At 68.8% G+C, this 57,671-nt stretch carries 42 protein-coding genes and 6 pseudogenes (1 of these 48 running past the window's edge); 25 read left to right on the forward strand and 23 right to left on the reverse strand.

The window, feature by feature from the left end; genetic code table 11:
* The first annotated feature begins 761 nt into the window (after positions 1–761).
* Positions 762–2,126, forward strand: a complete 1,365-nt coding sequence (locus ACFW6B_RS30720) for a helix-turn-helix domain-containing protein (protein ID WP_386601073.1) — start codon at positions 762–764, stop codon at positions 2,124–2,126.
* 60 nt (positions 2,127–2,186) lie between these two features.
* On the forward strand, positions 2,187–3,527 hold the full coding sequence (locus ACFW6B_RS30725; protein ID WP_386601075.1) for a helix-turn-helix domain-containing protein: 1,341 nt from the start codon (positions 2,187–2,189) through the stop codon (positions 3,525–3,527).
* Between the two features lie 215 nt (positions 3,528–3,742).
* Here ACFW6B_RS30725 and ACFW6B_RS30730 read toward each other — a convergent pair whose 3' ends face one another.
* From ACFW6B_RS30730 to ACFW6B_RS30770, 9 genes and pseudogenes are all read right to left on the reverse strand, one after another.
* On the reverse strand, positions 3,743–4,333 hold the full coding sequence (locus tag ACFW6B_RS30730; protein ID WP_386601077.1) for a transposase: 591 nt from the start codon (positions 4,331–4,333) through the stop codon (positions 3,743–3,745).
* Positions 4,334–4,946: 613 nt separating this feature from the next.
* On the reverse strand, positions 4,947–6,227 hold the full coding sequence (locus ACFW6B_RS30735; protein ID WP_386601078.1) for an IS701 family transposase: 1,281 nt from the start codon (positions 6,225–6,227) through the stop codon (positions 4,947–4,949).
* A 65-nt stretch (positions 6,228–6,292) separates the two neighbouring features.
* Positions 6,293–7,152, reverse strand: a protein-coding gene (locus ACFW6B_RS30740) for an IS5 family transposase (protein WP_386601219.1) whose coding sequence is annotated in 2 segments (ribosomal slippage) — positions 6,293–6,786 and positions 6,786–7,152 — 861 coding nt in all. Because the reading frame shifts where the segments join, the coding sequence is not laid out codon by codon here.
* A gap of 47 nt (positions 7,153–7,199) precedes the next feature.
* A pseudogene (locus ACFW6B_RS30745) lies at positions 7,200–7,544 on the reverse strand (transposase family protein); the annotation flags it as partial.
* A 138-nt stretch (positions 7,545–7,682) separates the two neighbouring features.
* Positions 7,683–8,825 (reverse strand): peptidogalycan biosysnthesis protein, encoded by a 1,143-nt coding sequence (locus ACFW6B_RS30750; RefSeq protein ID WP_386601080.1) that lies wholly within the window; start codon positions 8,823–8,825, stop codon positions 7,683–7,685.
* A gap of 67 nt (positions 8,826–8,892) precedes the next feature.
* Positions 8,893–9,690: a TauD/TfdA dioxygenase family protein gene (locus ACFW6B_RS30755; protein ID WP_386601083.1), complete on the reverse strand. Its 798-nt coding sequence runs from the start codon at positions 9,688–9,690 to the stop codon at positions 8,893–8,895.
* On the reverse strand, positions 9,672–10,616 hold the full coding sequence (locus ACFW6B_RS30760) for a 3-methyl-2-oxobutanoate hydroxymethyltransferase (RefSeq protein ID WP_386601085.1): 945 nt from the start codon (positions 10,614–10,616) through the stop codon (positions 9,672–9,674). Before ACFW6B_RS30760 ends, ACFW6B_RS30755 begins: the two co-directional genes overlap by 19 nt.
* Complete coding sequence (locus ACFW6B_RS30765; protein WP_386601087.1) at positions 10,616–16,480, reverse strand: SDR family NAD(P)-dependent oxidoreductase; 5,865 nt, start codon at positions 16,478–16,480, stop codon at positions 10,616–10,618. Before ACFW6B_RS30765 ends, ACFW6B_RS30760 begins: the two co-directional genes overlap by 1 nt.
* Positions 16,477–18,396 (reverse strand): amino acid adenylation domain-containing protein, encoded by a 1,920-nt coding sequence (locus tag ACFW6B_RS30770; RefSeq protein WP_386601089.1) that lies wholly within the window; start codon positions 18,394–18,396, stop codon positions 16,477–16,479. Before ACFW6B_RS30770 ends, ACFW6B_RS30765 begins: the two co-directional genes overlap by 4 nt.
* A 452-nt stretch (positions 18,397–18,848) precedes the next feature.
* Between ACFW6B_RS30770 and ACFW6B_RS30775 the strand changes: the two genes are divergently transcribed.
* The 5 genes and pseudogenes from ACFW6B_RS30775 to ACFW6B_RS30795 form a co-directional block, all read left to right on the forward strand.
* Positions 18,849–21,071, forward strand: a complete 2,223-nt coding sequence (locus ACFW6B_RS30775; protein ID WP_386601091.1) for an NADP-dependent isocitrate dehydrogenase — start codon at positions 18,849–18,851, stop codon at positions 21,069–21,071.
* Between the two features lie 483 nt (positions 21,072–21,554).
* Positions 21,555–22,094: a winged helix-turn-helix domain-containing protein gene (locus ACFW6B_RS30780; RefSeq protein ID WP_386601093.1), complete on the forward strand. Its 540-nt coding sequence runs from the start codon at positions 21,555–21,557 to the stop codon at positions 22,092–22,094.
* Positions 22,091–22,369: pseudogene (locus tag ACFW6B_RS30785) on the forward strand (DDE endonuclease); the annotation flags it as partial. The gene ACFW6B_RS30780 and the pseudogene ACFW6B_RS30785, both read left to right, overlap by 4 nt.
* 208 nt (positions 22,370–22,577) lie before the next feature.
* Positions 22,578–23,669, forward strand: a complete 1,092-nt coding sequence (locus ACFW6B_RS30790) for an IS110 family transposase (protein ID WP_386601095.1) — start codon at positions 22,578–22,580, stop codon at positions 23,667–23,669.
* Between the two features lie 8 nt (positions 23,670–23,677).
* Positions 23,678–23,896: pseudogene (locus ACFW6B_RS30795) on the forward strand (transposase); the annotation flags it as partial.
* Positions 23,897–24,176: 280 nt separating this feature from the next.
* Here ACFW6B_RS30795 and ACFW6B_RS30800 read toward each other — a convergent pair.
* Positions 24,177–24,524, reverse strand: a pseudogene (locus ACFW6B_RS30800) (radical SAM protein); the annotation flags it as partial.
* Between the two features lie 54 nt (positions 24,525–24,578).
* Between ACFW6B_RS30800 and ACFW6B_RS30805 the strand changes: the two are divergent.
* Together ACFW6B_RS30805 and ACFW6B_RS30810 are read left to right on the forward strand one after the other, a co-directional pair.
* On the forward strand, positions 24,579–25,541 hold the full coding sequence (locus tag ACFW6B_RS30805) for a PIN domain-containing protein (protein WP_386601097.1): 963 nt from the start codon (positions 24,579–24,581) through the stop codon (positions 25,539–25,541).
* A gap of 176 nt (positions 25,542–25,717) precedes the next feature.
* Positions 25,718–26,119 carry a hypothetical protein gene (locus ACFW6B_RS30810; protein ID WP_386601099.1) on the forward strand — a complete coding sequence of 134 codons (402 nt, stop codon included), beginning with the start codon at positions 25,718–25,720 and terminating at the stop codon, positions 26,117–26,119.
* A gap of 19 nt (positions 26,120–26,138) precedes the next feature.
* Here the strand turns inward: ACFW6B_RS30810 and ACFW6B_RS30815 are convergent, their stop codons facing one another.
* From ACFW6B_RS30815 to ACFW6B_RS30825, 3 genes and pseudogenes are all read right to left on the reverse strand, one after another.
* Complete coding sequence (locus ACFW6B_RS30815; protein ID WP_386601229.1) at positions 26,139–26,345, reverse strand: hypothetical protein; 207 nt, start codon at positions 26,343–26,345, stop codon at positions 26,139–26,141.
* A 47-nt stretch (positions 26,346–26,392) separates the two neighbouring features.
* Positions 26,393–26,569: pseudogene (locus tag ACFW6B_RS30820) on the reverse strand (winged helix-turn-helix domain-containing protein); the annotation flags it as partial.
* Positions 26,566–26,730 carry a helix-turn-helix domain-containing protein gene (locus tag ACFW6B_RS30825; protein WP_386601101.1) on the reverse strand — a complete coding sequence of 55 codons (165 nt, stop codon included), beginning with the start codon at positions 26,728–26,730 and terminating at the stop codon, positions 26,566–26,568. The gene ACFW6B_RS30825 and the pseudogene ACFW6B_RS30820, both read right to left, overlap by 4 nt.
* 433 nt (positions 26,731–27,163) lie before the next feature.
* On the opposite strand from ACFW6B_RS30825, the gene ACFW6B_RS30830 reads away from it, so the two are divergent.
* Both ACFW6B_RS30830 and ACFW6B_RS30835 read left to right on the forward strand, forming a co-directional pair.
* Positions 27,164–29,167, forward strand: coding sequence for an ATP-dependent endonuclease (locus tag ACFW6B_RS30830; protein ID WP_386601104.1), 2,004 nt, complete (start codon positions 27,164–27,166; stop codon positions 29,165–29,167).
* On the forward strand, positions 29,155–30,792 hold the full coding sequence (locus ACFW6B_RS30835; RefSeq protein ID WP_386601106.1) for a UvrD-helicase domain-containing protein: 1,638 nt from the start codon (positions 29,155–29,157) through the stop codon (positions 30,790–30,792). The genes ACFW6B_RS30830 and ACFW6B_RS30835 overlap by 13 nt, the downstream gene beginning before the upstream one ends.
* Positions 30,793–30,861: 69 nt before the next feature.
* On the opposite strand, the pseudogene ACFW6B_RS30840 reads toward ACFW6B_RS30835, so the two are convergent.
* Positions 30,862–32,392: pseudogene (locus ACFW6B_RS30840) on the reverse strand (ISL3 family transposase).
* Between the two features lie 370 nt (positions 32,393–32,762).
* On the opposite strand from ACFW6B_RS30840, the gene ACFW6B_RS30845 reads away from it, so the two are divergent.
* From ACFW6B_RS30845 to ACFW6B_RS30865, 5 genes are all read left to right on the forward strand, one after another.
* The gene (locus tag ACFW6B_RS30845; protein ID WP_386601108.1) at positions 32,763–33,509 is read left to right on the forward strand and encodes an HNH endonuclease; all 747 of its coding nucleotides are present in this window, start codon (positions 32,763–32,765) and stop codon (positions 33,507–33,509) included.
* Positions 33,510–33,758: 249 nt separating this feature from the next.
* Positions 33,759–34,514, forward strand: coding sequence for a hypothetical protein (locus ACFW6B_RS30850; RefSeq protein WP_386601110.1), 756 nt, complete (start codon positions 33,759–33,761; stop codon positions 34,512–34,514).
* Complete coding sequence (locus ACFW6B_RS30855; protein ID WP_386601112.1) at positions 34,490–35,629, forward strand: Fic family protein; 1,140 nt, start codon at positions 34,490–34,492, stop codon at positions 35,627–35,629. Before ACFW6B_RS30850 ends, ACFW6B_RS30855 begins: the two co-directional genes overlap by 25 nt.
* Positions 35,630–35,800: 171 nt before the next feature.
* Positions 35,801–36,397, forward strand: coding sequence for an SLATT domain-containing protein (locus ACFW6B_RS30860; RefSeq protein WP_386601114.1), 597 nt, complete (start codon positions 35,801–35,803; stop codon positions 36,395–36,397).
* Complete coding sequence (locus ACFW6B_RS30865; protein ID WP_386601116.1) at positions 36,394–37,713, forward strand: nucleotidyltransferase; 1,320 nt, start codon at positions 36,394–36,396, stop codon at positions 37,711–37,713. The genes ACFW6B_RS30860 and ACFW6B_RS30865 overlap by 4 nt, the downstream gene beginning before the upstream one ends.
* 444 nt (positions 37,714–38,157) lie before the next feature.
* Here the strand turns inward: ACFW6B_RS30865 and ACFW6B_RS30870 are convergent, their stop codons facing one another.
* The 7 genes from ACFW6B_RS30870 to ACFW6B_RS30900 all read right to left on the reverse strand — a co-directional run bounded on the left by ACFW6B_RS30870 (position 38,158) and on the right by ACFW6B_RS30900 (position 43,484).
* Positions 38,158–38,448, reverse strand: coding sequence for a hypothetical protein (locus tag ACFW6B_RS30870; RefSeq protein WP_386601119.1), 291 nt, complete (start codon positions 38,446–38,448; stop codon positions 38,158–38,160).
* 76 nt (positions 38,449–38,524) lie between these two features.
* Positions 38,525–39,118, reverse strand: a complete 594-nt coding sequence (locus ACFW6B_RS30875; RefSeq protein ID WP_386601221.1) for a transposase — start codon at positions 39,116–39,118, stop codon at positions 38,525–38,527.
* A 559-nt stretch (positions 39,119–39,677) separates the two neighbouring features.
* A complete protein-coding gene (locus tag ACFW6B_RS30880) occupies positions 39,678–40,502 on the reverse strand; it encodes an amidohydrolase family protein (protein ID WP_386601121.1) in 825 nt (274 codons plus the stop codon).
* A 157-nt stretch (positions 40,503–40,659) separates the two neighbouring features.
* Positions 40,660–41,475, reverse strand: a complete 816-nt coding sequence (locus tag ACFW6B_RS30885; RefSeq protein ID WP_386601123.1) for an N-formylglutamate amidohydrolase — start codon at positions 41,473–41,475, stop codon at positions 40,660–40,662.
* Between the two features lie 151 nt (positions 41,476–41,626).
* Complete coding sequence (locus ACFW6B_RS30890) at positions 41,627–42,079, reverse strand: cyclic nucleotide-binding domain-containing protein (RefSeq protein WP_386601125.1); 453 nt, start codon at positions 42,077–42,079, stop codon at positions 41,627–41,629.
* Between the two features lie 153 nt (positions 42,080–42,232).
* Positions 42,233–43,033 carry a VOC family protein gene (locus ACFW6B_RS30895; RefSeq protein ID WP_386601128.1) on the reverse strand — a complete coding sequence of 267 codons (801 nt, stop codon included), beginning with the start codon at positions 43,031–43,033 and terminating at the stop codon, positions 42,233–42,235.
* 190 nt (positions 43,034–43,223) lie between these two features.
* The gene (locus ACFW6B_RS30900; protein WP_386601130.1) at positions 43,224–43,484 is read right to left on the reverse strand and encodes a DUF4177 domain-containing protein; all 261 of its coding nucleotides are present in this window, start codon (positions 43,482–43,484) and stop codon (positions 43,224–43,226) included.
* Positions 43,485–43,668: 184 nt separating this feature from the next.
* Between ACFW6B_RS30900 and ACFW6B_RS30905 the strand changes: the two genes are divergently transcribed.
* From ACFW6B_RS30905 to ACFW6B_RS30920, 4 genes are all read left to right on the forward strand, one after another.
* Positions 43,669–44,322 carry a DUF6629 family protein gene (locus ACFW6B_RS30905; RefSeq protein WP_386601132.1) on the forward strand — a complete coding sequence of 218 codons (654 nt, stop codon included), beginning with the start codon at positions 43,669–43,671 and terminating at the stop codon, positions 44,320–44,322.
* Positions 44,323–44,557: 235 nt separating this feature from the next.
* The gene (locus ACFW6B_RS30910; protein ID WP_386601134.1) at positions 44,558–45,334 is read left to right on the forward strand and encodes a L,D-transpeptidase family protein; all 777 of its coding nucleotides are present in this window, start codon (positions 44,558–44,560) and stop codon (positions 45,332–45,334) included.
* A gap of 146 nt (positions 45,335–45,480) precedes the next feature.
* Complete coding sequence (locus tag ACFW6B_RS30915) at positions 45,481–46,179, forward strand: response regulator (RefSeq protein WP_386601136.1); 699 nt, start codon at positions 45,481–45,483, stop codon at positions 46,177–46,179.
* Positions 46,176–48,011, forward strand: coding sequence for a sensor histidine kinase (locus ACFW6B_RS30920; RefSeq protein ID WP_386601138.1), 1,836 nt, complete (start codon positions 46,176–46,178; stop codon positions 48,009–48,011). The genes ACFW6B_RS30915 and ACFW6B_RS30920 overlap by 4 nt, the downstream gene beginning before the upstream one ends.
* 108 nt (positions 48,012–48,119) lie before the next feature.
* Here ACFW6B_RS30920 and ACFW6B_RS30925 read toward each other — a convergent pair whose 3' ends face one another.
* Positions 48,120–50,021 carry an AMP-dependent synthetase/ligase gene (locus ACFW6B_RS30925; protein WP_386601140.1) on the reverse strand — a complete coding sequence of 634 codons (1,902 nt, stop codon included), beginning with the start codon at positions 50,019–50,021 and terminating at the stop codon, positions 48,120–48,122.
* Positions 50,022–50,326: 305 nt separating this feature from the next.
* Here ACFW6B_RS30925 and sthA point away from each other — a divergent pair, with 305 nt between their 5' ends.
* The 4 genes from sthA (at position 50,327) to ACFW6B_RS30945 (ending at position 55,298) form a co-directional block, all read left to right on the forward strand.
* A complete protein-coding gene (gene sthA / locus ACFW6B_RS30930) occupies positions 50,327–51,730 on the forward strand; it encodes a Si-specific NAD(P)(+) transhydrogenase (protein WP_386601142.1) in 1,404 nt (467 codons plus the stop codon).
* Positions 51,731–52,004: 274 nt separating this feature from the next.
* A complete protein-coding gene (locus tag ACFW6B_RS30935; protein WP_386601144.1) occupies positions 52,005–52,946 on the forward strand; it encodes an NADP-dependent oxidoreductase in 942 nt (313 codons plus the stop codon).
* A 127-nt stretch (positions 52,947–53,073) separates the two neighbouring features.
* Positions 53,074–53,931, forward strand: coding sequence for an AAA family ATPase (locus ACFW6B_RS30940; RefSeq protein ID WP_386601223.1), 858 nt, complete (start codon positions 53,074–53,076; stop codon positions 53,929–53,931).
* The gene (locus ACFW6B_RS30945; protein ID WP_386601146.1) at positions 53,928–55,298 is read left to right on the forward strand and encodes a VWA domain-containing protein; all 1,371 of its coding nucleotides are present in this window, start codon (positions 53,928–53,930) and stop codon (positions 55,296–55,298) included. Before ACFW6B_RS30940 ends, ACFW6B_RS30945 begins: the two co-directional genes overlap by 4 nt.
* Positions 55,299–55,328: 30 nt before the next feature.
* Here ACFW6B_RS30945 and ACFW6B_RS30950 read toward each other — a convergent pair whose 3' ends face one another.
* Positions 55,329–56,300 carry an alpha/beta hydrolase gene (locus ACFW6B_RS30950; RefSeq protein WP_386601148.1) on the reverse strand — a complete coding sequence of 324 codons (972 nt, stop codon included), beginning with the start codon at positions 56,298–56,300 and terminating at the stop codon, positions 55,329–55,331.
* Positions 56,301–56,851: 551 nt separating this feature from the next.
* Here ACFW6B_RS30950 and ACFW6B_RS30955 point away from each other — a divergent pair.
* Positions 56,852–57,671 carry the 5' portion of an IS200/IS605 family accessory protein TnpB-related protein gene (locus ACFW6B_RS30955; RefSeq protein ID WP_386601150.1) on the forward strand. 836 nt of this gene lie beyond the right edge of the window, so the window shows 820 of its 1,656 coding nt (coding positions 1–820); the start codon lies at positions 56,852–56,854; its stop codon lies off the right edge, out of view.

Raw genomic sequence — 57,671 nt, forward strand, 5'->3', positions numbered from 1 at the left:
TACGGAACCAACAGGGCCCCTTCGGTCGCCGGTGTGCTGAGTGGAATCACCACGCCAATGACGAGGGGCCCTGGCTCGTCACCACACCCGCTGACTAGTCCATTTCACCCTCCCGCACAGGATGAAAGAGGTTCACTGAGTGTGGCCTCCTCTTACCGACCGACAGGCAGTCCCGGAAGAACAGGATCAGCGGCTTCACTCCCAGGCTGCGTTCGACCGCGAGCTTTACCAGCTTTCATGACTGGGCTGTAAGGGCCGGAAAGCGGGTCGTGGCCGCTCACCGGACCGATCGGTAGCAACGGCGCCGCCGCCCGGCTGGCCTCACCCGGCAACCTGGCGATCACCATCAGTTACGCCCCGGTCATAGACAGGCGGGCCTGAAGCCCCGGATCGCTTTTATGAACAAACGCGACCATGCAGCTGGGAGCGGACACCAGGGGCCGCCGAGGGTGCAGGCGCGACTTCGGGGCGACACTATCGCCACCGCCGGAGCCTTTGGTCGCCCCCGGGGGCAGACGCATGCAGGTTAGCGGCGAATCGCCCCCGGGCTCACCCCTCGGCGCGGACCGAGTACGAGACACCCCGGAGTCGAAGGTCGATGACCCAATTTGTCATGGCAGTGAGTCATGAGGATTATGCTCAACTTCCAATAGGCTGACACCCAAAAGGCTGGCAGGCACTTCACTAGAGCGCCCACGGCCAGGCAAGCTGTCATTGCATCCTGTCACAGAGGCGCGTTTATACTGGAAGGGGACGTTCCATTGACCTGCACGATCGGCACCCGCATCCGATACCTGCGAACGACTCGCGGCATGTCCCAGGCCGACCTTGCTGGCCGTGAGCTCTCCACCAGCTATATCTCGTTGATCGAGGCGGGCAAGCGCATTCCCTCCGCGCGGACCCTGGAACTGATCGCCGTCCGGCTCGGTTGCGCTCCGAACGACATCTACGATGGCGCGGCCGCCGAGGCCGAGGCAGCGATCGACTTCGCCCTCGCCGAGGCCGAGTGGTCCCTGGTTGACGGTGACCCGGCTCTGGCGCTGCAACGGTTCTCCAGGGCGCGAGGCCTCGCGCTCGATGCGAATCAACCAGACCACTCGCTGCGGGCCGCATGGGGGGAGGCTAGATCCTTCGAACGCCTCAACCGCTTCGAGGAGGCGCTGGAGGCCTACCAGGATCTGCTGCGCCAGAGGTCACCCGGCGACACAGAATCGCCCACCCGCTGGGAGATCGTCGGCGCCCTCTGCCGCTGCGAGGTCGAACTGGGTGAGAACGATCGCGCGATCGAAGTCGGAGAACGCGCGCTGAACGAACTCCGTGAAGTCGGCGCCGCACCGTCCGCGACCGGGATCGAGATCATCTGCGAGCTCGTCCGGGCGCACCTTAGCCGCGGCGACGTCGCACGCTCCCGTCAGCTGACGAAGACTGCCATCGTCGAGGCCGAGGTGCTGCAGAATCCGCAGCAGCTCGCGCGCGCCTATTGGGCAGCCGGTCAGACAGCGCAGGAGGCCGGCCGGACGGCGGAAGCCATCCGGCTGACCCGCAGAGCCGTCGACCTCCTCACCCAGGACGACGACGAGGCCGTGCTGGGTGACGCCTTGGCCCTGCACGGCACAGCCCTGCTATGGCACGACGAGAGGAACGCGGTAGAGGCCCAGGCGGACCTGAGGCGCGCGGCCGAGATCCACGAACGCGGCAAGCGCTTCCCTGAAGCCGCCCGGTGTTACCAGGGGCTGGCCCGCTGCTCGCTGGCGCAAGGTGACTACGTCGAAGCCTTGGAGTCCACCGCGCACGCGCTCTCACTGCTAGACACAGACCCCCCAGGGGATCGGGCGCAGGCCTTGATCCTCACCGCGGCGGCCCTGGCGATGCTCGGCAGCGCGGCCGAAGCGATGCTGCGTTGCGACGAGGCCGCAACGGCGCTGAGCGCGGACACGCGCAGTCTGCGCCGGTTGGCCATCCCTTGGGGAGAAGTCGCGGAGGTCTACGTCGCCTTGGGCGCGACGAACCAGGCCATCGATGCCTGGAGGCGAGGGTTCGCGCTTCTCTACACCATCGCCCCGCTGCCGTTGACCTCGAAATTTCCATTCCGCGGGTCACTGCTACCGGAGAGACCGGAACTCTAACGGACGGACAGTGGGTAGAATGCCCTCTGTCAAGTAACCGAGTCACAAACGAGGCATCAGATGCCAGATCCCGATCTGCTCGGATTCAGGATCCGGGAGATGCGCCGCCGCCTCGGGCTCTCCCAGGCCGACCTCGCCGGGGCCGAACTGTCTCCGAGCTACGTCTCCCTGCTGGAGGCAGGGAAGCGGACGCCTTCGGAAGACGTGTTGCGTGGCCTCGCGAGGAGACTGAACTGCGCCCCCGACTTCCTACTCGAATGCCTGCATGAAGATCCAAGTGCCAGCCTGGATCTAGAACTCAACTTCGCCGAGCTGGCACTCACGTCCGGCCAACCCCAGGCGGCCCTGGAAGCGTTCGAGGCGGTGACCGAGCGCGCGCAGGCAGAGGGTCTGCCCGGACACCAGGCGCGCGCAGAATGGGGGATCGGGCGCGCGCTGGAGAATGTCGGCCGACTTGAAGCAGCCGCACACAAGTTCGACGCTTTGCTGCGGCTTCGACCAGCGGAACGCGGGAAGGTGTCGAGCCTCGCTGTGGTCGTGGCGCTCTGTCGCTGCCTCCGGGAGCTCGGCGACATGGGCCGGGGAATCGAAATCGCCGAGCGCACCCTGACCGAGATGAAGGAGTTCAAGATCAATCCGACGGTCGAGAGTGTCGAACTCATCTCCACGCTGGTGGGCCTCTACGCCGAACGCGGCGACCTGCACACGGCCGAGTATCTCGGCCAGGAAGCCATCGCGCAGGCGGGCCAGCTCAACGACCGCCGTGCGGTCGGTGCGGCGTACTGGAACGCGGGCTTGGTCGCACACCGTAACGGCCATCACGACGAGGCCGCGGCTCAAGTGGAGCGCGCACTGGCCATGTATGCGGAGGGCGACAATGAGCGCGCCATCGCACGGCTGCAAACTGCGTACGCGGCGGTGCTACTGAACACCGAACCGCCGCAGCCGCAGGTAGCTCGAGACCTGCTCGACCAGGCACGGACCTCACTTGAGCAACTCGGCGGCGCAGTGGATCTCGCCTACACTCTGACGAACATGGCACGTGCCGACCTGCAGTTGGGGGATTTTGACGCAGCCATCTCCCACGCGGGCTCCAGCCTGGAGCAGTTGGGCCCGGAGCACCGTCTCCAGACGGCTCGGACGCTTCTCGTCCTTGCGTCGGCGCACTTCCGCCGCGGAGATCTGAAGGAGGCGCGGCGGACGCAGGAGACCGCTGCACTTCACATGGAGGCGTCCGGGGCGAACCGGCAGTCCGCCTTCGCATGGGCCGAACTGGCGGAGTCACTGGAGGCCACGGGGGACACCGACCGTGCTCTGTGGGCGTATCGGCAGAGTCTGAGGCAAATGGGGCATAGGGTCCTCGCTGTCGCCGAACATGCAGACGCACCGACTGCGGGCTGAGGAAATCCGAATCGGACACTGCTCCTCTGTCTGGAGAGTTCCTGGGGACTCCTCAGCTCCCAGGAGCCTTTTTCGAGCCTGGCATATTTCTGGCCATAACCTTTCATTCGAGAGGCCATCCGCCAATAAGCCAGTCAAGCGTAATTTGCCCCATAGGTGCCATAAGGGGAGGGGTGCCGGGCCGGACCCTAGTGTTCTTGGTACGGCCCGCGGACTCATGATGGCCGGGACAGCCGCCCGGTCCAGGACGCGAAATGTTTGGCGGAAGCAAACCGGCTCATGCCCCCGCCGCTCTCCGCGGTGATCACTTTGGCGACAGCCTTGTTGATGCCGGGGATGGTGTCGAGCAGGTCGAGCGCGGGCCGAACGAGGGCCATCGCCGCACACGGTGAGCTGGGGTCGTACTGGTCCAGATACGGCCGGGCCAGGAACGCGTGGTGCTCACGGAAGCGCCGGAAGGCTGCCATATCGCCGTAACCGCCGTCGGCGACAGCAACGGGGACGTCGACGCCCAACAACCGGGTCTCGTCGATCATCTCCAGGGCCAGCTGCCACTTCTCGACATGGCCGATCTCAGCGGGGATGCGGCACTTCACGCGGCGGGCCGTCTTTTGAGGGTCGCCCTTCGGCGAGGCGGGAGCCCAGCTCTCGGCAGGAACAGGCGCCAGTCGACGGCCGCCGATGCGCTGTCGCAGGCCAGATGCAGCGACGCCCCGGCCTGTCAGTTGGTCACCTTGACCGCGGTGCCCGTGTACTGCCGGGTGACGCACGCCGAGGCGTCGCCGTCTTGAGAAAGCCGGTGTCATCGATGATCAGCGCGGTCGGCTTGATCACCTGCTGCATCCTCCACGCCAGAGGGGGACCGCACGTGCGCCTGAGGCAGTCTCGTAACTGCGTCTGGGGCGGTTGGGGGAGGCCGGTGCCGGGGTCGGGGGATCGTGCGCGTTACTGGCTGAGGGCCAGGTTGTGCATGCGCGCGATGCCGCTGGCGGCCCAGTAGACGCCGTCACCGCAGCGACGGCGGTCCCGCAGGATCTTCCATTTCTTCATGCGGGCGAAGGCATGGTCGATGCGAGCACGTACTCGGCGATGGGAGGCGCTATGGTCGCCTTTCCAGGCTCCGACCCGGTCCTGGCCGGCGTTGCGGCACCGGTGCCCTGGTAGCCGCCGTCGGCGAGGACGGTCGCCTTGCCGCAGGCGTTGTCGATGCCGGAAGCTCTGTGAAGGCGGTGCAGTCGTTGCGGTCGCCCGGCAGCGGGCGGCCGGCGGCCAGCACCAGACGGCTGTCGACATGCACCCAGGACCTGCAGGTTCGCCAAGTACTAGTAGGACTCCGTTAGGTCTGTCTCGATCTTGACCCTGAGTGTGATCCGCTGGGCAGGGGTTGGTGGCAGGTGGTGCAGACACCGGTCCAGCACTTCAGGACACTCTGCAGGGCGTCGAGGGTCTGGTAGAGGGTGAGGCCGGTGCGGGAGCTTTTGGGGCCAGGCGCTGTTCGGTGAGGAAGGCGTGGGCGGTGGTCACGAGGGTGACGTGGTGGTGCCAGCCGGGCCAGGACCTGCCTTCGAAGTGGTCCAGGCCCAGGCCGTGTTTGAGTTCGCGGTAGTCGTGCTCGATGCGCCAGCGGACCTTGGCCAGACGGACCAGGTCGGCGATCGCCGTGTCGGGCGGGAGGTTGGACAGCCAGTACTCGGTCGGCGCGTCGGCGTCGGCGGGCCATTCGACCAGCAGCCAGCAGTCGGGCAGAACCCCGTCCCACCAGCCCTGTTCTGCCGAGGCGGCAGCCTTGATCGGACGCTCGACCGCCTTGCCTGCCGGGCGGACGCGCACAGCGGCGAAGCGGGAGCGTAGCTCTCCTCGTGAGCCGTTGCGCCAGGTGAGCGGGGTGAATGCCTGCGGTCCGAGGCCGACGGCCAGGTCTGCCACCGACAGTGCCCGCTGCCGGTAGCGGGGCTGGGGCCAGCAGCCGATGGGCCCGTTGCGTTCCGGGGCCACGGGCTTCGCGTCGAAGGGGTGGGCGCTCACGTCCGAGCGGACGGCCAGGACATAGGCAAGTCCACGCTCGGACAGCGCGGTCCGCAGGTGCGCGTTGGTGCCGTAGGCGGCGTCCGCGACCACGGCCGGCGGTGTCATGCCCCAGAGGGCGAGGGTGTCGAGCATGTCCAGGGCAAGGCGCCATTTCTCGCGGTGTGTGACCTCGGGCGGGATGCGGGCAAGGGCCCGGCGGCCGGTGTCCGTGGCCCACTCCTGGGGCAGGAACAGGCGCCACTGCAACGGGCAGGACGCGGTGTCGGTCGCGGCGTGGACGCTGACGGCGACCTGGCAGTTCGCCCGTTTGCCCAGGGCTCCGCAGTACTGCGGAGCCACCCCGGCCGACATCCTCCCGTCCTTGGGCACCGACACGTCGTCGATCACCCAGGCCACCGGTCTGATCAGCGGCAGCATGCGTTCGTTGATCCGCCGTTGTACCGGCACGGGATCCCAGGTGGACTGGTTCACGAACTGCTGCAGGTTCTGCTCGTTGCCGTCCGGCAGCCGCGAGGCCATCGCCTGGATGGACTTGCGGCGGCCGTCCAGCATCAGTCCGCGCAGATAGCAGTAGCCCTTGGCCCGCTGGTCCTTGCGCGGCACCGAGGCGAACACATCAGCGACGTATAACGCCAACGTCGCCCGGAAACGGTTCACTTCATGTGCGTCCACATACCTAACATGCTCTTGATCAGCACTGATAGGAAGACCTAACGGAGTCCTACTAGGGTCCGTCTTCAAACGGATCTTGCCCAGAGCAGGAATGACGCGAGACTGACCGCCACCTCGTATGAGGTGGCGGTCTTGTCATATCTGGTGGCGATACCACGGAAGCCTTTGAGCCGGTTGAAGCAGCGTTCGACGACGTTGCGTCGCCGGTAGGCCTGCCGGTCGAAGGCGGGTGGCCGGCCTCCTCGGCGGCCTCGGTTTCGGCGGTGTCGCTTCTGGTCGTTCTTCTCCGGGATGGTGCACGCGATGCCGCGTTTGCGCAGGTAGACGCGGAAGCCGCGGGAACTGTAGGCCTTATCTGCGACGACCCGGTCGGGCCTGCATCGGGGGCGGCCGGGGCCGGTTCGCGGGACGCGGATCCGTTCCAGGAGGGGGCGTGCGCAGACGCTGTCGTGGCGTTGGCCGGGTGTCAGCAGGATCGCGAGCGGGCGTCCCTTGCCATCGCAGGTGAGGTGGATTTTGGTGGTCAGTCCGCCTCGCGATCGGCCGAGGGCGTGATCGTCCGGTTCGTCCGGCCGGTGGATCCCCTTTTTCGGCCCGTCGCGGCGGCGTGCTGGTGGGCGCGGACGATGGTGGAGTCGATCTGAACGAGCCAGTCGATGTCGCCGACAGCGTCCGCACCGGCCTGGACCTGCTGGAGAGCTCGGGTGAACACACCGTTTAGCGCGTAGCGGCGAAAGCGGGTGTAGACCGTCTGCCACGGGCCGTAGCGTTCCGGCAGGTCACGCCAGGAGATCCCGGTCCGGATCTTGTAGACCATCCCGTTGACGACCTGCCGGTCCGACACCCGCGGCCGCCCCGTCGCAGCCCGCGGTATCAAGGGAGCGAGCAACTCCCACTCATGGTCTGTGAGTTCATGACGACGTATCACCCGACCATGATCCATCATCTAATGATCTTTGAAGACGGACCCTAGTAGTGCTTGGTGGAGGCGGCCACGGTGCGGTCGCGGGTAGGCACGAGGCCGTCGACGATGACGACCTCGTCCGCTTTCGACTTGCGGCGGGCCTGGGCCAGGGCGAGCAGCGGGCTGTACCGGTCGATGATCCGGCCGACCGCTGCCGGGGAGATCCCGAACAGGGCCGCCAGCCGCCGCATTGTGATGTTGGTGCGGTAATACATCGCCACCAGAAGGACCCGGTCCTCCAGGTCCAGTGCCCACGGCCGCCCCGGCCGGGACGGTGCCAGGGCGCGTCCGCCCTTGATCCGTACCGCCTGCACCAGACGGCGGAACTGAGCCGGACGCAACCCGGTGAACATGCTTCGTTGAGCGGAGAGCACCTGCACGACAGCCCAAAGCGAGACAATCTTTAGGCGAACGGCTCCGACGTCACCCAATCAGGTTCAAAAGCGACTTGGTATGGACACTGGGCTCGTCTGCAGTCTGCCGCGCCGCTATCAGGAGGAATTGTCAGGCGAGATCTTTTCGGTAGCCATCTCCAGCCATTTCTGATCGTCAGCATCCAGGCACTTTATGTATCCGTCCTGGGTTCTCTGAAGGCACCCCCGACGCCGCTTACTGTCCGCCGCTGTCACCGAATACTGAATAGATGTGGCGCCAGTAGCTACCCCGTGCTCAATAGTTTGATAGAAGCACGTTTCGAAGAAGACGGGATATCCGCGCGTCAGGTCGGGATCTTCTCCCCCCTGGCGCGAGTAGAGCTCATCTCGCCATCGAATAAAGATCGAGCACGATCCCATTTGACCGTGCACATCCCTACCGATGGCCACCCAGGACTGCCCCGGCAGCATCCGCATGGACAGTTTTTGCTTGCGCAGAGCCTCTTCGAACCCGCCCGGAACGCCATGCTGATCCGCACCAATGGCCTGGAGGCGACATATCTCCTCCAGGGGTGAATCCTCTAGGCGGACTACCTGAAACGTCCATCCAGCCGCACTGACTTTCCGTCGATCTCGCCTGATTCGTTTCCGAGTCTCGTGACCTGGAAGGTGATCAATATAGTCATCAAACGATGACTTACCCACAAGGGAAATGGCACTGTTCGTTTCCGTGCTATACCTAATATAGCCACGTCGGATCAACACGGATTGCATGAGCGGATGGTCGACGTAGGGCAGGGTAACCGAGCGCATGCCTCGGTCGGAGGCAATACGCTCCGCTTGGTCTAGGTGGGATTCGAGCAGGTCGCAGTACTCCTGATCCTTAAGGCTAGGGCGATGCAGGAATGTAGTCATTCCCGGGGTGCGCCCCCCTAGGCTCAGTGTGGGCATCAGGCGGGCCGTGGCTTCGGGGAGGATTGACTTCGACCCGTGTTCTGACCGTTCCGAAGCCAGCCAAGCCGCAAGACAAGCATCCGGCCGTATCAGAGGATGACTGTCAACGTCGACCTCATGCAGTGAAACTCCCGCCTGTATCCGGCCGTCGATCAATGTCGCACCATATGCATGGTAGTAGCCGGAGTGCAGTTCCCTCAAATACTCCAGCCACTGAACAGATGAATAGTACTCTCCGTTCTGCAAGAGCTCGTCCCACCCCAGATCGGCGAGGACGGATGCAGTTTCGAAGACAGTCGTCCTCATCGCCCTGAACCCTCCCATTCCTTCTCCTGGCCCTGTCGTTGATACTTGAGATGAGTGGTGCTTGGCTCTACAGCACCACAATTCGATGGGTTACTTTCGCAGCTCCTTCGTCGAGGGATTCCCCCTTGTGGAGGGTTGCGAAATTATCCCAGATCAGAATGTCGCCAACCTTCCAACGATGACGGTAGACCACTCCCTGGTCAATGATCTCAAGGAGTGTGTCCAACTTCGGGCGACCCGGGTCAATTTCGTTCTCGCCCAAGGTGAAGCGGACATACCGTTCGGCCAGCGCAATGCTTTCCCTCCCGGTGACCGGATGCCGGAGCACGACCGGCTCGGTGAAGTCCTCGAGTCGCTTGAGCTCCGTGGAATCGGCATGCCGGCGCTCACTTGGCTGCTCCATGACATCGCCGAACTCGTAGATTCCCCGCCAGCCGCGGAGCACCGACCGAGTCCGTTCATCGAGTGCGGCGAAGGTCGCGACGGCGTCGCACAACGTCGTCTCCCCGCCGGAGCCCGGTGCCTCGAGGCACTGCAGAACCGTTGCCTTGGCGGGTGTCGGGCCGAAGTTCCGGTCACTGTGCCAGTACGCGGCGTCGTAGTTCTGCGACGGTCCGGCGACCTGGTGCTTGATGAAGGGCAGACCCTCGACCCTGGCGCGCGCCGGATGCGCGGTCTGCGGTGAACCCAGAGACCGCGCGATGTCCGCGAGCAACTCGTCGGAGGGAGAAAGGCCCTCGATCAGCACGAGACGGTGAGCGAACAGGTAGCGCTCCAGTGCCCCGGTGGCCAGGGCCTCCCGGACGGCGTCCGGATCGAGCTTGACGCCGAACGGCTTCATCGGTGTCAGCGGGCTGTCTGCCATGGGTCCTCCAGAATTTCGGGCTCGATGTCCGCCGAGCGCTTGCGTGTGGGAAACCGCCCCTCGTCGACGAGGGTGATAAGGCTGGTCAGACCCCGGCTGACGGCCTCCCGTGAGTAGTGGTCCGGGTAGTCGGAGGGGTCAAGGAAAGCGGTGGGCGGGAAGCCGATCGCCCCCGACGGGTGCCGGAACACCGCGTCCCACGCGTTCACGCTCAGGCCTCCGCCCGGAACCGTCGGGCCGCTAAAGATGCTGAAGCAGGGCAGGCCTTGGGGCGACGGCGCGGACAGTGCCGCGTTGGCGAGGGGATCGATCATCTCCAGAATCAGCCCGCACGCCCCAGCGTCCCGTATCGCCCGGGCCTGGCCGTACAGGTCCCGGCGCTCCGCGTCGGTCGTCCCGTGGCGCTGAAGCCGCGCGGTCTGCGGCGTGAACCCCAGATGCCCGAACACGGGCACCCCCGCCGACGCGAGGGTGCTGAGCCCTTCGAGGGACAGCGGACCGTCGACCTCTAGCTTCACCGCATCCGCGCCGGCTTCCAGGAATCCCTCGCTCGACCGGATCAACCGGTCCCGCGACGCAAGGCTCCCGTCGGGAAGGTCGGCCATGAGATACGCGTCGACCACGGCCGGCGTGTCCTTCATCGCCGAGGAGACCTCGTTCACCGAGGAGCGGAGAACGTCGTAGGCCCATTGCCGGTCCTGCTCGTCCCGAAGCCGAGTGGTGTCCCGTCCGTGGTGAGTGGAAAGGATGGAATCACCCACCATGAGGCACTCGAGCCGGACCGACTGAGGCTGTGCCGCGGAGATCGAGGCGCCGAGCGCGGCGACGTCGACCGCCGTGTACAGGTTGACCTTCAGGCCGAGCGTCCCCGCGCGCGCACGCTCTTCGTAATCGTTCTTGATCTTTATATGCAGCTCTTCGGACATTACTCCCCGCTCTTCTTGATCTGCTTGAGGAAACTCACCATCGTGTCCACGACCTTGGCCACGACGTCCGGCGCGAAGCGATCGGTGTGGAACCAGAGGCTCGGTGTCGCGCGCTCGCCAGACACGTCGAAGATGAGGTGCAACCCGGACGGGAAAGCCAGCCCCTCGAAGTCCGACGGGTCGAGCAGTGGGTGCTCCACCGGTCCGAGGACCTCGATCACGTCCGGGGCCAGGGCGGCCGCCCCATGACGCTGATAGCTCGTGAAGTTGAGGGCCACGTCCGAGAAGTAGGTGTCGTGGGGCAGCCCGGAGAAGGCCGGTGTGGCCTGGATAATCGCATCGGCGGGACAGAAAGCGGCCAGCTCGGCCAGCTGCGCGGTGGTGCGTCCCAGAAGCCGTGCGATCTCCGGGAGGGGCCTCGGTCCGACGGGGATGGGCAAGGGCCAGTGTGACGTCATCGGCCCCACGACGCGCTCGAACCGTTCCTCCGTGCGTCCGCTGAAGACCGACGTGAGGCTGATCTCTCCCAGCTCGAACTGCTCGGCCACGGCGCGTCCGTACGCGGCGGCGACGAGCCCGAACGGGGATGCCCCTATCCGACGCGCGGCCTCGCCCAGCTCCGACGAGGACAGACAGCTGGAAGGGTCTGGCGTGTACCGGGTCGACGGCCGGGCGTCGGTAATCTTCAGCGTCGTACGTCCGGGCAGCAGCGTGGGGGCGGTGACCTGGCTGTAGAGCCCCCGAAGGTAGGCGTTCGCCTCGGCCGCGCGCCGACTGTACCGCTCCTGCTGCCACTGGGCGTAAGACCGATATGAGGGTGCGGCACCGTTGAGGTGTGCGGCGGAAGCCGTTCGCCCCGTGTACTCCTCGGCGAACTCGTCGAGGAAGACGGACAGGGATGTCCCGTCGAAGTCGAGGTGCTGAAGCGACAGGAGCAGGACGAACTCGTTCGCCGACGTGGCCAGGGCTCGGCAGGTCCAGCTGACCGACGTGGTCACGTCCGGTCGTGCGGCCCAGAGCCTGCGCATCTCGGCCGAGATCGCCGAGTGCGGATCGTCCACCGGATCCGCCGTCACGACCAGGTCTTCGAGGTGCGGGACCGCCGATTCGGCGTCGGTCGAGCGGATCTCACCGGGGTTCGGATGGACCGCGCGCAGGGCGTCGTGGCGGGAGACGATGCGCACGAGCGACCGTCGCAGCCTCAGCGGGTGGAGCGTGGCCCGGATGAAGATCGGTACGACGCGATGGCCGTAGTGCACGTCCACGACGAGCGACCGCCAACGTTGCTGCTGGAACGACGGCGGGGCGTCATTGGTCTCGTTCCCAGCGGCCGACGCCGACGCCGACGCCGCAGCCGCCACGTCGGGCACGTCGGAATCGGCCCCGGCGTACGGCAGACCTCGCAGGTGGGCGACGAGTTGGCTCGGGGTCGGGTGAGCGAAGCACAGGTTGGTCGGGAGCGGCACGCCCAGACGCCGCTGCAGGCTGTTGCGCAGCTGGATAGCCGAGAGCGAGTCCATCCCGAGTTCGACCAGCGTCGGCTCGTCGTCCGGCTCCGGGCTCCCGGAGGCCGCCGACCGGCCCAGAGTCCGCTCCAGCTGACGAGCGACCTCGGCCCGGAGCACCGCGGCCCGTTCCTCAGGCGTGCTCCGTGCGAGCCGGTGGCCGAGGCTCTCCTGAGCGCTATGGGGGGAGGCGGGCCTGGCGAGTGCCGAGAAGAACCCGGTGTCCTCCAGGTGGTGGTGCTCCAGGAAGACAGGCCAATCCACGGGGGCCGCAACGACCCGCACTTCACCGGTACGCAGCACCCGGTCGATCAGCGCCTCACCACCACGGCGGTCGATGCCGCCCATGCCGATGCGCGTCAGGTGCTCCAGCGTGTCCGGACGGTCCGCAAGGAAGCCCGTATCGGACCAGGCGCCCCAGTTGACCGTGGTCGCGGGAAGCCCGGCCGCCTGCCGGTAATGGGCGAGCGCGTCGAGGACGGCGTTGGCGGCCGAGTGGTTGGCCTGGCCCGAGTTGCCGATGAGCCCGGTGGTGGAGGAAAAAAGAACGAACAGGTCGAGACGGTCGCCGCGTTCCTGCGTCACGCGGTGCAGGTTCCAGGCTCCCTGAGCCTTGGGCCGCAGTACGTGCGCGAACCGGTCCCAGGTCAGCTGGTTGAGCGTTCCGTCATCGAGGACGCCCGCCGCGTGCACAATACCGCGCAGCGGCCGCTGGGGAACGGCAGTCTCCGCCAGGACCTCCCGCAGCCGCTGCACGTCGGATACGTCGGCCTGGATAGTCACCACGTCCGCCCCGCGGGCGCGCAGACGGTCGATCACGGAGCGCGACTTCGCGTCCGGTGCGCTGCGACCGAGCAGCACGAGCCGCCCGGCCCCTGCCGCGGCGAGCCGCTCGGCCGTGAGGAGACCGACGCCGCGCAGTCCGCCGGTGACCAGATAGGTCCCCTCCGGCGAGATCTCGTGGGCTGGTCGGGCGCCCAGCTCTGGCCGTGGGACCAGCCGGGGGACGAGACGCCGGCCACCGCGGTGGGCCACCTCGGCCTCACGGAGGTCCGTTGCCAGCTCGACGACGATCGCCGCCGCGTCGGTTTCCGGGTCGTCGGACAGGTCGAGGTCGACCCGGGTGCAGTGCAGTTCAGGGTGCTCGATGGCGGCGACGCGTCCCATGCCCCACAGCGCCGCGTGCCACAATCCCTCCGCGGTCACGTCCGCGCCGACCGCCTGGGCCCGGCGGCTGACGATCCACAGACGAGGCGGTACCGATACGCGTTCGGCGAGGGTCTGGATCAGATGGAGGGTGCCCGCGCCCGCGCTGCCAAGCCCGCTCGCGGACCATGCAGCAGGGTCGTCGTCCGCGGCGGCCGACTCCAGGGCCAGCAGGTCGACGACTCCGCGCACCGGCGCGTCCAGCTGGTTGAGCAGTCGTATGACGTCCCCGCGCGCGCTGAAGTCGAGGGTGCAGCGGTCGTCGGTGTGCTGCTCGAACCGTGTACCCTGAGCGGCCCGTATCACCCGACCGCCACCCACGGCGAGACGGTGCACCAGGCCATCGACCAGTTCCGGGGTACCGCCGCAGACCAGCCAAAGGCCGTCGGTCGGCCCGTCCTGTGCGGGGGACGTTGCCTGGCGCCACTCGACGTCGTGGATCCAGCCAGCCCACTCCTGACCGGCCGATGTGTCGTGATCGCCGTTCGCTTGACGGGCCATCGACTCGGACGCCTCTATCCAGTGCCTCTCGCGCTGGAAGGGATAGGTCGGCAGGTGGTGACGGCGGAAGGGCCTCCGGTGCACGCCTTCCCAGTCGACTGGTGCGCCGCGCTCGTACAACGTTCCCAGGCTGCCCAGCACATGGACCCGGCCGTCGTGTCCGGGCCGCAGGGAGGGCAGCCACAGGACAGGGCTGTCCGGTACGGCGGACGAGGCGATCCCGGTTAGGACGGGAGCGGCGCCCATCTCGACGGCTGCGTCGACGCCGAGTTCGGTGAGCGTGTGCAATCCGTCCAGGAAGCGCACGGGCTCGCGGAGGTGGCGTCGCCAGTACGCCGGGTCGGCCGCCTCCGCGCCGATGACCGTGCCGGTCAGATTGGACACAAGACGATGCTGCGGCGGCCGTAGACCGATGGTCCGCACGACCTTCTCGAAGTCGTCCAGCACGGGATCCATGAGGGCAGAGTGACCGGCCCGGGTGATCCGCAGTTCCCTGACCTCCAGGCCAGCGGCGCGCAGCCGCGTGCACGCCGCCGCCACGGCCTGGGAGTGCCCCGAGATCACTGTGTTCGCCGGGCCGTTCACTGCGGCGACGGCGACATCGCTGCCTTCGCCCAACAGGTCGAGCACGGCCGTTTCCGCGGACAGGACCGCCGCCATGGAGCCGTTGTCGGGCAGGGACTGCAGCAGCCTGCCGCGTTCCGCGACGAGCCGGAGCCCGTCCTCCAGGGAGAAGACCCCGGCGGCCCACGCGGCGGCGTACTCCCCGAGGCTGTGTCCCATCATCACAGTCGGCCTGATGCCCCAGGACTCCCAGAGCTTGAAGAGCGCCGTCTGCACCGCGAACAACACCGGCTGCGCGTGCGCGATCCGGGGGATCGCCGCCACGTCGTCGGACGCGTACAAGAACTCTCCCACCGGCGCGCCGAGGTAGTCGCGCAGCACCGTGTCGCACGCGTCGAGGGCGTCTTTGAAGACGGGCTCGGTGCGGTAGAGCTCCCGTCCCATGCTGAGGTATTCGCCGCCCTGACCGCTGAAGAGCGCTGCCGTGGTGAAGGAGGAGGTCTGCTTCCGGGGGCCTGCGAGCTTGCGGGTGCCGTCGGCAACGGCGGCGAGTTCCCCCGCTGCCTCAGCCGCCGAGTCGGCGACGATCGCGGTCCGCCACGGATGGTGGAGGCGCCCCAGGGCAGCGGTGGCTGCTATCCCGGTGACGTCCGTGTCCGGGGCCGAGGCGAGGGATGCGGCGTAGCGGCCGGCGAGTTCGGCGAGTGCCTTCGGGGTTCTGGCGCTCAGCGGCAGCAGCTGTGCGTCACGGTCCGCGGTGGGACCCGGTCGGGGCTGCCGCGGGGCTTCTTCGAGGACGACATGCGCGTTGGCACCGCCGAGCCCGAAGGCGCTGACACCGGCGCGGCGGGGCACGTCCCCGGGGGTCGGCCAGTCGGTGAGCTCCGTGACCACGTGGAAGGGGCTGTGCTCGAAATCGATCCGGGGGTTGGGGCGCCGGAAGTTGAGCGACGGGGGGATCGTGCGATGCCGCAATGCGAGAACCGTCTTGATGAGACCCGCCATGCCCGCCGCCCAGCCGAGGTGGCCGATGTTCGTCTTCACCGTGCCCAGGGCGCACCGGTGCGTGCCGGGGTAGGTGCCGAACGCCTCCGTCAGCGCGGTGACCTCGATCGGGTCGCCGAGGGTGGTGCCGGTGCCGTGCGCCTCGACGTAACCGATCGTGGCCGGGTCGACGTCTGCCACGGCCAAGGCATCGCGTATCACCTGGGCCTGCCCACTGACACTGGTGGCCGTGTAACCGACCTTGCGCCGACCGTCGTTGTTGATGGCCGAACCCTTGATGATCGCGTAGACGCTGTCGCCGTCGTCCAGGGCGTCCTGGAGCGGCTTGAGCAGGACGACGCCCGCCCCGCTGCCGAAGACGGTGCCCTGCGCGTCCTCGTCGAACGCGCGGCAGTGGCCGTCCGGTGAGAAGACCATGCCCGGTTCGAAGGCGTACTCCTCGATCTGGGGCACGGGGATGCTGGCAGCGCCGGCGAGCGCGGTCTCGCACTCGCCGTTCAGGATTGCCTGGCAGGCCAGGTGCACGGCGTACAGGGATGTGGCACAGGCTGCCTGCACGGCCACGGCGGGTCCCGTCAGGTCCAGCTTGTACGAGACCCGGCTGGCGAGGTAGTCCCGGTCCGCGGCGACCGCCATCTGGAGGTCGGACATCGAGTCGAGGAAGTTGCTGTCGCCGCGACTGCCGCGGCGGGGGTGTACATGGTGGATCAGGTAGGTGCTGAGCCCGGTCCCCCCGTAGACCCCGACCGGGCCGCGCAGCGCCTCCGGGTGGTAGCCGGCGTCCTCGACGGCCTCCCAGGCGCATTCGAGGAAGACGCGGTGCTGGGGGTCGAGCAGTTCGGCCTCACGGGTGCTGTAGCCGAAGAACCCGGCGTCGAAGTCCTCGATGGAGTCCAGGACGGCGGCAGCACGGACCCGGTCCCCGTCGGTCTCGCCGTCCGGGATCCGCACCGATTCCACGCCGGCGATCAGGTTGTGCCAGTAGGACTCGGGGTCCGGTGCGCCGGGGAACCGGCAGGCGATACCGATGACGGCGATGTCTTCGGGCCGTGGCTTGGAGTCGTGCGGGGGGAAGTCGTTCACCTCGTGTTGTCCTTCCATGCGGCTGCGGGGCGGCGCCGGACGACCCGCTGTCGCCTCACCGGCCGGGTGTCGGCCGGCCGCTCGGCGTCGGCTCTTGGTGTGTCGCGGTCGTCGATGCGCGCTGCCAGGGAGCGGACACTCGGGTGCTCGAAGAGGTCGACGAGCGGGAAGCGCTGCCCGGTGGCCTGAATGAGCAGGGTGTGCGCGTACACCACGAGCAGTGAATTGCCGCCCAGGTCGAAGAAGTTGTCGTCCACTCCGACCTCGTCGAGCTGCAGCGCCTCGCGCCACACCTCGGCCACCTGTTCCTCGGTGGTGGTGCTCGGCGGGACGAAAGGCGTGGTCAGGGCGGGCCGCCTGGTGTGGGGTGCAGGCAGAGCCGCCCGGTCGACCTTGCCGCTGGGGGTCCGCGGCAGACGGTCCACCACGACGAACGTCGGAGGCACCATGAACTCTGGTAGGGAGCCGCTCAGATGACGGTGCCACTTCGGCACGAAGCGGAGGGTGATCGGCTCGGGCGCACCGTACTCGGGAGCTCCGGGGGCGGGGACAACATAGGCGACGAGCTGTTGTTGCCCGGCTCGGTCCGGCAGGGTGACGACGCAGCTCTCGGCGATGTCGGGATGCACGATAAGGGCCAGTTCGACCTCTCCCGTCTCGACACGGTGCCCCCGCACCTTCACCTGACTGTCGGCGCGTCCCAGGTACTCCAGTGTGTCGTCCGGGCGGCGGCGGGCAATGTCGCCGGTGCGGTAGAACCGGCCCGAATCCACAAGGATACGGAAGCGTTCCGCCGTCAGGTCGGGGCGCCCGAGGTATCCCTCGGCCAGGCAGGAGCCGCCCAAATACAGTTCACCGGGTGCGCCGTCCGGAACGGGCCGTCCCCGATCGTCGAGGAGCAGGGTCCGCACATGCGGAAGGGGGCGTCCGATGACCGGCAGGTCCGGCCAGGTGCTAGGGGAACCGTCAAGTGTGTGCGCGGTGACCACGTGGGACTCGGTCGGGCCATAGTGGTTGTGCAGCCGACAGCCGGGCATGGTGCTCAGCCACTCTCTGACAGCCTGGGTGACCTGGAGCTGTTCTCCCGCGCACACAATGTCCCGAAGTCGCGCCCGCCATGGTCCGGTTGCGGCGTGCAGCGCGATCTGGTGTAGCGCGGCCGCAGGCAGGAAGAGCCGGGTGACCCCCTGCTCACTCATCAGCGTGAGGAGGGCGTCTGGATTTCGCCGCGTCTCCTCGCCGACCAGCAGGAGCGTGCCGCCCGCGCACAGGGTGGAGAAGATCTCCTGGAAGGAGACATCGAAGCTGATGGGCGCGAACTGGGCGGTCACCAGTCCGGATTGAGGCTCGTCGGTGCGTCGGTGCCAGTCGATGAGGCGAGCCAGGGGGCCGTGACTCATCGCGACGCCCTTGGGCACGCCCGTCGATCCAGAGGTGTAGAGCACGTAGGCGGAATCGTCGGGCCCGAGCTGTGCGGCGGGGGGTTCACCGGTGGGGGCGTCGTGCTCCGCCGCTTCGTCCTCCGTGTCCAGCCGGATCCATTCGACGGGCTTGCCCGACGTCGACTGGTCGGCGACGACCTCGTACGTCCGTTCCTCACACAGCACCACCGAAACCCCGGAGTCGTCGATCATGTGGTGCAGTCGCCTCGTCGGATACGAGGAGTCGAGGGGGACATAGGCGCGGCCGGAGAGCAGAGTGGCCAGGACGGCGACGATCAGACGTGGTGAGCGCGCGAGGCAGATGCCCACGGGCGTGCGCGAGGGGCCCTGGCGGGCGGACAGGCTCGCCGCAACCCTCGTGGCCGCACGCAGCAGCTCCGCGTAAGTGACATGCGTATGGCCATCGGTGACGGCGATGGCGTCGGGACTCCTGCGGGTCTGAGCGACGAAGGCCTCGGGTACCAGGGGTGTCAAACGTGCTCGCCTCTTTCCAACAGGAGGGCCTCGCCGAGTGGGGTGCACGTCTGCCGTCCGGCGACGTGCCGGCCGAGGGCCCGGCGGGTGCGATGTCGTGGTGGAGCATCCGGGCGAGGGCATGGGATTGCGGACTGGAACTCTCGCGCCCGGGGCGCGGCCGTTCATGCCGTCGGCGACGGCTGGGCGCGCTGAGGTGTGTCGTCATGCGGTGTGGTGCGCGGGTGGAACAGAACTTCTCCTCGACATGACCAACATCAAACATGGAGTCAAGTCGTTCAGTCAATCTTTTCTTGTGACGGCTCGTTCTTCGGTCACTCAAATGCCGGTCTTGACCTGCTCGTTGCGGCATACACTGCCTTGCGGCGCGGTCATCGCTAGATGCTTGCGACATCCAAGAGGGATGCTTGTAAAGTTCCTTAGTCAAGTCAAAGGCGAGAGCGGAGCACCCGGTGACTGACTCGACCATCATCTATACGCACACTGACGAGGCCCCGGCCCTGGCGACGTATTCGTTCCTGCCGGTGGTCCAGGCGTACGCCTCGCAGGCGGGTGTCGCCGTGGACACGCGGGACATCTCGCTGGCCGGGCGCATCATCGCCGTGTTCCCGGAGTACCTGTCCGAGGAGCAGCGGATCCCGGACGCGCTGACCGAGCTGGGCGAGCTGGTCAAGACGCCCGAGGCCAACATCATCAAGCTGCCGAACATCTCGGCGTCGATCCCGCAGCTCAAGGCCGCCATCGCCGAGCTGCAGGCCCAGGGCTACGCGCTGCCGGACTATCCGGACGATCCCAAGACCGACGAGGAGCGGGAGATCCAGGACCGCTACGATAAGGTCAAGGGCTCCGCCGTCAACCCGGTCCTGCGTGAGGGCAACTCCGACCGCCGCGCCCCGGCCTCGGTCAAGAACTACGCCAAGACCCACCCCCACCGCATGGGCGCCTGGACCGCCGAGTCCAAGACGAACGTGGCGACCATGGGCCAGAACGACTTCCGCTCCACCGAGAAGTCCACGGTCATCGCCAAGGACGGCACGCTGAAGATCGAGCTCGTACGCGAGGACGGCTCCACCACGGTGCTGCGCGATTCCGTACCCGTTCTCAAAGGCGAGGTCGTCGACGCCTCTGTGATGCGCGTCGCCGCGCTGAGCAAGTTCCTGACCACGCAGGTCGCGCGCGCCAGGCAGGAGGGCGTGCTGTTCTCCGTGCACCTGAAGGCGACGATGATGAAGGTCTCCGACCCGATCATCTTCGGCCACGTGGTGCGCGCCTTCTTCCCGAAGACCTTCGCGCAGTACGGCGAGGCCCTCGCCGCGGCCGGCTTCACCCCGAACGACGGTCTGGGCGGCATCTTCAAGGGCCTGGAGAACCTGCCGGAAGGCGCCGAGATCAAGGCGACCTTCGACGCCGAGCTTGCCGAGGGCCCGGAGCTCGCGATGGTCGACTCCGACAAGGGCATCACCAACCTGCACGTCCCGTCCGACGTGATCGTCGACGCCTCCATGGCCGCCATGATCCGCGCCTCCGGCCGCATGTGGGGCCCGGACGGCCAGGCGCACGACACCCTCGCAGTCATCCCGGACTCCTCCTACGCCGGTGTGTATCAGGCCGTGATCGACGACTGCCGCGCGCACGGCGCCTGCGACCCGGCCACCATGGGCTCTGTGTCGAGCGTCGGCCTGATGGCGCAGAAGGCCGAGGAGTACGGCTCCCACGACAAGACCTTCGAGATCCCGGCCGCAGGCACAGTCCGTCTGGTCGACCAGTCTGGCAACGTCGTGATCGAGCAGCCGGTCGCCGAGGGCGACGTCTTCCGCGCCTGCCAGACCAAGGACGCCCCGATCAAGGACTGGGTGAAGCTGGCCGTCACCCGCGCCCGTGCCACCGGTGACCCGGCCGTGTTCTGGCTGGACGAGACCCGCGCTCACGAAGCGGTGCTGATCGCCAAGCTCGGGCAGTGCCTCCCGGAGCACGACACCGAGGGCCTGGACATCCGCGTCCTGCCCCCGGTCGAGGCCACCAAACTCTCTCTGGAGCGCATCCGTCGCGGGGAGAACACCATCTCGGTGACCGGCACCGTGCTGCGTGACTACCTCACCGATCTCTTCCCGATCCTGGAGCTGGGCACCAGCGCCAAGATACTGTCGGTCGTCCCGCTGATGGCGGGCGGAGGCCTATTCGAGACCGGCGCCGGCGGTTCCGCTCCGAAACACGTCCAGCAGCTAGTCGAGGAGAACTACCTGCGCTGGGACTCCCTGGGTGAGTTCTTCGCGCTGGTGCCGTCCCTGGAGCAGTATGCGAAGACCACGGGCAACGTCCGCGCCCAGGTCCTGGCCGACACCCTCGACCGGGCCACGGCGACCTTCCTCAACGAGGACAAGTCCCCGACCCGTCGCGTCGTCGGTATCGACAACCGCGGCAGCCACTTCTACCTGTCCCTGTACTGGGCGCAGGAGCTGGCCGAGCAGACCGACGACACTGCGCTCGCCGAGGACTTCGCTCCGCTGGTCAAGACACTGATCGAGCAGGAACGGACCATCGTCGACGAGCTGCTCGCCGTCCAGGGTAAGCCGACCGACATCGGCGGCTACTACCGGCCCGACCCTGCCAAGGCTGCGTCCGTGATGCGCCCGTCCGCCACCTTCAACAAGGCCTTGGGCCTCCTGAAGGCTTGAAGGAGCCTCTACCGAACGGGAGTCGGGGCGGCCTGGCCCGGTGTGACACGGGCGCGCGGATCCTGGTCCGCGCGCCGGTGGCGAGGGCGCCGTACGGCCAACCGGCCCCATGGTGGCGCCGCTCAGACGGACGTCTTGACGCCCTTTCGCTCTCCTGGGCCGGGAATGCACCCGTGCCGTCTACGGCCGCCGCACCGGACTCCTCGGCCGCGGGCCTGGTCTGCTCCAACGCCCCGTAGTCCAGGCGCATTCGGTGTACTCCGGGGACCGCTGCCGCCCCCGCGCAGACCACGGCGACCAGCACGGCGGCGGCCGCGAACGGTGCCCGCTCGCCCCACAGGGACAGCGCGACGGGCGTAAGCGCCACACCGAGGGGCTGCGCGGCGAGTGAGAGTGCGGTATGCGGGTGCATAGGTGATTACTGACCTTTTCGGATTGGCTTCGGGTGGTGACGTTGGATGATCCCTGCGGTATGCCGGTGTCATGCGGTACGCGGATGGTGGGGGCCTGACTGCCGAGCGGCGGGCTGCACGGGAGGGGATCCGGCTGGAGGCCGGGCAGAGGTTCGTCCGAGGTGACAGGACCTCGGACATCGCCAAGGACCTGCGGGTGAGCGAGCGTTCGGTGGAGCAATGGCGCCGCAACTGGCGTGAAGGCGGCATGGAGGGGCTGAAGTCGAAGGGGCCCGCGAAGCTGCCGAAGCTGTCGGACGAACGGTTTGCCCTGCTGGAAACGGAGCTGGCCAAGGGGCCGACCGCGCACGGCTGGGAAGACCAGCGGTGGACACTCGAACGCGTCCAGGCACTGATCGGCCACCGGTTCCAGGTCAGTTGCTCGATCGCGGGAGTCTGGCGGCTGCTGCACCGCCACGGCTGGTCGTGGCAGAGCCCGGCCCGACGCGCGCTGGAGCGTGACGAGCACGCGGTCGGGCTCTGGAAGAAGGACGTGTGGCCGCAGGTGGAAGCACCGCGGCGGCGCTCGGGGCCTTCATCGTCTTCGAGGACGAGGCCGGGTTCGCGATGACGCCGCCACACGCCCGCACCTGGGGCCGGCGCGGGCAGACTCCTGTCGTGAGAGTGCGGGGACGCTCCCGGCGGCGGGTCTCGGTCGCCGCACTGTGCTGCTACCGGCCCGGCGAGAGATCCCGGCTGATCTACCGGCCCCGCTTCCACCCGCTCCTCAAAGGCGCCCGCAAGAGCTTCTCCTGGCAGGACTACCGCGACCTCCTGGTCCGGGCTCACCTGCAGCTCGGCACCCCGATCGTGGTCGTCTGGGACAACTGTGAGACTCATGGAGCGCCGCCCGGGGCCGGGGTCTGACCCGTGGGACAACTGGCCCTGGCTGCCTTGTTCAAGATCTGTCGGCTTCGGGTCCCGGGCGGCGCTTACTGTCGCCGGACCAGCGGGTGTGTCCCGATAGGGGCCTTGCCGTACAAGGCACCGTCACAGTTCTGACTGCCCACCGGCCTGGCGTCGGCCATGAACCCCATGCCGATCAAGGAGCCGCGTGACCGTCACCAGCATGCCCCAAACGACTCTGCCCGAACGGCCAGAAGAACAGCCGGCAGAGGACGTGATACTTGGCGTTGACACCCACAAGGACGTGCACGTCGCCGCCGTGATCACCGTCCTCGGCGCGCTCCTGGCCCACCAGGAGTTCCCGGCGACCGCCGCCGGATACCGCCAACTCCTCGCCTGGGCCCGCTCCTTCGGGGTCCTGCATCGTGCGGGAGTGGAGTGCACCGGCTCCTACGGAGCTGCCCTGGCACGGTTCCTGAGCCGGGAAAATATTCAGGTCGTCGAGGTCAATCAGCCCGATCGCGCCACGCGGCGCAAGCGAGGCAAGCCCGATGCCGTCGATGCGGATGCCGCAGCCCGCGCGGTCTTGTCCGGACGTGCCGCCGTCACGCCCAAGACGGGCGAGGGCCCGGCCGCCGACATGCGTGTGCTCCGGCTGGCGAAGGAGTCGGCTGTCAAAGCCCGAACACAGGCGAACAACCAGCTCAAGTCCGTACTCCTAGGCATCGATCCCGAGCTGCGTGAATCCTTGTCCGAACTCAGCAACTCGGCGCTGATCGCCCGATGCGCGGACCTTCCGGACACCGGGAGCGCGGCCGTTTTCACTCTCAGGCTGCTGGCCCGCCGCGTCCAGCAGCTGACCTGCGAGGTGAAGGAACTCACTCATAGGGTCGACCGAGGCGTCCGCACCCATCATCCGCAACTCTTGGACATCGTCGGCGTCGGGCCCGACAGTGCCGCTGCCCTGCTGATCGCCGCTGGCGACAACCCGGAGCGGCTGGCCAGTGAGGCATCCTTCGCTGCTCTGTGCGGCGTCAGTCCCGTCGAGCAGTCCTCCGGAAAAACCCGGCGACGACGGCTGAACCGCGGCGGCAACCGCCAGGCCAACGCTGCCCTCTACCGCATCGTCGTGACACGCCTCCGCCGTGACACCCGCACGCGCAGCTACCTCGAGCGACGCACGAAGCAGGGCATGTCGAAACGCGAGATCATCCGCTGCCTCAAACGCTACGTGGCCCGCGAGATCTACCGGCAGATCCAACCGACGACTGCCTTCACCACCACAACTACTGCCACTTGACGCAACATAGGGGCATCTTGAACACCCATCGTGCCGCCGGGATACGGAAGTGCGCGGCCGACCACGAATGGCTCACCGTCATCCAACTCCCCTCCTGCAGCCCGGATCTGAACCCCGTGGAGGGCATCTGGTCCCTGCTGCGGCGAGGGTGGATGGCCAACACCGCCTTCACCGACCCCGAACACCTCACCCGCACCCTCCGCCGAGGACTCGCCCACATCCAGTGACACCCGGAACGCATCGACGGTCATGATTACACCTACGGTAGACCTGTCAGGTGCCATAGAACGACCGTACGTGACGGGGAGGGGCCATGGCGACGGCAACGGCGATCCGGGCAGCACGTGAGTACCTGCGGGCAGGCGATCACCGGAGCGGTCGACGTCCCTGACCCGGCCACCACGCCGAAGGCGAGCCTGACCAGGTCGAACAGGGTCGAGGCGCTGAGCTGCCGCTCGCGCTTGAGGGATCGGGCGCCCAGCAGGTCCCAGCCGATGAAGAAGACCGCTGGGCCGGGTCGTCGCTGAGGAGCGGGATCACCGGGGCCATCAGGACCCCGCAGCCTATGCCGTGCTCGGCGAGGTCGCGTACGACGGCAGGAGGCGGCGTCCGGGGGCGGCGTCCGGGGGCGGGCGCGCCCGGCTCCACGGTGCGCCATAGCGCGGGGTCGGTGAAGCCGGCGGAGACAGAGATGCCGACGTCGGTGACCTCAGAGGCCTGCACCAGCAGGTCCAGGTCGCGCAGGATCAGCCCCGGCATCAGTCGGCAGCGGTGTTCCGCGCGCTGGTAGCAGTCGACGTTCATGCCCGTCGCGATGTGGTCGCCGAGCCAGCGCCGTGAGCCGAGCCACCTCCTGAACTCACCCCCACCAGGACGGCGCTGTCGGTCCTCCCTGACAGGATCAGCGCCATGCTCATAACACCCCGACCCGGGGCTGACCGGAAATACATCCGCCGTCTACTCACAGAGATCCACACCAACGCCCTCAACCTCCGACTTCCAGAGGCGAACGCCTACAAGCGCCTCCTGCGGTACCTCAACTGGGCCACGGACACGGCGGGTGTTCTGCGTTCCCAGGTCAGCGCCAAGGACCTCGACACCCTGGTTTTCACCAGCCGGTACCAGGTTCTGCTTGCCAACTGCGGGACGCTCGCCGGCACGGCCCAGGAGCGACTCGTCAACGGCCTGGTGGACCTCGAAATCACTGAACGTGTCCATGCGTTTGAGGAGGCCCAGACGGCCCTCGACGCGCAGATCAGCCGTTGGAACGGTCCGGAGTGGTTCGTCGTCGCGGACTCCAGCTTCTACATCCACAACCCCGTCAAGCTGGCAGACGTCGACATGCACAAGGTGCTCGGTCTTCCCAGCGGCGAGCACATCCGGCTGCTGTTCCCGATGGTCGTGGTCGACGAACTCGATGCCCTCAAAGAGGCTGGCAAGCAACAGGCTCGCTGGCGCGCCCCCCACACGCTTGGCCTCCTCGACCAGATCCTCGGCGGCTCGACGTTCGGGATCCTGCACCGCCAGGAGCTCATCTCGCAGGACGGCGAGGTACGGGGCGAGGTGAACATGGAGATCGTCCTGGATCCGCCTGGCCATGTGCGCCTCCCCCTCGCGGATGACGAGATCATCGACCGGGCCGTGGCTATCCAGTCGCTTGCCGCACGCCGGGTACGGCTTTTGACCTGCGACACCGGACAGCACACCCGCGGACGGGCAGCCGGTCTGGAGGTGACCAAGATCCCCACGAAGGATCCCGGGCCGGAACCCGACTGGGAAGCAGCGGACAAGCCCGGCACGGGTATGCGAGCTCAGCGCCGAGCGAAGCAGGCCGTCCGCGAGGCCCAGTCCGACGCCTCCCACGACGCGTGAGGCAGATGACCTCCTGGAGGTGCCCTGGCTGTCCCGCGGAAACCGGATCCCCGTGACGTTGACCGGGAATGATCTACCTTCGAATGGGACGCCCCAGTCCCAGTAGTCGTGTCGTGGTGGAGCGTGGGAGCGCGGCCCTGGATCGTGGGCGATGGGGCTGTGAGGAAGGGAGCTGGGTGAGCGTGGTGTGGGCGGCGACGTCGCCGGAATCGGGGCTGTTCTCTCCGGTTGAAAGACGTTCAGAGGTGAAGGATCTGTCGGACCGCTTCAACGACCTGCGTTCCCGTGGCGCGGGGTACATCGAGGTCCGGTCGCCGAACAAGGAGTTCCCGGTGCTGATCCTGGCCTTCCGAGATGATCACGCGGTCGTCCATCTGGTGATTGACATCGAGCGGATGTCTCTGCTTGCAGGAGACGGCACCGTGCCTTCGGGCGCCGAGGTCGAAGTTCCGATCATGGATGACCTCGCCGCGTTCACGGGCGACTTCGTCCTGGACATCGACCAGGCGTGGAACCTGGTGCACGGCTTCACCCAGACGCGGGTGGTCGGCCCTCTGGGTGAGTGGTGTGAGTTGTAGCCAAAAGCTCGTGACACGATCATGATCGGCGCTTCTTCAGTCGCCTCCAGCAGATGAGGCCGCAGGCCAATGAGACGAAGGCGTCTTGGAGCTCGGTGCGGCGCTCCCATCGCACGGCAAGGCGTTTGACCTGGTGGAGCAGGGCGAAGGTCTGCTCCACCAGTTCAAGCGACTCGCTGTCCGCTGGGAGCGGCCGCGGCCACGTTTCCTTGATCCACGTGGCCACGGCCTCCTCGTCGTGTTCGGCACCCGCCGCACCTGCACCTGCACCGTCCAGCCCATCCGGCGCAGGATGCGGCGAGTCTGGGCCTGCCTGAAGCGCACGTGGCATCGCCGGACGATCACGGTGGACACTCGGGCCAGCGTCCAGCGCTGGTCCTCCGTCCAGCCGTGCGCGGCCGGTCCCTTCTCCAGTTCCGCCGCCAGGCACGCCCGCCACTCGGGCTTCATCTGTAAAGGACGCCCCGACGGCCCTTCGACCGCAGCCCCTCAACGCCGTCCTCTCGCCAGCGGGCACGCCGGGCACAGGCAGACCGTGAGACCCGTAACCGCCGCGCAACCTGCGACGGCGTCGCCCCTTGCGTAAATAACTCGGCAGCCTCGAACCGCACTTGCTCCCGCCGTGCCCGCTGCTTTGCACCGGGCCCTGCACCTTCGCGCGCCAGCCGACGATCCGGACGTCATCCCCTTCCCCGCCCAACACTTCCAGCGCCACGACGTCCTCAGCGGACTCATCCACGAGTACCGCAACACAACCTGACGAAGATCACGACGGTCTGGCGAACTCCCAGCTCAATGCATGTGCGGGACTTTTGGCATCCAACAAGTCCTGTCCATGTTGTTTCATCACCGGGCTCCTCGCGCGGGATCAAAGACAGAGACCGATCAGCAACGACCGAAATAGACCCAACTCGTCACACCTCTGACCACTTTGAGCCAAGTAGGCAACTCTGCCCCTTCCGTATCAGATACTTCTCTGGCTCTCGGCAGTCGCGTGCATATGCCGTCCCGGGAGCCGGGGTTGGAGACGATGTCGGGAGTGAGATGCAGCTGACGCATGCCGAGGTGATCAACTTTCGTGCCCTGGAGAGGGTGGACGTCCGGGTTGATCCGAAGGCCACTCTCATCGTCGGGCGCAACAACAGCGGCAAGACGTCGTTCGTCAATCTCTTCGAGAAGTTCTTCGGTGAGGAGGATACGAGGTTCGTCCTGGAGGACTTCTCTACCTGCCGTATCGCCGACATCGAGCAGGCGCGGCAGATCTTCGGCGAGGCTCAGGCGCATGCCGGCCGTGGAGACTCCGAGACGAGCGAGGACCTGCTGGCCAAGGCCTACGACCTCGTCCCAGCCATCCAGTTGGTCCTCACCATCGAATACAGGGAAGACGACGACCTCGCGCCGCTCACGGGTGTGATCCTCGACCTGGACGACACCTGCTTCGAGGTCAAGATCGAGGCAGCGCTTGAAGTTGCTCGGCCAAACGACTTCCTCAAGGACTTCTGGTCGGCCAGCCAGCGGGAGCAGTTCGATCGCATCAAGTGGCTGCGCAAGAACTTCTCGGACTACTTCGCCCCGGCTTATCGCGCGGTCAGCCCCTTGGACGAGAACGTCCGCAAGGAGATCAAGCGCGGCGCCGCCGAGGCCATCCTGTCGGTCAAGTTCGTCTACGCGCAGACCAAGATGGATGACACGCCGAGCGACAAGGCCCGCACGTTGTCGAAGACGTTCGAGGCCTACTACAAGGTCAACAGCGGCAACGAGGACCGTCATCAGAGCATCGAGCAGATCGAGACCGCTCTGGCGTCCGCCTCGCAGCAGCTCGATGACAACTACGCCACGCTGTTCGACCCGATCTTCGAGGACCTGCGCACCTTCGGGGTGGGCACCATCACCCCGGTCCAGAAGCCCCGCATCGTCTCCCTCATCGAGGCCTCAGGCATCCTGCGCGGGAGTACCCGCATCCAGTACCCGTCCGGGGACGACGACTTCCATCTTCCCGAAGGGCACAACGGGCTGGGCTACAGCAAGCTCATCTTTACTATCCTGCAGGTCATCAGCTTTCACCAGACCTACGAGCGCACCACGCCCAAGCCAGCGCTGCAGGTGCTGTTCATCGAGGAGCCCGAAGCCCATCTGCATCCCCAGATGCAGGAGACGTTCATCAAGAACATCCAGGACTTCATCGACCGCAAGACGGGCTGGAAGGTGCAGGTGGTCATCACCACGCACTCCTCCCACATCGTCGCCAGCAGCGGCTTCCACACGGTGCGCTACTTCGACCGTTCCGAGCCGCAGCTCACGGTCAAGGATCTCTCGACCTTCGAGGCCAACGTGAAGGCCACTCCGCAGGGTGACGAGACCCTGCGTTTCCTGCGCCAGTACATGGTCTTGCACCGGTGTGACATGTTCTTCGCCGACAAGGTGATCCTGATCGAGGGCACCGCGGAACGGCTGATCCTGCCGGAAATGGTCAGGCGATGCGCCAAGGGACTTCTGCACCAGTACGTATCGGTCATCGAGGTCGGCGATGCCTACGCCGTCCGCTTCCGGGAACTGCTCGCCTTCCTGAACGTCAAGACCCTCGTCATCACCGACATCGACTCCGTGTGCCCCAAGCACCGCAGGGCCTGCCCACCCGGCCAGGGGCAGACGGTCACCTCGAACACGACGCTCAAGAGCTGGCTGCCCGCAAAGTCCAGCATCGCCGAGCTGCTCGCCACCGACCCGGCCGACAAAGAGCAAGGACACGTCCGCGTCGCCTACCAGATCCCGGAGAAGGATTCGGGAGCCTGCGCGCGGAGCTTCGAGGACGCCTTCATCATCGCCAACGCGGTACCCCTCGCACGTGGCTTCCGCCAGCTCGCCCTGAAGACGGCCTTCGTCAAGGAGGTCGGGGCCGACCCCGACGCCGACGACATCGAAGCCAAGGCCTACGACATCGCACAGCAACTCAGCGACCACAAGACGGACTTCGCCTTCGACGTCATGCTCTTGGAGGACTGGGCCGTTCCCCGCTACATCGCCGAAGGACTGCAGTGGCTCGCCTAGACACCCTCGAAGCCGTCACCGCCGAGCTGGAGGCCCGGCGCAGCTTCCTCGTCGAAGCAGGGGCCGGTGCCGGCAAGACGACCACCCTGGTGCGCGCCCTGCAGCACCTCCTGACCCACCACCGCACAGACCTGGAGGCACACGGTCGGCGGATCGCCTGCATCACCTACACCAACGTCGCCAAGAAAAAGATCGTCGAACGCATCGCCGCAGACCCGCTCGTCGATGTCGACACCATCCACGAATTCCTGTGGAGTGTCATCCAGCCGTACCAGCTTGAGCTCTGGCAGCAGATCCTGGACTACAACAAGGACCTGTCCAAACCGGAAGACTTGGATGATGCCACCGATCCTCCCGTCATCGAGTATTCCGACCGCGGGCGCAGGCTGCACGAGGGGCGTATCTCCCACGACGACGTCATTGCGCTGTCGCTCCGTCTCGTCACGGCCCACCCCAAGCTCACACGTATCATCTGCAGCAAGTACCCGGTCATCTTTGTCGACGAGTACCAGGACACTTCACCCAAGACGATCCAGTTGCTGCTGGACCACCTGGCGGGCGCAGGCCGCGAGAAATGCGTGGTCGGTCTCTTCGGCGACTCCATGCAGAAGATCTACGAGTCGGGCGTCGGAGCGGTAAAACGGCCCGGCCGCCTCACCGAGATCACCAAGCACGAGAACTACCGGTGCTCGCCTCCGGTCGTCGAGGTGCTCAACCGGATGCGTCCCGAGCTCACCCAGGACGCCGTCGGCAAGCAGCAGACCGGCGAGGTCCACTTGTTCCTCAACAGCAGCATCCCGGCCGGCCCTGCGCGACTCACCGCCGCCGAAGCAATACTCGCCCGGAACGGCTGGACACGGGAGAACAGCAAATACCTGCTGCTCACCCATCGAGGGATAGCCGGCACCCTGGAGTACGCCAACCTCCTGGAGCAGTATCGAAAGCTGGGCCGCTACGGTCCCGACGACCTCATGGCACGCAACGAGCCGTACATCCAGTACCTCACCCGCATCGAGGCCATCAGCGCCGCGTTCCGCAACAACGACTTCGCCGGGCTGACCGACCTGCTGGACGAGGGACGGACACGGATCACCCGTCAGGCCCACAAACGAGCCATCAGTGACGCGATCCGTGCACTCGACGTCGTACGCAGCACCGGCACCGTCGGTGATGTGCTCGATCTGATGGCTGACGGCCATCTCCTCGCCCAGCCGGGAAAGCTCAAGGACCTGGAACGCCGGAGATCCGCAACGGACCTGGACGAGCGAGACCAGCGACGAGCGGACTTCTCCAACAACCTCCGCACCGTGTCCTACCGTGAAGTCATCAGCGTCACCCACTTCATCGACGAACTCACCCCGTTCTCGACCCAGCACGGTGTCAAGGGTGACGAATTCGAGAACGTCGTAGTGGTGGTCGACGACCGTGCCTGGAACAGGTACAGCATCAGCAAGATGCTCGCCGGCACTGACAAGCCCGACCGTACCGAACGGTCACGCAACCTGTTCTACGTCTGCTGCTCGCGAGCCCAGCGTGGCCTGGCCGTGGTATTCATGGACGATCTCCCGGACGGAGCGGAGTCCACACTCCAGGCCTGGTTTGAGTCAAGCACCATCCACCTGTGAACTACGCGCCAGTTAGGGAGTGTAAATCTAACGGCCCTGTCTCGTATTCGGTGGTGACGGAGTGTGCCGCTATCCGAGGAGGATGCGGTGGCGGAGGAGGGGGAAGCCTGCTCGTCCGTGCATCTGGCGCGCGATGCGTTTGGTCTTGGTGTTGACGCCCTCGGTGGGGCCGTTGCTGTACGGGAGCGTGAGGGCTGCATCCACGGCCTCGCGGTCTCGTTCCAGACCTCGGGCGAAGGCATGCAGGTGGGGCAGGTCGGCGTTGCGGACTTGGGTGACCCAGCGTGTGAGCGCGTCGGCGTTTTCGGTGTGAGGCGACAGGAGCGGGGCAAAGTCCCTTACCCCTGCGGCCAGTTGGGTCATCTCGGTGCAGGCGGCCGTGAGTTTGGCCAGGAGCTCGTGCTGCTCGGCCTTGAGGTTGTCGGGCCTGGTCAGCAGCATCCGGGCGAGTCTGCGCGGGGAGATGTGGCTTCGGTCGGCGTCTGCACGGCCCTGGTTGATGTACTTGTGCAGGAGGTTGAGGCAGCCGGTGAAGCCGCGAGCCTTGATCTCTTCGAAGAGGTGCTGGACGGGGACGGCGGGGTCCTCGGCACGGCGTTTGCGCAGATGCTCGCGGTAGGGGTCGACGAGGCTCGCGCGGTATTTGGGGACGCGGAGCATGCGCTCGGGCCGGTCGCTCGTGCGTAGCGTTTGACGGTGTTGAGGGCGAGTTGCAGGCGGCGGGCACATTCGAGCAGGCCCACACCCTTCTCGAGCAGGCCGTGCACCTGGTGCCAGCGCTCCAGAGTGGTCCGGGCGCGGGGCCCGTCGTAGATCGGCGCGTCCAGCACTGCGGCCCAGCAGGTGCTGTGTGCCTTCACCTCGCTGAGGGCGGCTTCACACAGGTTGTGCCACAAGTGCCACCGGTCGGCGACCTGCACCGCCTCGGGCAGCGCCCGGCGGATGGCCTCGGCGTATATGGTCGAGCCGTCGCGGCACACGACCTCGACGCCTGGATGCCGGCGCAGCCACGCTTCCAGCGTGCCGGCCGTGCGGTCGGGCAGCACGTCGATCCGCTCATGGGTCTCAGCGTCGATCACCACGGTGGCATAGCTGTGCCGCCGGCGCAGGGCAAAGTCGTCGACACCGATCACACGGGGCACCCGCCCGGCGGGCAACGGGATGCGCAGCAGCGTACGCAAAGCCGTGTGACGTGACAGGCCCACCGCAAGCATCGCCAACAACCGCGCGCCTGCTCGGCCCGCTAACTCTTTGACCACGGCCTTGACCTGTCTGGCCAGGCGGGCCGTACGTCGCTGGTATCGCTCCAGCACCCCGGGCACCTGCTCGCGGAAGGTGTGCCGGCAGCCGAGCGTGGGACACACCAGACGCCGCACCCGCACACGGACCACCACCCGGCGCCCGCAACCGGAACGTCGGCCACCGTCCGCCAGTGATAGCCGTGCACCCGTCCCGACGAGGCACCACATACCGGACAGACCGCAGTCTCCCACGGCGTCCGGGCCCGCACCACGATCCGCTCACCCTCGTCAGCAACATCGTCCATGACGAGCGGGGCCAAGCCCGAAAACACCATCCGCACAAGCCCGTTGACATCCATCACATGACGCTCAACGACCCTCGCAACTCTGCGTCACCACCGAATGCGAGACAGGGCCATTCGCTACACAGACCCGATCTCACAGCCCGCGACCAGTTGCTGCAGAAACTCGGCTGACCTCTCGGCCTGCATCGAAGCGCGTACCAACCGCTTGGCTGTCAGTGGTGGGTGAGAAGCTGCCGTATTGGCTGTCACAGGGGAAGAACGAGGGGGAGAAGTGCGGGGTAGCGACGGGCTGGAGTGGCGGGACCCGCCCCTGTGGCTGAGGGGACGGCAGGCGCGACATCCGGCATCCACGGGCGACCGCCGAGCCCGTGTTCTGGGACGGTTCGGTATGGGCTACAAGCTGGCCAGACAAACTGTCATCGGCATGGGAAAGACCATCGAAGTCGGTCTGACCGCTGCTGAGATAGTCGGCTTGCGCCCGCTTTTCGTCCACCCAGTGATCCCTGACGGGCATCATCGAGTGCTGGGGCTGGGACGGCAATGGTGGGAGGAAGTCGCCCGCTACACAGACCACGGCGCAGGCACGGCGCGCGCTGAGGTGCCCCCGTGGCCGCAGTCGTTCGCCCGAGACAGGATCCGCGAGTGGACCGTACCGCCGCGGGAGCGATACCGCGAGCTGCGACGCCGAGTGGAGGAGCGGGAGGCAGAAGGACGCCACCAAGAACATGCCGTCACCGCTGGCGTACGGCGGGTGCGCGACCGTGAGGCTCGTCAGGCCGTTCTGCTGCGCAGCGAAGGCTTGTGCGAGAACCCGTGGTGCTTCCTGCCCCTGCTTCCCTACCGGACGGCGGCGGGGAGCAGCTTGCTGGAAGTCGACCACATTGACGACCATGCGCTGGGAGGCCGCGATCACCCGAGTGCCATGATCGCTCTGTGTCCCAACTGCCACGCCAACAAGACGCGTGGAACCGACGGCACGGTGCTGCGAGAGAGTCTGAGGGCTGTGGCGAGGGAGTTGGACGCTGCTCAAAACAGCGACGCTGTCCGGGACAAGGGCGCGATGCAGCCACGTAGCGAGGCTGTCCTGGCACAGTGCGCTGCGCTCCTTGCCTCTTTGGACCACGTCGACCGCGACCGGGTCCTCACCTCCCTCACCTCACACTTCGGGTGAAGCGCGGCCTTGCTTCGAGCTTGTGATCCGGGCCGGCCGCTGGCTGTCAGAGGCACGCCTGTACCCGCCTGGCCGCTCTCCAACCTGCGCACTCCATGCGCCTATTGGTACTGGCGCTGCGCGAGGCCTTCTTCAGTCGCTGTGCCTCAGCCCGAGGCAGCCCGGTCCCGTCAGAGCGGTTGCGGGACCGGGCCACCTCTGAAGATTCCGGAGCGGGCAGCGGAAGCCAGGATCTTCAGCCCTCGCGTTTTGTCGGCAACGGTCGACCCCGGGGACTCGGCGCTCGACGATGACCGGGTAGCACGGCTCTTCTGGTACCACACGAGCACGCAGCCGAACTGGCCGAGGCGGGACTTCGATCCGGCGGCCTTCCTGACTTCCGAGACACGCAGGTTGATGGGCGGCGGTGAGCGGGTCGCTGAGTGGGTCGCGCGGCAGTCGGCGAAGGCCCTGCACGTCGGTACGTACGAGGTCGCTGTCCACAACATGCTGCGGCGGAGCCGTGATCAGGCGGACCAGGGCAGCCAGTTCTATCTGTATCGGGTCCGTCTGAAGCCATCCGTCGTGGTGGGGGAGGGGTGGCTCGTCGACCCCGGCAACTTCGTCGGCGGCATGGTGCTCGACGAGGTCTGCCTGCCAGGCGTCGGCGTCGCCCGCTATCTGAACTACCACGAGGATCCGGGAGGGCTCTCGCTCGCGCTGGGGATGGACGCGATCGCCAGCGTTCAGCGGATCGCTGTTCCGCTCTCCGACACCGGGGATGACAGCTGGGTGCGCGATGCCGAGGGGGTCGCGTCGTCGTATGTCGAGGTGGGCGATGGTGTCCGGGTCGGTGATCGGTGGTGGCAGGGGGTGCAGCGGGCGGGCGTCTGCGATGCCTTGGTGGGGCCGGTGGGAGCAGAGCCACTGGCTTCGGCTCGCGGCGCATTGATGACGCGCGCCATCTTGCGGATATGCAACCTTTTTGGTTGCATTATTGCATGCTGTTCCAGACTCCCGCCCTGACCGAGGAGGACGAGCGGGTTCTCGCTGAGATCGAGACCCTGCGCGAAGACCTCCGCCACTTCCTACGGCCCACTGTGCGTTGGACCAAGCAGCTCCGCCGGAACCTCACGGCACGCAATATCGCCGGGTCGAACACGATTGAGGGCTACGCCGCGTCGGTGGACGATGTCGAGGCCCTGATGTCCGGCGAGGATCCTTTGGAGGCCAGCGACGAGACCCGCAGGGAGGTGGAGGGCTATCAGCGGGCTATGACCTACATCCAGGGTCTCTCGGACGCCGAAGAGGGATTCCGCTACGACCTGGGGCTCCTCAACGGTCTCCATTTCATGGTCCAGGAGCATCACCCCGATAAGCGGCCAGGCCGGCTCCGCAAGGGCCCTGTCTACATCACGAGCCCCGATGACCCCATGGTCATGGACTACACGGGGCCCGACTACGAGACGGTCCCCGGACTCATGGCGGAGCTGGTCGCGTGGCTGAACGAGGGCGACCTCGACTCGCCCGTGCACGTTCGCGCTTCCATGGCCCACCTGAACCTCGTGAAGATCCACCCATGGGCCGACGGCAACGGCCGAACATCCCGGGCCTTGTCGACGCTGGTGTTCTCGCGGGAGGCGCTGATGCCTTCGGAGTTCTCCTCGATCGAGGAATGGCTCGGGCGCGGCCAGAACACCTACCGCTACTACGACATGCTCAAAGTTGTCGGCGGCGAGATGTGGAGCCCTCAACGTGACGCCGGGCCGTGGATCAGATTCTGTCTCGGCGCCCACCACATGCAGGCGCAGACGGCGAAGCGGCGCATCGAGTTCTTCCGCGACGCCTGGCTCCTGCTCGTCGATCAGGTGGAGACATCCGGCCTTGACGAGCGCATGGCCTTCGCCCTGATGCCCGCCCTCGCCGGAGGAAAGGTGCGCCGGACGATGTACCAGCGGGACGCTGACCTGAGCTCGGACACGGCGATGCGCGACATGAAGGCCATGGTGCGCACGGGATGGCTACTCTCGCATGGGCAGGCCCGCGGACGCTTCTACACCGCTGGCCCCGCCATGGACCCGGTGAAGGCAAAGATGAAGACGATCACTAAGGCGCTGCGCAATCCGTACAGCACCCGCTGACCGCCGCGGCCCCGTCTCCCGGAGAGGACTGCAGGGCGGGCCGGATCGAGCGCGGCCTGAACGGGAGGTAGCTCAAGTCGGTTGGAGTGTCAGTGGTCGCCGCCATACTCAGAAGATGTGCGACTGACTTTCAGGCGCATGTCCAGGAGTCCTCGACCGAGTAGGAGCGAATTGACACCCGAGAACGACGCGGTGCCTGACCGCGACCCGTATCTGCTGGCGCAGATGCGAGAGGCCTTCGGGCGCGTGGTCTACAGCCACAAGACCCATGAGAAGCAGGCGGACATCTGCTTCACCAAGCACCGGTGGCAGCAGGGCGTCCTCATTGCTCTCACCGCGATCAGCTCGGGCACCTTCCTTGCAGCGGTGGTCGGCCTGCTCGGCAACGCAGTGCTGACGAGCCTCGCGACCTCTTCTATCGCGCTCCTGGTCACCTGGATGAGCCTTGGGACGAAAACCTTCAAGTTCGAGGAGGAGTCCGAGGCCCACCGCGGCATCGCCTCCCGGCTGTGGGACGTCCGAGAGTCCTACATCTCCCTCATCGCCGACCTGATGTCCGGCACAGTCTCCAACGCGGAGGGCCGAGAGCGACGGGACGAGCTGCAGCAGGCCGCGCGCGACGCCTACGCCGACGCGCCCAGGACGAGCAGCAGGGCGTTCGCGCGCGCCCAGGGCGGGCTACAGAACAACGAGGAGATGACGTTCACCTCGCGCGAGATCGACCTCTTCCTCCCGGAGGCGCTCCGGCTCGACGAAGGCGAGGCATGACGATGAAGACCTCAGAGATCTTCGAAACACTTCTCAAGAACCTGAAGGTCGGGGAGACGGCCACGACGGTCGCCTCACGGCGCGACGAGATCACGAAGGCGCTCAACAAGGACTTCCGCGACAAGGACAGCTGTACCGACTACAAGCTGATGGTCGGATCGTTCGGCCGGCACACCGCGATCAAGGGCGTGTCCGACCTCGACATGATCTTCATCCTCCCGCCCGGGATCCGGTCACGCTACGACGGGGGCACCGGCCCGCGGAGGATTCTCGAGAGAGTCCGCGACGACCTCAAGGCGCGGTACAAGAACACCGAGATCCGCGTCGACCAGTGCGTCGTCCGAGTGCGGTTCACGTCCAACGCCTTCAAGTTCGAGGTCCAGCCGGCATTCGAGAACACCGACGGCAGCTTCGACTACCCGGACACGAAGGCTCAGGGCTGGAAGGTCACCAAGCCGCGCGAGGAGATCGCCGCGACCAAGGAGTGCAACGACCGCACCTCGACGAACATGCGCCACCTCGCCCGGATGGCACGGGCATGGAAGAACGCGAACGGCGTAAACATTGGCGGCCTGCTCATCGACACCCTCGTCTACAACTTCTTCGACCAGACCGACGACTACGACGCGGCGGGTACAGGCTCGTTCGGCCTCATGGCCCGCGACTTCTTCGAATTCCTCAAAGATCAACCAGAGCAGGAGTACTACCTGGCGCTGGGCAGCCGGCAGCGGGTTCACGTCAAGGCGCAGTTCCAGCCGAAGGCGAAGAAGGCGTACAACCGGTGCCTCGAGGCGATCGCGGACGAAGGCAAGACGTCCGCGAACAAGAAGTGGCGCGAGGTCTTCGGCACGTCGGTGCCGCTGGCGAAGAGCGCGAGCGAGTCGTCCCGGTCGTTCAGGGACACCGAGGAATTCATCGAGGACCAGTTCCCGGTCGACGTGTCCGAGACCGTGTCCATCGACTGCGAGGTCACGCAGTCCGGATGGCGTCCCACCTGGCTCCGCACGATGCGTCGCGGCGGGATCCTGCTCAAGGCCGACAAGAGCTTGAGGTTCGTCGTCACCAGCTGCTCGGTCGGGGAGCCCTACACATTCAAGTGGAAGGTACTCAATCGTGGTCCGGAAGCCGAGCGGCGGGACATGATCCGCGGTCAGATCGTCGACTCGAGGAAGCGGGGAGTCCGCATCGAGCGCTCGGACTTCAAGGGCGAGCACGTCGTCGAGTGCTACGTCGTCAAGGACGGCGTCGTCGTGGCTCGGGACCGGATCGACGTGCCGGTCAGCAACACGAGCGTAAAGACGGCGAACGTCTTGTAGGGGAGGGGCCCTCGGAGCGCGACGAGGCCCCGCCGAATCTGCCGGGGTCTCGTCGTATCTGGCGCATCCGCCCGTGGGGTTACCGGTAGTTCGTTAAATTCGGCGGTAGAGGTCAATGCCGTGGCCGGTGGTGACCGCGTCGATCAGGGCCTGGAGCTCGGAGGGTGGGTCTGTGTCCGTCCATGCCTGCCACCATCGGCTGAGGGCGACGGCTGGGGTGAGCCAGGAACGGATGGCGCGTAATGCCTTGGGCAACAGGGCTGTTGGGGTCGGTGGGACAAGGCCGGTCCCCCTCTCTGGCCCCTCGTCGGGGCACGGGTCCGGCGCGGTGGCATCCAGGGGTCCGGGTGGGGCGAACCACTGGTCCCAGCCGAAGGAGAAAGCGCAGTTGACCAGGGTCTGGTGGCGGCGGATGGCGCGGGCGGAGCGGACCTGGAAGTCGGCTCAGCCGAGTTCGTCCTTGACCTGCTTGTAGCTCTGCCCGATCCACGGCCGCAGTCCGTAGAGACGGACGACCTCGGCGAGATCGGCCGGCGGGTGGGGGCCGGTGGTGGCATGGGGTGCGTCGAGGTGGGGCAGGTTGGTGGCCAGGTACCAGGTGGCCTTCTCCGGCAGGCTGGCTGGGTCGGTGGTGGCCACGACCAGTCGGCAGGGTGAGTCAGGGCCGTAGCCGCCCAGCCGGGCATCGGCGGCCCACCAGATCTCGCTGTGCCCGTCGCGGAAGTGACGCTCCACGGGCGTCCAGTCGCCCGGATGCTTGGCGTCCTTCCAGGTTAGAGCGTGGGCGGCCTCGATGGGAGTGTGCGGCCGGTCAGCCGGGGCTCAGGTGCCGCGGTGCGGCTTGAGCGCGACCACGTAGGCCAGGCCGGCCTCGCGCAGTGCGAGGTACCAGGTGTCGCTGACTCAAGTAGGCGCAGTCGGCGACCACCGCCCGGCAGCCGAAGCCCGCCTTCTTGCCGCGGGCCGCGAGGGCGGCGGCCAGCTGCGGTTTCGTACGGAAGGCCGGATCGGTACGACCCCGGGCGAAGTGGTGGGCGGGGGTGTAGGGGGGCAGCGGGTAGTAGACGCGGCCGTCGGTCCACACCGTGGTCACGGTGACGATGCCGTTGTCGGTCTTGCCCAGCCGGCCCAGCCACTGCCGGCCCACGTGCGCGGTCGCGGTGCCGTCCTTGCGGTCCCCGGAATCATCGATCACGATCACCCCGCCGCCGTGCGGAGCCGTCGCGGGTTCCTCGCGCAGCAGTTCAAGCCGCCGGTCGTTGACCAGGTCGGCCTCCCAGGGTGACTCGGACAGGAAGAACTGCAGCCGCTGCACCCCCGGCATTCCCGCACCTGTCACCGGCTCCGCCCCGGCCAGGCAGGTGATCGTCTTGTTCCGGTCCCGCGGCGCCAGCAGCCCGGTCAGGTACTCGCGAAACCCCCCGCCGCTGGGCCAGGCTGAAAAAGAGGTCGTCGAACCGGGCCGCGTAGTCCTCCAACGGTCCCGGTGCGGGCGGGCACGGACGGCGAGCGGTCATCTTCAGCCCCCAGCAAGACAGTTGACTCCTCCCACCGGCCTACGACCAACCCGAACCGCCGTCAACCCACGCCACCGCCGGATTTAACGAACTACCGGTAACCGAATGGGCGTCTGATCCCTGCTGCGGCGCGGGTGGATGGCCAACACCGCCTTCACCGACCCCGGCCACCTCACCCGCACCCTCCGCCGAGGACTCGCCCACATCCAGTGACACCCGGAACGCATCGACGGTCAGAATGACGGTCCGCGCCGGACTGGCGGCCTGGGTCATACCTCTCCCACCCCGAGCAGGTCAGTTGTGTTCCGGCCGGGCGGACACCGGGGCGCCGCGGGGCGGATACAGAGCCAATCGTATGTACGATCGGTCACCTTTGCTCGGGAACGGGCTCCCCGCGGGGCGGCTCCTGCGCCTTCCCGGGGCCGGACGCGGGCCGGGCTCCGGTGTTCACGGACGATCGGGCAGGCGGAAGACGCGCCGCGCGTTGCCGGACAGGAACAGCGCGGTGGTCTCCTCGTCCAGGCCCAGCTCGTCGAGGTGTTCCAGGGCCCGACTCGGTTCGATCATGGGGTAGTTGGAGCCGAACAGGACCTTCCGCCGCCCCCGGCCGCGCAGGTACGCGACCAGCTCCGGGGGATAGCGGCGGGCGGTGTAGGCGCTGGTGTCGATGTACACGTTCGCGTGCTTGTCGGCGACCGCGATCATCTCCGTGGTCCACGGGTAGCCGATGTGGCCGCAGACGATGGTCAGTTCGGGGAAGTCGAGCGCGACCTGGTCGATGTACGGGATGGGCCGGCCGGTCTCGGAGGGGCGCAGCGGTCCGGTGTGCCCGACCTGGGTGCAGAACGGGACGCCGAGTTCGACGCAGGCGGTGTACAGCGGGTAGTAGAGCCGGTCGGTGGGCGGCAGTTGCCACAGCCACGGAATGATCCGCAGGGCCACGAAGTCCAGCTCCTCGACGGCCCGCCGCAGTTCGCGCACCGCGGCGACGGGGCGGGTGAGGTCGGCGCCCGCGACCCCGCGCAGCCGCCCGTCGGACCGTGCCGTGAATCCGGCGACCTCGTCGTTGGTGATCAGGGCGCCCCCGGGCCCGTACCAGGCCGAGGCCAGGCCGGTGTCCACGTCGGCCTTCGCCAGCGCGGCCAGGGTGACCTCGACCGGAAGCTCCTCCTCCAGCGTCCTCGTGCCGGTCCAGCGGCGCAGGGACTCGAACATCTCGTGGTTGGAGTGGCGGAGAGTGGGGTGCTGCATCCACGCGTCGACGACCGGCATGCTCCTGTGCCCTCCCTGAGGCGGTGGCTGAGCGCTTGCTCACCGCCGACCTTAGGGCGCCCCACGCCCCCTGGCCACCCGTCGGCCGGGCGCTCCCCGGCCGCCGTCCGGCACCCGGCGCTCCCGGCCGTCCGCCAGGGGCGCGGCACCGCCCCGGTCACCCGCCCACGGCGTCCACGAGCGTGGTCAGGGCCGTGACGAGGCGTTCGAAGCCGGGGCCCGTCGGACCTCCCGGCTCCCTCATGTACGTGTCCCGCCGGATCTCCACCATCAGCGCCGTGACCGCCGGCTCCCGCTCGTAGTGCCGCAGGGGGACGTACGCGCCGGAGAACGGGCTGTCGATCCCCACTCCGCCGAGCCCGGCGAACGCCTTCTCCGCGAGCGCGACCAGCTCCGGCGGCGTGTGGAAGGAGTCGGTCCCCAGGCACACCGGCGGCCGGGGCCCGTCGCCGTGCAGTTCGTAGGGCAGCCGGGCCGTCGGATACGAGTGGACGTCGATGATCACGGCCCGCCCGGTGGCGGCCAGCCGGTCGGTCACCGCGGCCGTCATCGCCCGCGCGTAGGAGTGGAAGTAGCGGTCGACCAGCGGCCGGGGGTCGGTGTCCGCGGGCCGCAGCGGCGCCCGGTGCGTCGTGCGCGTGTAGACCGCGCCCATCCCGACCGCGAGCATCTCCTCCCGCTCGTCCGGGAAACGCTCGGGATCGACGACCAGCCGGGACAGCCGGTTGACGAACCGCCACGGCGTCAGCCCGGCCGCCTCGGCCGCGGCCGCAGCCAGTTCGGCGGTGTGCGCGTCGGTGATGTGGTCCAACTCCTCCTCCAGCGCCGCGTCGTCGAGGACGATGCCCCCGCGGACCGGTGCCGGGATCTCCCGGGAGGAGTGCGGCACGTGCAGGATCACGGGTGAGTGGACCGCTCCCGGCAGGAGCGCGAAGGAGTCCGGACCGTCCGGGGGACTGAGGATGTCGTTCATGAGAGATCACTGTGGCAGCAGGGTCTGACAACGGGCGGGACCGGTCACCTCACCACGTGCGGCAGGTCGCGCCGTGCACACGGCCGCGCGGTGGCACCGTGCACACGGCCGCGCGGCCCGCACGCCGCCACGCCGTGCGCACGGCCCGCGTTCAGCCACCGCCCCCGCGGCGCGCGTAGTGCTCGATGAGCGCCGCCCGGGTCGTCTCGAGACGGTGGGCCAGGATCGCGCCGATGGTCCGCGTCAGCGACAGCTCCAGCGTCGGGTCCTGGTCGCACAGCCTCCGCACCTCGGAGGCGTCGAACTCGTAGGCGCGCACCGGACTGAAGGCCTCGGCGCCGAAGTCCCAGGTGTGCGGGCGGAACAGCCACGACCAGCCGAGCAGGTCGCCGGGCCCGAGCTGGGCGACGGTGATCCGCCGGTCGGCGATGACCCGCTGGTACAGCGAGACCGTTCCGGAGCGGATCACCCAGAAGCGGTCGGCGGTGCCTCCCTCCTCGAAGATCGGCCCGTCCGCGGGAAAGGACACCTCGCGGGCCACGCCCATCAGCCGATCACGGTGTTCGGGGGAGAGCGCGTGCAGGAGCCGGAGAGCAGTGGGCATCGCGGACCTCCATCGGGCCGCCGCACGGCCCGATGGGGGCTGCGGCGCCTTGTAGTACCGGTGGTATCCATTGGAGCCCGAACGGCGTGTTCCGGCGCGTCGTGGGCCGGCCGGGTCCGCCGTGGGGCCGTCGTGAGCGCGTGGCCGGGCGGGTCAGCCCGGGGTCCGGGACGTCACCGAGAAGCGAGCCCCGTCGGGGTCGATGATGAGGGCCTCCACCGAGCCGATGCCCTGCTGGTGCGCGGCGCCGCCGTTGGCACGCGCCGCGCGGACGCAGGCCTCCACGTCCTCGACCGTGAAGTGGATCTGCCAGTGCGGCCGCAGGCTCGGGTCGGGGGCGGCGCCCAGCGCGCCGGAGTGGATCCGGGCCACCACGTCGCCGAAGCTGCGCAGGACGACCTCGTTCTCCTCGTAGTCGACCTCGCAGCAGCCCGGGTCCGAGGTCGCCCACTTCAGCACCTCGCCGTAGAAGATGGCGGCGTCGAAGGCGTCCCGGGTGTGCAGGCGGATGAAGGAGGGGGCCGCGTTGCGCCAGCGCTCCCAGCCGGACACCAGGTCGCCCTCCCAGATCCCGAAGACCGCGCCGTCCCGGTCGGCCAGCAGCGCGGCCCGGCCCGGCGGCAGCGAGATCGGCCCCACCGCGGTCGTGCCGCCGCGCTCCTGGCTGCGTGCGACGGTCTCGTCCGCGGAGGCCACGGCGAAGAACGCGGTCCAGGCGACCGCCGTCCTCGCCACGAAGTCGACCTTGGCGACCCCGGCGACCGGAACCCCGGCGACACTGGCGACGCGGTACTGCTCGCCCATCCGGCTGGGGGCCCACCTCCAGCCCAGGACCGCGCTGTAGAAGTCCTGGGCGACCTTCATGTCGCGGGTGGTGAGACTGACCCAGCACGGCGCGCCGAAGACCGCCTTGCTGGTGACGACACCGGTGGGGAGTGTTCCGTCGCTCTTCATCGCCGCCCGTTCTGACGCGATCGGCCGACAGCGGTCTCACGGGTGCGGGGCCCGGGGGCCCGGACATGAGTTCAGACGTGGGGGGCCCTCCTTGCCGGAAGGCCTCCGACGGCTTCAGCAGCACCTGCGGATCCGCTGTCCCATCACCAACAGCCTCTCCCACTTCGGCGCCGCGCGCACCACGCCGACGTCAGAGGCGCGGCCGCTCCAGGGTGAGGAGCAGGCCCTCCACGGCGCCGGGACCTATGCGGCCCTTGACGTCCGCGGCCGTGATCGCCTTGAGCGCCCACCCGTCCTCGGCATGCTTGTTCAGGACCTTTTCCAGCTTGTCGCTGTCCAGGGCATCACCGATCAACGATTCGCGGAACGTGACGACCTTGTATTCGAAGGTGTGCGGGGTGCTCATGGTGGTGAAGCTCTCCTGGCTGTCGGACGGTACGGCAGGGCCCACCCAATCACTCTTCGCGGCTGCGGCACAGGGACGAACCGGACCTGGGGCGCACCTTTGTTGAAACTTCATGAAGTGCCGTTCGGGGGAGGTGTCCTGACGGTCGGCCGGACGAAGGAGTCCGGCCGGGGCGTCGTAGCGTGGACGCGGTGCGACCGGAAGCTGTGAGGCGGATTCAGGGGGCGCGATGTGCTGGAGTGCGACGGCCGATCTGGTGGCCGGTACGGGGATCGCCGCGGTCGGGGCGGTCTGTGTGGTCCGGACGCGGCGCGGGAAGGACCTTCCGCTGGCCGCGCTGCCGTTGCTGCTCGGCGTCCACCAGATCGTCGAGGCCCGGGTCTGGGACACCGGCGGCGGTACGGGGCCCGCCACCGTGGCCTGGGCCGTGATCGCCCTTCCGCTGCTGGCCCTGTGGGTGCCGGCGGGCGTGCTGTGCACGGTTCCGCGCGGCACCGGCCGCCGTCTGCTGCTCCCGCTCGCGGCCGGTGCCGTGACCGCGGCCGTGCTCGCGCACGCCATGACCGTCCGTCCCGTCAGGGCCGAGGTCCGCGGCCACACCATGGGCTATGTCGTCGACCTGCCCCGGCCGGAACTGGTCATCGCGGGCTACCTCTTCGCCACCGTCGGCGCGCTGCTGCTCTCCGGCGACCGGGGGCTGGTCCTGCTCGGCTTCCTGACCGGGGCGGGCGCGGTGGTCTGCTGGTCCCTGTGGGAGCTGGAGTTCGTCTCCACGTGGTGCGCGTGCGCCGCGGTCGTCTCGGTGACCCTGCTCGGCTGGGTGAACTCGCGGCGGGCCGTCACCCCGCACTCCGCCGGAACGGGCGCGTCACGCGTGGGGTGACGGGCCGCGCGGGACCCGGGCGGTCCACCGCTCCGCCGGGGCACCGGTGGTCCGTGCCGTCCACCACTCCGCCGGAGCACCGGTGGTCCGTGCCGTCCCGGGCGTGGTGCGCCCGTTCCGGCGGAGTGCGGCGCCCCGGGTGCGGTGCGGCACCGGTGATCCTCCGTATCCCGGGTACGCGGCGAACCGTGGACGACCTGACGAGTTCCTCATATGTGTCGGCCAGGGTCGATACATGATCGACTCCGTACACCGTGTCCGGGCGGCGCTCGTCGCCGCCTCCGTCCTGCTCGCCGGCTGCGGCGCCGGCACCGCCGGGAAGCCCGGCCCCGGAGCCGGCGGCGAGCCGGCACAGGCGCCCGCGGCGGCCGCCTCGCGCGCGGCGGCACCGGGGCACACGCCGGCCGCCCCGCGCACGACGCCGTCCGGACGGCTGCCCGGACTCGGCCCCGAGGCCCTGGCCGCGATCCCGTCGCGGACCCGTCAGGCCGTCGTGGTGACCGGCCGTGGCAGGAACTCCTCACGGTCCACCGTGGTGCTGTACGAGCGCACGGAGGCGGGCTGGCGGGCCGGTCCGAGCCGGCCCGCGCGCAACGCCCTCAAGGGCTGGACCGACCACCACCGCGCCGGTGACCTGCGTTCTCCCACGGGCGTCTTCACCCTGACCGACGCCGGCGGCCTGCTGCCCGACCCCGGCACCCGGCTCCCGTACGACCGCTCCAGCGCGTTCACCTCACCCGGCACGGGCTTCGAGGGCGAGTCGTTGGCCGGCTCCTTCGACTACGTGGTCGCCATCGACTACAACCGCAGGCCCGGCACCACACCCCTGGACTGGACCCGGCCGCTGGGCGCGGGCCGCGGCGGGGGCATCTGGCTGCACGTGGACCACGGAGGCCCCACGCACGGATGCGTCGCCCTGCGTGAGGACGACCTGGTGGAGCTCATGCGCACCCTGGACCCCGCCCTGCACCCCGTGGTGGTCATGGGGGACGCCGCGTTCCTGGCACGCTGACACCACCGGGAGGTGCGGGGCCGCCCCGTGGTTCCACGGGCCCGCCGGACCCCGGAGTGTCCCGGGAGGTTGTCAGGAAGGTGTCAGGGTGTGGGAAGCCCCTCTCACCGGCCGCCGCGGGGCCGGCAGCCCCTACGATCGGCCGTGTGTGCGCATACGTGCTGGTCGCGGAGGACGACGAGAAGCAGGCCGAGCTGATACGCCGCTCGCTGCTGGGCGAGGGGCACACGGCGGCCGTGGTCCACGACGGCGCGGCCGCGCTCGACGAGGTGAGGCGGCACCGGCCCGACCTCGTCGTCCTGGACCTGATGCTCCCGGTCGTCGACGGCTTCGGCGTGTGCCGGGTGCTGCGGGAGGACGGCGACGTCCCCGTCCTGATGCTGACCGCCCGCTCCACCGAGGACGACGTCCTGCTCGGCCTGGAGCTCGGCGCGGACGACTACATGACCAAGCCGTACAGTCCGCGCGAGCTGATGGCCCGCATCCGCACGGTGCTCCGGCGCAGCGGACGGCCCGAGGGCGGACGGCGGCCCGATCCGGTCGTCAGGGCGGGCGGGATCGAGGTGGACCCGCGGCGGCACACGGTCTCCTGCGACGGTTCGCCCGTGGACTGCACCCCGGGCGAGTACGAGATCCTGCTCGCGATGGCCGCCGAGCCCGAACGGGTCTTCTCCCGGCGGCAGTTGCTGCACCACACCCGGGGCATCGACCGGGCCTCGACCGAGCGGGCCATCGACGTGCACATCATGAACCTGCGCAAGAAGATCGAGGCGGACCCGCGCAGACCGACGCGGCTCGTGACCGTGTTCGGCGTCGGGTACAAGCTGAGGGGCGACAGGGCGTGAGCCGTGCCGTGCCCCTGCGCAAGAGCCTGCTGGTGAGGCTCCTGATCACGTCCGTGCTCATCGCCCTGTGCTCGGTCGCCGCCACCGCCTGGCTCGCGGTGCAGACCACCACCCGGGCCATCCAGGAGGAGCAGGGCCAGGTGCTCGCCGAGGACATGGACATCCTGCGACGGCTCAGCGGATACGCGGCCACCCACGCCGACTGGTCCGGGGTCTCCGGGACACTGCGGACGATCTCGCGGCAGACCGGCCGGCGCATCGCCCTGACCGCGGGCGACCGCACCCCCTTCGCCGACTCCGCGGCCCGCGGGACCTCCCTCCCGCCCCGGGCCGCCGCCACCGTCGACCCGCTGCGCACCGACACCTCCACGGAACCCGGAGCGCAGCTCACCGGTGTCGACCCGCGTGCCGTGGGACCGTACCGGCTGACCACGGACGAGCGCCTGAAGGTGGCCAAGCTGGCCACCGTGCGCCAACTCTGCTTCTCCCGCAACGGGATTCACACCCGCACGGAGCGGATGCCCAGCGGCAGGACCGTGTTGAAGCACGTGGACGGGACGGCCGACCCCGGCTACGTGCCCGCCGAGTGCGCCGACGGCATGCTCAACACCCCCACCAGGACCGAACAGAAGGCCCTGGACGAGCTGTCGGGGCTCACCCGGACCTGCCTTGACCGGCACGAGGTGGACCTCGACCGCTTCGTGACGCTGCCGCTGGAGGCCGCGAGCGGGTCCGCCCCCGTCCCCTACCTGACGGGAAAGAGACTCGCCGGCCAGGACGGACCCGTGGCCCGTACGGCGAACGCCTGCGTCGCCGGGGCCCGGCGCGCCCAGCTCGACCCCTACGTCGCCCCGGCCGCCGAACTCTTCCTCGGCACGGGGGACAGGCCCGTACCCCGCTTCGACATGTCGGCGGCCAACAAGGCCAAGGTGTTCGGGGTCGCCGGACTCGTCCTCGCCCTCACGGTAGCCGTGACCGCGCTGGTCGCCACCCGGCTGGTGCGCCCCCTGCGCGCGCTGACCCAGGCCGCGCAGCAGCCGCCGGAGCGGCACGTGCGCGTGCCCGTCACCACCCGGGACGAGACGGGCATCCTGGCCCTCGCCTTCAACGAACTGACCGAGCGCCGCGAGCGGATGGAGGTCCAGCGCAAGGCGATGGTCAGCGACATCGCCCACGAACTGCGCACACCGCTCACCAACATCCGCGGCTGGCTGGAGGTGGCCCGCGACGGCCTCGTGGACCCCGACCCGGAACTGCTCGCCTCCCTGCACGAGGAGGCCGTGGTCCTGCAGCGCGTCATCGACGACCTGCAGGACCTCGCGGCCGCCGACGCGGGCACGCTGCGACTGCACCACGAGGAGGTGCGCGCCGACGAGCTCCTCGAACAGGTCGCCGCGGCGCACCGGGTCGGCGCGGAGGCCGCCGGCGTCCGGCTGGTGACCGGGGCGGCCGGTACGCCGTGGCTGGACGCGGACCCCGTACGGATGCGGCAGGCGCTCGGCAACCTGGTGTCCAACGCGATCCGGCACACCCCGTCGGGCGGCACGGTCACCCTGTCCGCGCACCACGAGGGGGACGAGGTCGTGTTCGGGGTGGCCGACACCGGCGGCGGTATCGCTCCCGAGGATCTGGCCAGTGTCTTCGACCGGTTCTGGCGGGCGGAGAAGTCCCGCAGCCGGCGTACCGGCGGCAGTGGTCTGGGCCTCGCCATCGTCCGTCAACTGGTCGCCGCCCACGCCGGATCCGTCCTCGTCACCAGTGAGGTCGGCGTCGGCTCGGTCTTCACCCTGAGGCTGCCCCGCACCCGGACCCCGGCCGCCGGCCCCGGCTGAGGAACGGCGGGTCCTCCGGCCGGACCGCCGGGAGTCCGGTGCCGGGGAGTCCCGTCACACGGCGCCGGTCGCCGGAACGCCTTGCCGGTCGCCGGAACGCCTTGCCGGTCACCGGAACACGTTGTCGGAGTCGTCCAGGATCGACGGGTCGCCGATCATCGCCTCCCGGGAAAACCGCGGCGACGTCTGGTACATCGCCTCGATCTCGGCCGCGTACCGCTCGGCGATCGCGTCCCGGCGCAGCTTCAGCGACGGTGTCAGCAGACCGTTGGACAGGTCGAAGGGTTCCGGGAGGACACGGAAGACCCGGATGGACTCGGAGCGGGACACGGTGGAGTTGGCGGCCGCGACCGCGCGCCTGACCTCCTCGCGCAGCTCGTTCTCCTCGCGCGCGCCGCGGGCGGGCGTCTCGCCCTTGGCCCGGGCGGCGCGCCAGTGCGTCACGAACTCCGGGTCCAGGGTGATGAGGGCGCCCACGCAGGGCCTGTTGTCGCCCACGACGGCCGCCTGGTGGATGAGCGGATGGACCCGCAGCCGTTCCTCCAGGGCCGCGGGGGCGACGCTCTTGCCCCCGCTGGTGATGATGATGTCCTTCTTGCGCCCGGTGATGGTCAGATAGCCGTCGGAGTCGACCCGGCCGAGGTCCCCGGTCGCCAGCCAGCCCCCGCGGAACGAGGCCGCGGTCGCCGCGGCGTCGTTGATGTAGCCCTGGAACACGGAGGGCCCCCACACGAGGATCTCGCCGTCGTCGGACACCTGGATCTCCGTGCCCGGCAGGGGGCGTCCCACCGTGCCGAACTTCTCCCGGCCGACCGGCTGGGCGGTGATTCCCCCGCTGGTCTCGGTGAGCCCGTACCCGTCGTGGACGAAGATGCCGATCCCCGCGAAGAACAGGGCCAGTTCACGGTTCAGCGGGGAGCCGCCCGACACCGCCCCGCACACCCGGCCGCCCAGCGCCGCGCGCAGCTTCCTGTACACCGTCTTCTCGTAGAGGGAGTGCTGGAGCCGCAGGTCGAAACCGGGGCCCGGTCCCGTGCCCAGCCGCTGCTGCTCCTCGGCGAGGGCGAAGTCCTGCGCCGTGCGCACGGCCCGCTCGAACAGCACACCGCGGCCCGCCCGTTGGGACGCCCGCACGAAGTTCTTGTAGATCCTCTCGAACACGGACGGGACGGCGTACAGATAGGTCGGCCGGAACGAGAGCATGGCCTCGGAGAGGGTCTCCTCCCGCAGGTCCGGCTCGTGGCCCATGAGGATGCCGCCGCGCAGGCAGATCCCCTGGACCATCAGCCCGTAGGCGTGCGAGAAGGGCAGGAAGGCGAGCACGGCGGGCTGGGTGTCCGGCGGAGCCGCCGTCTGCCTCCAGCCTTCGAGCAGGGTGTCGCAGGGGCTCGCGAGACTGCGGTGCGTCAGGGCGCAGCCCATGGGCTGTCCCGTCGTGCCGGAGGTGTACGCCACGACCGCGGTGGAGTCGGCCAGGACGATCCGGCGCAGCGAGTCCACCGCGGTCGGGGGTATCGTCCGGCCGCGCTCCACGAGCTGGGCCATCGCCCCGGCGTCCAACTGCCAGACGTGGCGCAGGAACGGGAGCGTGGCGCACGCCGAGCCGACCGTCATGATGCCCTGCTCGTCCTCGACCACCACGCCCACGCAGCGCGCGTCGTGCAGGATCCACGCGACCTGTTCGTGCGACGACGTGGGGTAGACCGGAACGATCTCGGCGCCCACGGACCACAGGGCGTAGCTGAGCACCGTCCACTCGTACCGGGTGCGCGCCATGATGGCCACCCGGTCGCCCGGCCGGATGCCGGAACGGACGAACCCCCGTGCCACGTCGACCACTTCGTCCCACAGCTCGGCCGCCGTCACCTGGATCCAGCCGCCGGAGCGGTCCTCGGCGCGGCGCGCGAGCTGCGGCAGATCGGGGGTGTTGAGCGCCGTTTCGTGCAGGCTGTCGGCAAGTCCCCCCTGGGTGGGCGCAGTCGGCGGTGCGGAAAGGTGGGACTGATGCATTCGCCGCTCCGGAATTCTCCTCGACGCGACCTCACCCCCGGAGGCGCCGATGCCAAGGATTACCGAATGTAGCCCACTCGGGCGCGTTCCGTGTCCAAATCCGGTACGCGTTCGCCCGCCGCTGACTCCTCGTCCGCCGACGGGCCTTCGCCTCCCGCAGGGACGCCGTGGGCCCGCCGCCCGGACACGGTCCGGACGCGGTCGCGGCGGCGGCGCACCGCGTACCGGCGCTTCGTCCGTCACCCGCGCGACCGATCCCCCGTCCGCCCTTCCGGGAAGCGGCCGCGGGCTGACAGACTCCGCGGGTGCGCGACTTCGACATGCTCGTCATCGGATCCGGCCCGGGTGGACAGAAAGCCGCCATCGCGGCGGCGAAGCTCGGCCGCCGGGTCGCCGTCATCGACCGCCCCGACATGGTCGGCGGGGTCTCCATCCACACCGGGACCATCCCCTCCAAGACGCTGCGCGAGGCGGTCCTGTACCTCAGCGGCATCGGCCAGCGGGACCTGTACGGCCAGAGCTACCGCCTGAAGGAGGACATCACCGTCGCCGATCTGACCGCACGCACGCAGCACGTGGTCAGGCGCGAGGTGGACGTCATCCGCAGCCAGCTCTCCCGCAACCACGTGTCCCTGTTCTCCGGGGTCGGCCGCTTCGTGGACGACCACACGGTCGCCCTGACCGAGGCGAACGGCAACGAGAAGCGGCTGAGCGCCGACCACGTCGTCATCGCCACGGGCACGCGTCCCGCGCGTCCCGGCACCGTCGAGTTCGACGGGCGGACGATCATGGACTCGGACGACGTCCTGAGCCTGGAGCAGGTGCCGCGCTCCATGGTCATCGTCGGCGCGGGGGTGATCGGCATGGAGTACGCCTCCATGTTCGCCGCGCTCGGCTCCAAGATCACGGTCGTGGAGAAGCGGGCCGGGATGCTCGACTTCTGTGACGTCGAGGTGATCGAGTCGCTGAAGTACCACCTGCGGGACCTCGCCGTCACCTTCCGGTTCGGCGAGACCGTCGCCGCCGTCGAGCGCCATCCCAAGGGCACGCTCACGGTCCTGGAGAGCGGCAAGAAGATACCCGCCGACGCGGTCATGTACTCGGCGGGACGGCAGGGCCTCACCGACGAACTCGACCTCGGCAGGGCGGGGCTGTCCGCCGACCCGCGCGGCCGGATCACCGTCGACGAGCACTACCGCACCGAGGTGCCGCACATCTACGCCGTCGGTGACGTCATCGGCTTCCCGGCGCTCGCGGCCACCTCGATGGAACAGGGCCGTACGGCGGCGTACCACGCGTGCGGCGAGCCGGTGAACCGGATGTCCGACCAGCAGCCGATCGGCATCTACACCATCCCGGAGATCAGCTTCATCGGGCGCACCGAGGACCAGCTCACCGAGGACCGCGTCCCGTTCGAGGTGGGCATCTCCCGCTACCGCGAACTGGCCCGGGGGCAGATCATCGGCGACTCGCACGGCATGCTGAAGCTGCTGGTCTCGCCCGAGGACCGCAAGCTCCTCGGCGTCCACTGCTTCGGCACCGGCGCGACGGAACTCATCCACATCGGCCAGTCCGTCATGGGCTGCGGGGGAACGGTCGACTATCTGGTCGACGCCGTCTTCAACTACCCGACCCTCGCCGAGTCCTACAAGGTCGCCGCGCTGGACGCGACCAACAAGATCCGTCAGATCGACCGCCTCAGGGACTGACCGCCGTACGGGACTTCGCGAAGGTACTGCGCGACAGGGTCCGGGCATGGCACCGTGGAACACGGGTCCGGCCCGTCGCTCCCCCCGTGGTGACGGGTCGGACCTCTTTCACGGGCCGTCGCGAGCCGGAGACCCGCACGGCGGCGCGGGCCCGGCAGGAAAGCCGCCGGTGCCGGAACTATCGTGAGAACGGCCGGTCCGTGCCGGAGCCCGAGGACCCGATGGGGACCGACTCGACGGCGGCCTCGGTGCCGTCCCGACGAGGAGGAACCGGATGAACGGCACGATGCGCGCGGTACGCGGTCATCGGCGGGGCGGACCGGAGGAGCTGGTCTGCGAGGGCGCGCCGAAACCGGTCCCCGGTCACGGCGACGTGCTGGTGGAGGTGCGGGCGGCGTCGGTCACCGCGGGGGAGCTCGACTGGGACGCGACCTGGACCGACGGCCTCGACGGCGGCGGCCCGCGCCTGCCGGCCGTGCCGTCCAAGGAGGTCTCCGGGGTCGTGGCCGAGCTCGGCCACGGCGTCACGGACCTCAGGACCGGCCAGGCGGTCTACGGCCTGATCCCCTTCACCCGGGACGGAGCGGCCGCGGAGTACGTGACCGTTCCCGCGGCGGTGCTCGCCGCGAAGCCGGGTTCGCTCGACCACGAGCGGACGGCCGCGCTGCCGCTGGCGGGCCTCACCGCGTGGCAGGGACTGGTCGACCACGCCGGCGTCGTGCCGGGACAGCGCGTGCTGGTGCACGGCGGCGCGGGCGGCGTGGGCTCGCTCGCCGTCCAGATCGCGGACGCGCTGGGGGCCGGGGTGACGGCCACCGCCTCGGCCCGGGACGCGGACTTCGTGCGGGGTCTGGGCGCGGACACGGTGATCGACCACGCCGGACGGCGCTTCGAGGACGAGGTGGAGGACGTGGACGTCGTCCTCGACACCGTCGGAGGGGACACCCTGGCCCGTTCCTGGCAGGTCCTGCGTCCCGGCGGGGTCCTGGTCGGTGTCGCCGAGCCGCCCACGGCGCCGGAGGGGGCGGACGTCCGCGCGGTGTTCTTCGTGGTCGAGCCGGACCGGGCCGGTCTGGAGGAGCTGACGGCACTCGTCGAGGCGGGCCGGCTGGTCCCGCAGGTCGACCGGATCCTTCCGCTGGAGGACACCCCGAGCGCCTACGCGGCCCTCGAACGCGAGCACCGCCGCGGCAAGATCGTACTGCGGGTCTCCTAGCCCGGCTTCGCCCCGCAGTGGAGCCGTGGGACTGGAGGGGAGTGGGGGCCGTCACACGTGACAGCGAGGGTGAACAAGCGCTTAGATAGTGAGCCCGACTCGTTCGCGCGTGCTGGAGGCCCCGTTGCTGTTCACATCCGTCGACGACGTCTCCGCACGCCTCGCCGACGCGGGCTATCTGGCCTCACCCGCCGTCGCCACCACGGTCTTCCTGGCCGACCGGCTCGGCAAGCCCCTGCTGGTGGAGGGCCCCGCGGGCGTGGGCAAGACCGAACTGGCCAAGGCCGTCGCCCGGGTCGCCGGAGCCCGGCTCGTCCGTCTCCAGTGCTACGAGGGCGTCGACGAGGCACGGGCGTTGTACGAGTGGAACCACGCCAAGCAACTCCTGCGCATCACCGCGGGCCGTGACGAGACGTGGGACGAGACGCGCACGGACATCTTCTCGGAGGAGTTCCTGCTGCCGCGCCCGCTGCTGACCGCCATCCGAGGCGACGACCGGAAGGTCCTGCTGATCGACGAGACCGACAAGGCCGACATCGAGGTCGAGGGCCTGCTCCTCGAAGTGCTCAGCGACTTCCAGGTCACCGTCCCCGAACTGGGCACGATCACGGCCACCAGCCGCCCCTTCGTGGTGCTCACCTCGAACGCGAGCCGCGAACTGTCCGAGGCGCTGCGCCGCCGCTGCCTCTTCCTCCACATCGGCTTCCCCGACGAGGAGTTGGAGCGCCGGATCGTCCGGCTGAAGGTGCCGGGGCTCGACGCGGCACTCACCGAGTCCGTCGTGCGGGTCGTCGGCGCGCTGCGGGAGATGGACCTGCGGAAGGCCCCCTCCGTCGCCGAGACCGTCGACTGGGCCCGCACCCTGCTCGCCCTGGGAGCCGACACCCTCGACGAGAACGTCGTACGCGACAGCCTCGGCGTGATCCTCAAGCACCAGGACGACGTACTGAAGGCGGCGGCCAAGCTCGACCTGGGCGCCGTGTGAACGCCGGCGCGCCGCCGGACGGTGTCACGGACCGGCTGACCGGACTCGTCGGCGCCCTGCGCTCGCACGGCGTGCGGATCGGTACCGGCGAGACCGTGGACGCCGCGCACGCGGTGGCCGCGCTGGGCTTCGCCGACCGCGACCTGCTGCGCGAGGGACTGGCCGCCACCCTCCTCCACGACCCGGGACAGCGCCGGGTGTTCGACCCCGTCTTCGACGTGTACTTCCCGCGCCGCGTCGGAGCACCGGACGGCGCGGCTCCCGCCGACCGGGACGACCTGAGGGAGCGCCTCGCGGCCGCCCTGGCCGCCGACGACCAGGCCCTCATGGGGCAGTTGGCGATCGAGGCCGTCGATGGTTTCGGCGGCTACGGAGGCGCCACGGCGACGGACGGCTGGTCCTCGTACCAGACGCTCGACCGGCTGCGGCCGCAGACCCTGCTGGCCCGCGTGCGGGACACCGTCCGCGCGCGGGGCGGCGCCGCGGGGTTCACCGACCGGCTCCTCGAGGACGAGATCCGCCGACGCATCGAGGTCTTCCGGACGCAGGTCGCGACGGAGGCGCGGCGCAGGATCGCCGAGCGCCGCGACCGCGACGAGATCGCCCGGCGGGCGGTGGCCCCGACCGCCGACCGCGTCGACTTCCTGTTCGCCGGCCGGGACCGGCTCGCCGAACTGCGCAGGGCCGTACAGCCGTTGGCCCGCAAACTGGCCACCCGTCTCGCCGCGCGCCGCCGCCGTGCGCACCGCGGCACCGTCGACCTGCGGCGCACCCTGCGCGGATCGCTGTCCACGGGCGGGGTGCCCGTACGGCCCGTGCTGCGCAGACGCCGTCCCGTGCGGCCCGAACTGGTGCTGCTGTGCGACGTGTCGGGATCCGTGTCGGGATTCTCGGACTTCACCATGTTGCTGGTGCAGGCGCTCCACGACCAGTTCAGCAAGGTGCGGGTGTTCGCCTTCGTCAACCGGGTCGACGAGGTGACCGGTCTGATCGGATCCGGCACCGCCGACCCCGAGGGGCTGAGCGCCCGGATCCGCGCGGAGGCGGAGATCACCGGCTGGCACGGGAGCAGCGACTACGGCGTGGCCTTCGGGGAGTTCACCGAGCGCTACACCGGTGCGGTCGGCTCCCGGACGACCGTCTTCGTGCTCGGCGACGCCCGTACGAACATGAGCGATCCCAACCTGCCCGCCGTCCGGCGGCTCGCCCGGCAGGCCCGCCGTCTCTACTGGCTGAACCCCGAGGGGCGCTCGCAGTGGGGCACGGGCGACTCGGCCGCCCTCGCCTACGCCGAGGTCGTGGACATGCACGAGTGCCGCAACGTCCAGCAGCTCAGCGCGCTCGTCGGCCGGCTCCTGCCCATCTGAACGGCCCTCGGTACGAGGGGAGTCGCCGGGTCACCGGGCCAGGAGCCGGCGCAGCCAGGCGAGTCGGGCGGCACGGGCGGTCCGGGAGAGCGTGGTGTGCGGGGCGAACGCGTCGAAGCCGTGGAAACCGCCGGGCCACACGTGCAGTTCGGCCACCCCGCCCGCCCGCCAGATCCGCGACGCGTAGTCGACGACCTCGTCCCGGAAGGTCTCCGCGGAGCCGACGTCGAGGAAGGCGGGGGGCAGCCCGGACAGGTCCGAGGCCCGCGCCGGGGCCGCGTAGGCGGGCACGTCCGGTCCGCCGCGCGCCTCGCCCAGCACGGCGGTCCAGGCGGTCTCGTTGGCCGTGCGGTCCCAGGCGCCGACGCCCGCCATCTGGTGCGCGGACGGAGTGTCGTTGCGGTCGTCGAGCATCGGATACATCAGGACCTGCCCGAGCGGCCGCGGCCCTCCGCGGTCCCGGGCGAGCAGGGCGAGCGCGGCGGTGAGTCCGCCGCCCGCGCTGGCGCCCGCGATCACGATCCGCTCCGGATCGCCGCCCAGCTCCCCGGCGTGCCCGGCGGTCCACAGCAGACCGGCGTAGACGTCCTCCACACCGGCCGGATACGGGTGCTCGGGTGCCAGCCGGTACTCCACGGACACCACGACCGCGTCCAGTTCCCTCGCCCATTCCAGGACGACTTCCACCCCGGCCCGGTTGCTGCCGAGGACCATGCCGCCGCCGTGGGAGTGGTAGATCACCGGGCGCGGTCCGTGCTCGGGCGGCGCCACTGGCCCGACGACGAGCAGCGGGACGTCGGGAGCGCCCGGCGGCCCCGGCACCGTCAGGTCCGTGGTCGTGAAGGCGCCGCCGTCGGTGAGGTCGTACGCGGGCACGGCGGGCTCCGGCACCGCGCGCAGGGCGGCGATGTCCGCCAGGCTCGGCCCGGACGGCGCGGACGGTCCGGCCGCCGCGAGGGCGGCCCCCAGCTCGGGGTCGAACGGTGGGGGTACCAACAGCATGACGTCTCCTCGCGCCGGGTCCGGCGGCTCCTGATCCCATGATCGGGTGCCGTGCTCCCGGAGCGGGAGCCGCCGTACGGCGGAACCTGCCCCCGGTCCGGCCGGCCATGCCCGCCGCGGTGCGCCCGGGGGCGTCACCGCGGCGGACGGGAGAGGGGCGGGCCGCGCGCGGCCTTTTCGTACGTGATCGGGGCACTTCAGGGAAATCTCCGTGTCGCGCCTTGAGGCGCCTCGCCTCCGCTCTGCCAGGGCTCCGGCCGCATCATTGGCGGACAGCACCCGAGCGGCCTGGCGATGTCGGTGTGAGTGATGGACACGCGGCCAGCCGGTGCCGGGAGGCGGTGGCCGCCCTCCGTGTGCCCTGGAGGGTTGGCAACTGTTGCCTGTGGACTGTGCGTGAGCGTGTTCTGGCGTGCGTGGGTGAGTGCGGACGGCCTCCGCCCGTACGAGGCGCGGCGGGAAACGAAGGTTCCTGTCTCGAATGCGTGACCTCTTCGGGTGGTGGTCGTTGGGTGGGGTGGCGGGCTGTTCGGACTGGCTGGGGTGAGGGTGTGGGTGATCTGCGGGTGGTGGGGGCGTCGTTCGTGGTGCCCGGCCCATCGGGGGTGGCGGTCCGGGACCGGCTCAAGGGGTTGACCGCCCGGGACGAGAGGGTGCTGCGGCTGGTCGGCGACCATCTGGGCTCGCTGGCCTCCCGGGATCTCAAGGCGCGGTGTGCGGCGGGTCTGGAGCACGACAACGAAAGCTGGGCGGCGCGGAAGCGGGAGCTGACCGGGTTGTCGTCGTCACGGTGGGCCGGGTCGTTGACGAAGGCCACGCATGACCTGTGGGCGCTGGCCCGGCGCGGTCGGCACGCACACATCCGGCAGCTGGAGGCCGGGGTGGAGATGATCCGGCACCGGCTGTCCCTGCCTCTCGGCGAGAAGGGTTCGAAACGGGCTCCGGGCGGTTACCGCAGCAGGCGGGAGTGGCATGCCAAGGCACGCCGACTGGGGGTGTTGGAGGACCGGCTTGAGCGGGCACGCACCGACTGGGCGGCCGGTCGGGTGCGGGTGGTACGGGGCGGGAAACATCAGCTCAACACCCGCCACCACCTGCAAGAGGCGCAGCTCACCGAGGAGGTGTGGCGGGCCCGGTGGGAGGCGGCGCGCCGGTTTTTGCAGGCGGACGGCGAGAGCGGGAAGAGGTACGGCAACGAGACCATCCGCATCAGCCCCGACGGCGAGGTGAGTATCAGACTCCCGGCCCCTCTCGCCCATCTGGCCAACGCCCCGCACGGCCGCTACGTCCTCAGCGCGCGGGTGTCGTTCGCGCACCGGGGCGAGCAGTGGGCCGACCGCATCGAGGCGAACCGGGCGGTGGCGTATCGCA

Source organism: Streptomyces sp. NPDC058751 (assembly GCF_042746485.1).
GTDB lineage: Bacteria > Actinomycetota > Actinomycetes > Streptomycetales > Streptomycetaceae > Streptomyces.

Coding starts and splice junctions, on each gene's coding strand:
- ACFW6B_RS30725 (WP_386601075.1), top strand. CDS start 2,187: ATGCCAGATCCCGATCTGCTCGGATTCAGGATCCGGGAGATGCGCCGC.
- ACFW6B_RS30730 (WP_386601077.1), bottom strand. CDS start 4,333: ATGACACCGGCTTTCTCAAGACGGCGACGCCTCGGCGTGCGTCACCCG.
- ACFW6B_RS30750 (WP_386601080.1), bottom strand. CDS start 8,825: ATGAGGACGACTGTCTTCGAAACTGCATCCGTCCTCGCCGATCTGGGG.
- ACFW6B_RS30755 (WP_386601083.1), bottom strand. CDS start 9,690: ATGGCAGACAGCCCGCTGACACCGATGAAGCCGTTCGGCGTCAAGCTC.
- ACFW6B_RS30760 (WP_386601085.1), bottom strand. CDS start 10,616: ATGTCCGAAGAGCTGCATATAAAGATCAAGAACGATTACGAAGAGCGT.
- ACFW6B_RS30780 (WP_386601093.1), top strand. CDS start 21,555: ATGCGGTACGCGGATGGTGGGGGCCTGACTGCCGAGCGGCGGGCTGCA.
- ACFW6B_RS30805 (WP_386601097.1), top strand. CDS start 24,579: ATGCTCATAACACCCCGACCCGGGGCTGACCGGAAATACATCCGCCGT.
- ACFW6B_RS30830 (WP_386601104.1), top strand. CDS start 27,164: ATGCAGCTGACGCATGCCGAGGTGATCAACTTTCGTGCCCTGGAGAGG.
- ACFW6B_RS30845 (WP_386601108.1), top strand. CDS start 32,763: ATGGGAAAGACCATCGAAGTCGGTCTGACCGCTGCTGAGATAGTCGGC.
- ACFW6B_RS30855 (WP_386601112.1), top strand. CDS start 34,490: ATGCTGTTCCAGACTCCCGCCCTGACCGAGGAGGACGAGCGGGTTCTC.
- ACFW6B_RS30865 (WP_386601116.1), top strand. CDS start 36,394: ATGACGATGAAGACCTCAGAGATCTTCGAAACACTTCTCAAGAACCTG.
- ACFW6B_RS30880 (WP_386601121.1), bottom strand. CDS start 40,502: ATGCCGGTCGTCGACGCGTGGATGCAGCACCCCACTCTCCGCCACTCC.
- ACFW6B_RS30885 (WP_386601123.1), bottom strand. CDS start 41,475: ATGAACGACATCCTCAGTCCCCCGGACGGTCCGGACTCCTTCGCGCTC.
- ACFW6B_RS30890 (WP_386601125.1), bottom strand. CDS start 42,079: ATGCCCACTGCTCTCCGGCTCCTGCACGCGCTCTCCCCCGAACACCGT.
- ACFW6B_RS30895 (WP_386601128.1), bottom strand. CDS start 43,033: ATGAAGAGCGACGGAACACTCCCCACCGGTGTCGTCACCAGCAAGGCG.
- ACFW6B_RS30905 (WP_386601132.1), top strand. CDS start 43,669: ATGTGCTGGAGTGCGACGGCCGATCTGGTGGCCGGTACGGGGATCGCC.
- ACFW6B_RS30910 (WP_386601134.1), top strand. CDS start 44,558: ATGATCGACTCCGTACACCGTGTCCGGGCGGCGCTCGTCGCCGCCTCC.
- ACFW6B_RS30925 (WP_386601140.1), bottom strand. CDS start 50,021: ATGCATCAGTCCCACCTTTCCGCACCGCCGACTGCGCCCACCCAGGGG.
- ACFW6B_RS30935 (WP_386601144.1), top strand. CDS start 52,005: ATGAACGGCACGATGCGCGCGGTACGCGGTCATCGGCGGGGCGGACCG.
- ACFW6B_RS30950 (WP_386601148.1), bottom strand. CDS start 56,300: ATGCTGTTGGTACCCCCACCGTTCGACCCCGAGCTGGGGGCCGCCCTC.